The 48,713-nt window shown below is 67.7% G+C and carries 51 protein-coding genes; 25 read left to right on the plus strand and 26 right to left on the minus strand.

Annotated elements, in window-relative coordinates; all coding sequences use genetic code 11:
• The first annotated feature begins 143 nt into the window (after nucleotides 1–143).
• The gene (locus tag ACFU5M_RS07825; protein WP_379045535.1) at nucleotides 144–320 is read left to right on the plus strand and encodes a hypothetical protein; all 177 of its coding nucleotides are present in this window, start codon (nucleotides 144–146) and stop codon (nucleotides 318–320) included.
• Nucleotides 317–1,219 (plus strand): transglutaminase N-terminal domain-containing protein, encoded by a 903-nt coding sequence (locus ACFU5M_RS07830; protein ID WP_379045538.1) that lies wholly within the window; start codon nucleotides 317–319, stop codon nucleotides 1,217–1,219. The genes ACFU5M_RS07825 and ACFU5M_RS07830 overlap by 4 nt, the downstream gene beginning before the upstream one ends.
• On the opposite strand, the gene ACFU5M_RS07835 is transcribed toward ACFU5M_RS07830, so the two are convergent.
• The 8 genes from ACFU5M_RS07835 to ACFU5M_RS07870 all read right to left on the minus strand — a co-directional run bounded on the left by ACFU5M_RS07835 (nucleotide 1,156) and on the right by ACFU5M_RS07870 (nucleotide 6,758).
• On the minus strand, nucleotides 1,156–1,647 hold the full coding sequence (locus ACFU5M_RS07835; RefSeq protein ID WP_379045541.1) for a hypothetical protein: 492 nt from the start codon (nucleotides 1,645–1,647) through the stop codon (nucleotides 1,156–1,158). The genes ACFU5M_RS07830 and ACFU5M_RS07835 overlap by 64 nt on opposite strands.
• A gap of 19 nt (nucleotides 1,648–1,666) precedes the next feature.
• Nucleotides 1,667–1,924: a hypothetical protein gene (locus tag ACFU5M_RS07840; protein ID WP_379045544.1), complete on the minus strand. Its 258-nt coding sequence runs from the start codon at nucleotides 1,922–1,924 to the stop codon at nucleotides 1,667–1,669.
• 220 nt (nucleotides 1,925–2,144) lie between these two features.
• Entirely contained in the window at nucleotides 2,145–2,855 is a 711-nt protein-coding gene (locus ACFU5M_RS07845) for a type 1 glutamine amidotransferase (protein ID WP_379045692.1), read from the minus strand.
• Nucleotides 2,849–4,087: a MurT ligase domain-containing protein gene (locus tag ACFU5M_RS07850; RefSeq protein ID WP_379045547.1), complete on the minus strand. Its 1,239-nt coding sequence runs from the start codon at nucleotides 4,085–4,087 to the stop codon at nucleotides 2,849–2,851. Before ACFU5M_RS07850 ends, ACFU5M_RS07845 begins: the two co-directional genes overlap by 7 nt.
• A gap of 65 nt (nucleotides 4,088–4,152) precedes the next feature.
• On the minus strand, nucleotides 4,153–4,794 hold the full coding sequence (locus tag ACFU5M_RS07855; protein ID WP_379045550.1) for a pyridoxamine 5'-phosphate oxidase family protein: 642 nt from the start codon (nucleotides 4,792–4,794) through the stop codon (nucleotides 4,153–4,155).
• 185 nt (nucleotides 4,795–4,979) lie between these two features.
• On the minus strand, nucleotides 4,980–5,246 hold the full coding sequence (locus ACFU5M_RS07860; protein ID WP_379045553.1) for a hypothetical protein: 267 nt from the start codon (nucleotides 5,244–5,246) through the stop codon (nucleotides 4,980–4,982).
• Between the two features lie 316 nt (nucleotides 5,247–5,562).
• Complete coding sequence (locus ACFU5M_RS07865; protein WP_379045557.1) at nucleotides 5,563–6,429, minus strand: hypothetical protein; 867 nt, start codon at nucleotides 6,427–6,429, stop codon at nucleotides 5,563–5,565.
• A 14-nt stretch (nucleotides 6,430–6,443) separates the two neighbouring features.
• A complete protein-coding gene (locus tag ACFU5M_RS07870) occupies nucleotides 6,444–6,758 on the minus strand; it encodes a type VII secretion target (protein WP_379045560.1) in 315 nt (104 codons plus the stop codon).
• A gap of 34 nt (nucleotides 6,759–6,792) precedes the next feature.
• On the opposite strand from ACFU5M_RS07870, the gene ACFU5M_RS07875 reads away from it, so the two are divergent.
• Nucleotides 6,793–7,101: a hypothetical protein gene (locus tag ACFU5M_RS07875; protein ID WP_379045563.1), complete on the plus strand. Its 309-nt coding sequence runs from the start codon at nucleotides 6,793–6,795 to the stop codon at nucleotides 7,099–7,101.
• A gap of 971 nt (nucleotides 7,102–8,072) precedes the next feature.
• On the opposite strand, the gene ACFU5M_RS07880 is transcribed toward ACFU5M_RS07875, so the two are convergent.
• Together ACFU5M_RS07880 and ACFU5M_RS07885 are read right to left on the minus strand one after the other, a co-directional pair.
• Nucleotides 8,073–9,845 (minus strand): FAD-dependent oxidoreductase, encoded by a 1,773-nt coding sequence (locus ACFU5M_RS07880; RefSeq protein ID WP_379045566.1) that lies wholly within the window; start codon nucleotides 9,843–9,845, stop codon nucleotides 8,073–8,075.
• 172 nt (nucleotides 9,846–10,017) lie between these two features.
• Nucleotides 10,018–11,037 carry an EamA family transporter gene (locus tag ACFU5M_RS07885; protein ID WP_379045571.1) on the minus strand — a complete coding sequence of 340 codons (1,020 nt, stop codon included), beginning with the start codon at nucleotides 11,035–11,037 and terminating at the stop codon, nucleotides 10,018–10,020.
• A 105-nt stretch (nucleotides 11,038–11,142) separates the two neighbouring features.
• Between ACFU5M_RS07885 and ACFU5M_RS07890 the strand changes: the two genes are divergently transcribed.
• The gene (locus ACFU5M_RS07890; protein ID WP_379045695.1) at nucleotides 11,143–12,078 is read left to right on the plus strand and encodes a LysR family transcriptional regulator; all 936 of its coding nucleotides are present in this window, start codon (nucleotides 11,143–11,145) and stop codon (nucleotides 12,076–12,078) included.
• 37 nt (nucleotides 12,079–12,115) lie between these two features.
• On the opposite strand, the gene ACFU5M_RS07895 is transcribed toward ACFU5M_RS07890, so the two are convergent.
• Nucleotides 12,116–13,744 (minus strand): AAA family ATPase, encoded by a 1,629-nt coding sequence (locus tag ACFU5M_RS07895; RefSeq protein ID WP_379045574.1) that lies wholly within the window; start codon nucleotides 13,742–13,744, stop codon nucleotides 12,116–12,118.
• A gap of 262 nt (nucleotides 13,745–14,006) precedes the next feature.
• Nucleotides 14,007–15,800 (minus strand): 2-isopropylmalate synthase, encoded by a 1,794-nt coding sequence (gene leuA, locus ACFU5M_RS07900; RefSeq protein WP_379045577.1) that lies wholly within the window; start codon nucleotides 15,798–15,800, stop codon nucleotides 14,007–14,009.
• A 271-nt stretch (nucleotides 15,801–16,071) separates the two neighbouring features.
• Here leuA and ACFU5M_RS07905 point away from each other — a divergent pair, with 271 nt between their 5' ends.
• The 5 genes from ACFU5M_RS07905 to ACFU5M_RS07925 all read left to right on the plus strand — a co-directional run bounded on the left by ACFU5M_RS07905 (nucleotide 16,072) and on the right by ACFU5M_RS07925 (nucleotide 21,420).
• Nucleotides 16,072–16,839, plus strand: a complete 768-nt coding sequence (locus ACFU5M_RS07905) for a sulfite exporter TauE/SafE family protein (protein WP_379045580.1) — start codon at nucleotides 16,072–16,074, stop codon at nucleotides 16,837–16,839.
• A gap of 22 nt (nucleotides 16,840–16,861) precedes the next feature.
• A complete protein-coding gene (locus tag ACFU5M_RS07910) occupies nucleotides 16,862–17,038 on the plus strand; it encodes a DUF1272 domain-containing protein (protein WP_379045698.1) in 177 nt (58 codons plus the stop codon).
• Nucleotides 17,039–17,098: 60 nt separating this feature from the next.
• A complete protein-coding gene (locus tag ACFU5M_RS07915; RefSeq protein WP_379045582.1) occupies nucleotides 17,099–18,730 on the plus strand; it encodes an alpha/beta hydrolase in 1,632 nt (543 codons plus the stop codon).
• A 76-nt stretch (nucleotides 18,731–18,806) separates the two neighbouring features.
• On the plus strand, nucleotides 18,807–20,426 hold the full coding sequence (locus ACFU5M_RS07920; RefSeq protein WP_379045585.1) for a GMC oxidoreductase: 1,620 nt from the start codon (nucleotides 18,807–18,809) through the stop codon (nucleotides 20,424–20,426).
• 118 nt (nucleotides 20,427–20,544) lie between these two features.
• Nucleotides 20,545–21,420: an ion transporter gene (locus tag ACFU5M_RS07925; RefSeq protein ID WP_379045589.1), complete on the plus strand. Its 876-nt coding sequence runs from the start codon at nucleotides 20,545–20,547 to the stop codon at nucleotides 21,418–21,420.
• Here ACFU5M_RS07925 and ACFU5M_RS07930 read toward each other — a convergent pair.
• Complete coding sequence (locus ACFU5M_RS07930; protein ID WP_379045592.1) at nucleotides 21,398–22,609, minus strand: low temperature requirement protein A; 1,212 nt, start codon at nucleotides 22,607–22,609, stop codon at nucleotides 21,398–21,400. The genes ACFU5M_RS07925 and ACFU5M_RS07930 overlap by 23 nt on opposite strands.
• 89 nt (nucleotides 22,610–22,698) lie before the next feature.
• Complete coding sequence (locus ACFU5M_RS07935) at nucleotides 22,699–23,157, minus strand: SRPBCC family protein (protein WP_379045595.1); 459 nt, start codon at nucleotides 23,155–23,157, stop codon at nucleotides 22,699–22,701.
• Between the two features lie 251 nt (nucleotides 23,158–23,408).
• Between ACFU5M_RS07935 and ACFU5M_RS07940 the strand changes: the two genes are divergently transcribed.
• Nucleotides 23,409–23,756, plus strand: coding sequence for a sporulation protein (locus ACFU5M_RS07940; RefSeq protein WP_379045598.1), 348 nt, complete (start codon nucleotides 23,409–23,411; stop codon nucleotides 23,754–23,756).
• 84 nt (nucleotides 23,757–23,840) lie between these two features.
• Here the strand turns inward: ACFU5M_RS07940 and ACFU5M_RS07945 are convergent, their stop codons facing one another.
• Nucleotides 23,841–24,032: a DUF1918 domain-containing protein gene (locus ACFU5M_RS07945; RefSeq protein WP_379045602.1), complete on the minus strand. Its 192-nt coding sequence runs from the start codon at nucleotides 24,030–24,032 to the stop codon at nucleotides 23,841–23,843.
• 65 nt (nucleotides 24,033–24,097) lie between these two features.
• A complete protein-coding gene (locus ACFU5M_RS07950) occupies nucleotides 24,098–24,691 on the minus strand; it encodes a TetR/AcrR family transcriptional regulator (protein ID WP_379045605.1) in 594 nt (197 codons plus the stop codon).
• A gap of 59 nt (nucleotides 24,692–24,750) precedes the next feature.
• Between ACFU5M_RS07950 and ACFU5M_RS07955 the strand changes: the two genes are divergently transcribed.
• Nucleotides 24,751–25,326 (plus strand): dihydrofolate reductase family protein, encoded by a 576-nt coding sequence (locus ACFU5M_RS07955; RefSeq protein ID WP_379045608.1) that lies wholly within the window; start codon nucleotides 24,751–24,753, stop codon nucleotides 25,324–25,326.
• Between the two features lie 29 nt (nucleotides 25,327–25,355).
• A complete protein-coding gene (locus ACFU5M_RS07960) occupies nucleotides 25,356–25,931 on the plus strand; it encodes a dihydrofolate reductase family protein (RefSeq protein WP_379045611.1) in 576 nt (191 codons plus the stop codon).
• Nucleotides 25,932–26,014: 83 nt separating this feature from the next.
• Here the strand turns inward: ACFU5M_RS07960 and ACFU5M_RS07965 are convergent, their stop codons facing one another.
• Nucleotides 26,015–26,428, minus strand: a complete 414-nt coding sequence (locus ACFU5M_RS07965; protein WP_379045614.1) for a secondary thiamine-phosphate synthase enzyme YjbQ — start codon at nucleotides 26,426–26,428, stop codon at nucleotides 26,015–26,017.
• A 163-nt stretch (nucleotides 26,429–26,591) separates the two neighbouring features.
• On the opposite strand from ACFU5M_RS07965, the gene ACFU5M_RS07970 reads away from it, so the two are divergent.
• A complete protein-coding gene (locus ACFU5M_RS07970; protein WP_379045617.1) occupies nucleotides 26,592–27,857 on the plus strand; it encodes an aspartate kinase in 1,266 nt (421 codons plus the stop codon).
• A 3-nt stretch (nucleotides 27,858–27,860) separates the two neighbouring features.
• Complete coding sequence (locus tag ACFU5M_RS07975; RefSeq protein ID WP_379045620.1) at nucleotides 27,861–28,895, plus strand: aspartate-semialdehyde dehydrogenase; 1,035 nt, start codon at nucleotides 27,861–27,863, stop codon at nucleotides 28,893–28,895.
• A 60-nt stretch (nucleotides 28,896–28,955) separates the two neighbouring features.
• Here ACFU5M_RS07975 and ACFU5M_RS07980 read toward each other — a convergent pair whose 3' ends face one another.
• Both ACFU5M_RS07980 and ACFU5M_RS07985 read right to left on the minus strand, forming a co-directional pair.
• Nucleotides 28,956–29,093 carry a hypothetical protein gene (locus tag ACFU5M_RS07980; RefSeq protein ID WP_379045623.1) on the minus strand — a complete coding sequence of 46 codons (138 nt, stop codon included), beginning with the start codon at nucleotides 29,091–29,093 and terminating at the stop codon, nucleotides 28,956–28,958.
• 12 nt (nucleotides 29,094–29,105) lie between these two features.
• Nucleotides 29,106–29,228 carry a hypothetical protein gene (locus ACFU5M_RS07985; protein WP_379045626.1) on the minus strand — a complete coding sequence of 41 codons (123 nt, stop codon included), beginning with the start codon at nucleotides 29,226–29,228 and terminating at the stop codon, nucleotides 29,106–29,108.
• Between the two features lie 151 nt (nucleotides 29,229–29,379).
• On the opposite strand from ACFU5M_RS07985, the gene ACFU5M_RS07990 reads away from it, so the two are divergent.
• From ACFU5M_RS07990 to ACFU5M_RS08005, 4 genes are all read left to right on the plus strand, one after another.
• Entirely contained in the window at nucleotides 29,380–29,529 is a 150-nt protein-coding gene (locus tag ACFU5M_RS07990; RefSeq protein WP_379045629.1) for a hypothetical protein, read from the plus strand.
• A 105-nt stretch (nucleotides 29,530–29,634) separates the two neighbouring features.
• Nucleotides 29,635–29,883 (plus strand): type II toxin-antitoxin system Phd/YefM family antitoxin, encoded by a 249-nt coding sequence (locus ACFU5M_RS07995; RefSeq protein WP_379045632.1) that lies wholly within the window; start codon nucleotides 29,635–29,637, stop codon nucleotides 29,881–29,883.
• On the plus strand, nucleotides 29,880–30,137 hold the full coding sequence (locus ACFU5M_RS08000; RefSeq protein WP_379045635.1) for a Txe/YoeB family addiction module toxin: 258 nt from the start codon (nucleotides 29,880–29,882) through the stop codon (nucleotides 30,135–30,137). Before ACFU5M_RS07995 ends, ACFU5M_RS08000 begins: the two co-directional genes overlap by 4 nt.
• 62 nt (nucleotides 30,138–30,199) lie before the next feature.
• Complete coding sequence (locus ACFU5M_RS08005) at nucleotides 30,200–31,123, plus strand: aminotransferase class IV (protein WP_379045638.1); 924 nt, start codon at nucleotides 30,200–30,202, stop codon at nucleotides 31,121–31,123.
• 13 nt (nucleotides 31,124–31,136) lie between these two features.
• On the opposite strand, the gene ACFU5M_RS08010 is transcribed toward ACFU5M_RS08005, so the two are convergent.
• Both ACFU5M_RS08010 and ACFU5M_RS08015 read right to left on the minus strand, forming a co-directional pair.
• Nucleotides 31,137–32,486, minus strand: a complete 1,350-nt coding sequence (locus ACFU5M_RS08010) for a serine hydrolase domain-containing protein (RefSeq protein ID WP_379045641.1) — start codon at nucleotides 32,484–32,486, stop codon at nucleotides 31,137–31,139.
• A gap of 240 nt (nucleotides 32,487–32,726) precedes the next feature.
• Nucleotides 32,727–33,968 (minus strand): APC family permease, encoded by a 1,242-nt coding sequence (locus ACFU5M_RS08015; RefSeq protein ID WP_379045643.1) that lies wholly within the window; start codon nucleotides 33,966–33,968, stop codon nucleotides 32,727–32,729.
• Nucleotides 33,969–34,074: 106 nt separating this feature from the next.
• Here ACFU5M_RS08015 and ACFU5M_RS08020 point away from each other — a divergent pair, with 106 nt between their 5' ends.
• The 4 genes from ACFU5M_RS08020 to ACFU5M_RS08035 all read left to right on the plus strand — a co-directional run bounded on the left by ACFU5M_RS08020 (nucleotide 34,075) and on the right by ACFU5M_RS08035 (nucleotide 37,458).
• On the plus strand, nucleotides 34,075–34,539 hold the full coding sequence (locus ACFU5M_RS08020; RefSeq protein ID WP_379045646.1) for a hypothetical protein: 465 nt from the start codon (nucleotides 34,075–34,077) through the stop codon (nucleotides 34,537–34,539).
• A 562-nt stretch (nucleotides 34,540–35,101) separates the two neighbouring features.
• Nucleotides 35,102–35,527, plus strand: coding sequence for a Fur family transcriptional regulator (locus ACFU5M_RS08025; protein ID WP_379045649.1), 426 nt, complete (start codon nucleotides 35,102–35,104; stop codon nucleotides 35,525–35,527).
• 65 nt (nucleotides 35,528–35,592) lie between these two features.
• The gene (locus ACFU5M_RS08030) at nucleotides 35,593–37,065 is read left to right on the plus strand and encodes a catalase (protein ID WP_379045653.1); all 1,473 of its coding nucleotides are present in this window, start codon (nucleotides 35,593–35,595) and stop codon (nucleotides 37,063–37,065) included.
• A 75-nt stretch (nucleotides 37,066–37,140) separates the two neighbouring features.
• On the plus strand, nucleotides 37,141–37,458 hold the full coding sequence (locus ACFU5M_RS08035; protein WP_379045656.1) for a hypothetical protein: 318 nt from the start codon (nucleotides 37,141–37,143) through the stop codon (nucleotides 37,456–37,458).
• Between the two features lie 33 nt (nucleotides 37,459–37,491).
• Here the strand turns inward: ACFU5M_RS08035 and ACFU5M_RS08040 are convergent, their stop codons facing one another.
• Nucleotides 37,492–37,887 carry a VOC family protein gene (locus tag ACFU5M_RS08040; protein ID WP_379045659.1) on the minus strand — a complete coding sequence of 132 codons (396 nt, stop codon included), beginning with the start codon at nucleotides 37,885–37,887 and terminating at the stop codon, nucleotides 37,492–37,494.
• Between the two features lie 738 nt (nucleotides 37,888–38,625).
• Here ACFU5M_RS08040 and ACFU5M_RS08045 point away from each other — a divergent pair.
• Together ACFU5M_RS08045 and ACFU5M_RS08050 are read left to right on the plus strand one after the other, a co-directional pair.
• Nucleotides 38,626–39,852, plus strand: a complete 1,227-nt coding sequence (locus ACFU5M_RS08045) for a cytochrome P450 (protein ID WP_379045662.1) — start codon at nucleotides 38,626–38,628, stop codon at nucleotides 39,850–39,852.
• A gap of 101 nt (nucleotides 39,853–39,953) precedes the next feature.
• Entirely contained in the window at nucleotides 39,954–40,544 is a 591-nt protein-coding gene (locus ACFU5M_RS08050) for a TetR/AcrR family transcriptional regulator (protein WP_379045665.1), read from the plus strand.
• Between the two features lie 63 nt (nucleotides 40,545–40,607).
• Here the strand turns inward: ACFU5M_RS08050 and ACFU5M_RS08055 are convergent, their stop codons facing one another.
• From ACFU5M_RS08055 to ACFU5M_RS08070, 4 genes are all read right to left on the minus strand, one after another.
• A complete protein-coding gene (locus ACFU5M_RS08055) occupies nucleotides 40,608–41,840 on the minus strand; it encodes an FAD-dependent monooxygenase (RefSeq protein WP_379045668.1) in 1,233 nt (410 codons plus the stop codon).
• Between the two features lie 159 nt (nucleotides 41,841–41,999).
• Nucleotides 42,000–43,724 (minus strand): allophanate hydrolase, encoded by a 1,725-nt coding sequence (atzF, locus tag ACFU5M_RS08060; protein ID WP_379045671.1) that lies wholly within the window; start codon nucleotides 43,722–43,724, stop codon nucleotides 42,000–42,002.
• Complete coding sequence (gene uca / locus ACFU5M_RS08065; protein ID WP_379045674.1) at nucleotides 43,725–47,333, minus strand: urea carboxylase; 3,609 nt, start codon at nucleotides 47,331–47,333, stop codon at nucleotides 43,725–43,727. It lies immediately after the preceding gene.
• A 12-nt stretch (nucleotides 47,334–47,345) separates the two neighbouring features.
• Nucleotides 47,346–48,053, minus strand: a complete 708-nt coding sequence (locus ACFU5M_RS08070) for a GntR family transcriptional regulator (protein ID WP_379045677.1) — start codon at nucleotides 48,051–48,053, stop codon at nucleotides 47,346–47,348.
• Between the two features lie 203 nt (nucleotides 48,054–48,256).
• Between ACFU5M_RS08070 and ACFU5M_RS08075 the strand changes: the two genes are divergently transcribed.
• On the plus strand, nucleotides 48,257–48,713 hold a 457-nt coding region (locus tag ACFU5M_RS08075; protein WP_379045680.1), incomplete at its 3' end, for a hypothetical protein.

A 48,713-nucleotide genomic window follows, 5' to 3' on the forward strand; every position in this document is an offset into this window, starting at 1 on the left:
GCCGGCTGTCCCCCCCCCCCACCCCGCGTTGGCGGGCCTATCCGGGGCCCCGGGGCCCGGCCTTTTCCCCCGGGTGCCCGGGGGCTGCGCCCCCCGCGCGCCCGCCGGGGCTGCGCGCGCACCCACGCCGCATGCTGCGCCGCTTGGACCCTGACGACTTGGAGGTCACCGACGTGGACGACCGGCGCACCGAACTGGCGGAGTTGCTGGAGGGAGTGCACTCGCGTCTGCGCAAGGTGTCGGAGTCCTTCGAGACCACGACCCTGTCGCTGCCGGTCGGCATACAGCCGCTGTGGGGTAGCGCGCAGGTTGTCGAATGAACGGCCCCGGCGGTGCGGTCCGCCGCTACCGAGTCGAGCATCGCACCAAGTACTCGTACTCCGGGGAGGTCACCAACTCCTACGGTCGCGCGTACCTCACGCCGCGTGAGCTGCCCGCCCAGCGACTGCTTTCCCACGACATCCGGATCGACCCGGCTCCTTCGGACCGGTCGGTCGGCGCGGACGTGTACGGCAACATCACCTCCTACTTCCACGTCACCACCGAACATCGGGCGCTGGCGGTCGTCGGCGAATCGCTGGTCGAAGTCGAGCTACCCCTTCGGGATGGCAACGGCCCGGCCGACGAGCCGTGGGAGAAGGCACGCCCGGCCGGCGCGAACGTGGAGTTCGTGCTCGACCTGCACCCGCCGGAGATCACCGCGGAGATCGTCGCGTACACCGCCGAATCCTTCCCGCCGGGCAGGCCGCTGCTGGACGCGGTGACCGAGCTGAACACGCGTATCCACCACGACTTCGCCTACCGGTCCGGCGCAACGACGGTGTCCACGCGGGTGGCCGACGTGTTCGCCGCACGCGCCGGTGTCTGTCAGGATTTCGCCCGCCTCGCCGTCGCTTGCCTGCGGTCGCACGGCCTCGCCGCCCGTTATGTGTCCGGCTACCTGGCCACCGATCCGCTGCCGGAAGAGGAACGGATGGTCGGCGCCGACGCCACGCACGCCTGGGCGGCCGTGTGGACACCCGCCGCGAACGGGCGCGACCGAACCGGCCGATGGATCGACCTCGACCCGACCAACGACCAGTTCGGCGACGAGCGCTACATCACCGCCGCCTGGGGCCGGGACTACGCGGACGTCCCTCCGCTGCGCGGCATCATCTACACCGACGCCAAGGACAGCACGATCACCGTCTCCGTCGACGTCATCGAGGTCCGAATCTGACCGGCACGCGACCTACCGGCGCCCGGGAGTCCGAGGGCGATGACGCGGGCGCCGATCCGGGTCCAGCCGCGATGTCCTCGGCTCGCTGCCGCAACAGTCAGGCGTCGGCGGCGGGATGAACAACAGGATCCCGCGGTCATGGCCGCCGGACTTACGAAGCCGCGTTCAGGGGTGCGGCGATGGTGCAGGCGCATGCCGAACCCGAGCAGCCGGTCGAGGTGGCGGTGCATGCGGTGCGCCGGACGCGGGCGCGCGACCACGCCGGTCCGACCATTCGCGGCGGCGATAAGGATGATGCCGAGCGGTTCCAGCCACGACACGCGGACCAGGGTGATCCCGCCGCCGAGGATTCTGGCGGCAGCGATCAGGCTCCGGCCAGGCAGCATCCGACGCAGAGGAACGCGCCCAGACCGATCGGCGTCCACCAACGCCGTGTCCCTGGCGTCCTCAGCGGTCACAGTCGTCGCTGTCGGCGGTGGCGAATGGGACCGGGCAGCAGGGGCTCTCGCTGCAGGCGATCAGGTCGTCACATCCGGCGGCGAGCGCGGCGCGCAGGGTGTCGCGCACCGCGGTCAGCTCGGTGAGCCGAGAATCGATCTCGGCCAGCTTCACCGCGCCGCGGGCTTGCAGCCCGGCATCGGTGCGGCGGTGGCTGCCCGTCCGTGGCCGGTTCGCGCGCCGGTACCGGGAACAGCGCACCACCACGCCCCGGCCACCTATTCGATCCTCGCCGCTCGCCCCGCGTGTGCCGCCCTGAAGCGCCTGCGCTGACGAGGAGCAGGCAGTGGCGCACCTCGGGTGTGCGCGCTGGTCTCCGGTAGAACGCACCGCAACACCCCGGCGCGGGGCGCCTGTGCGGTCGTGGCGCGCGCCCATTGCCGCCGGTGGCGCGCACAATGCTCGCCGAGTCGGTGACCCAGAAGGCTCAGGCGCGCAGGCGCTCCCGGCGGAGCTGGTCGACCTCGGGGAGGTCGAGGGGGGCCAGCTCGGTGACGCCGAGGGCGCGCATCAGCAGCAGGTCGGCGAGTTCGGGGTTGCGGGCCAGCACCGGGCCGTGCATGTACGTGCCGATCACCGAACCCTGGACGACGCCTTCCAGTCCGTCGCCGACGCCGTTGCCGACGCCATGGGTGACGCGTGCCAGGCCGTGCGCTTCACCGCCGAGTTTCGTGCCGCCCCGGTGGTTTTCGAAGCCGGTGAGCGCCGCGGTGAGCCCGTCCAGCAGCGGTGCGGTGGTCACCTCGCCGATCGCGCGCTTGTGCTGCGGCGAGGTGGTGACGTCGATCAGGCCGACGCCGTCCACCCGCTCACCCGCCGAGGTCTCGTACCACTGGCCGAGCACCTGGATGGCCGCGCAGATCGCCAGCACCGGAGCGCCTTTCGCGGCGGCGCGCTGCAAGCCGGGATAGCGCTGCAAGTGCCGGGTGGCCAACCGCTGGGCGGAATCCTCCGCGCCCCCCAGGGTGTAGACGTCCAGGGAGTCCGGTACCGGCTCCGATAGCGTGATCTCCACGATCTCGGCGTCGTGGCCGCGCATGCGCAGTCGCTGGCGCAGCACGAGGGCGTTGCCGCCGTCGCCGTAGGTGCCCATCACGTCCGGCAGCACCAAGCCGATGCGGAAGGTCGAACTCATGATGCCTGCTCCTCGAGGTCACGGTTGAGATCGCGGAACGCGGTGTAGTTCGCCAGCACTTCGACGTGGCCCGCGGGGCACGACGCGATGGCGCGCACCGGATCGGGTACCAGGGTGTGCTCCACTCCGGCGTAGGTCAGCCGCACCGCGAGGTCGGTGGCGCGTTCGCCCGCGGCCACCACCTGCACGCCTTCGAAGCGCTCGAACCGCACGTCCCACAGCCAGGACAGGTCCTCGCCGTCGGGCACTTGGCCGTTCACCGCGATCACGAGGCCCGCGGAGGTCGGCTCGATCATCGACAGCGCCTCCTGCCATCCGGCCGGATTCTTCGCCAGCAGCAGTCGCGCGTCGTGCTCGCCGACCTGCACGGTGCGGTAGCGGCCGGCGATCTCCCGGACCGTGCCCGCGGCCGCGACGGCCTGCTCCGCGTCAGCTCCCAGCGCGACGGCGGCGGCCACCGCCTGTGCTGCGTTACCGCGATTGGCCCGGCCAGGCAGCGCGAGCCGTAGCGGGAAACGCGCGCCATCCGGCCCGACCAGGTCGTCCCCGTCGAGCCACCAATCCGGTTCGGGGCGTTGGAAATCCGCACCGGTACTGCGCCAGTGCTCGCCCTCCCAGACGATCGGCTCGCCGCTGCGCGGGCAGCTGGTCGCGTCCATCGCCCAGCCGCTGCCCGCGGACACCCACACCACGTTGGGGTGGTCGTAGGCGATGGAGGTGACCAGTACGTCGTCACAGTTGGCGATCACCACGGTGGCGGGGTGCTTCGCGAGCCCGGCGCGCAGTTTGCGCTCGATCATGTTGATCTCGCCGACCCGGTCGAGCTGGTCGCGGCTGAGGTTCAGCAGCACCACCGCCGAGGGGTTCAGCGAATCGGTGACGTGCGGCAGGTGCAGTTCGTCCACCTCGATCGCGGCCAGCGGCGCGCGCCGGTGCACGTTGAGCGCGGCGACGATGCCCGCGTCCATGTTCGCGCCGTCGGCCTGGGTCGCGACCGCGCCCAGGGTACTGAGCGCGGCGGTGGTCATCCGCGTGGTGGTGGACTTGCCGTTCGTGCCGGTCACCAGCACGGTGCGCCGCTGCCGCCCCAGCTGGTCCATGACGGTCGGATCGATCTTCAACGCGATCAGGCCGCCGATCATCGAGCCCTTGCCGCGACCCGCCTTCTGCGAGGCCCAAGACGCCGCGGCCGCCGCCGCCAGCGCGAGCCGTCCGCGCACCGATATGTCTGCCACGTCGCGAGTCTATGTTCGCCCCGCGCGCCGGGCGCGCCGCGGTCCGGTGGCGTATGCCACGCGGCTCAGTCGCGGTAGAGCTTGGCCGCGTAGTTCTCCGGCGAGTAGTAGCGCTCCAGTTCCTCCACCGTCTCGGTGACGTTGGTCTGCACCTCTTTGACCAGGCAGGCAGGGCTCGGCAAGGTGTCCTCCGGCCACTGCTCGGGCTCCCAGAGGTGACTGCGCATGAACGCCTTGGCGCAGTGGAAGAAGATCTGGTCGATATCCACCTCGACGGCGAGGATCGGGCGATGCCCGCGCACCACCATGTCCTCGAAGTACGGCGCGTCGCGCACCAGCCGGGCGCGGCCGTTGATCCGCAGCGTCTCGCGGCGGCCCGGGATCAGGAACAGCAGGCCGACGTGCGGGTTGGCCAGGATGTTGAGATAGCCGTCGGCGCGCCGGTTACCGGGGCGCTCCGGGATGGCGAGGGTGGTGTCGTCGAGCACCCGCACGAACCCCGCCGGATCGCCCTTCGGGGAGGCGTCGCAGTTGCCGTGAGCATCGCTGGTGCTCATCACCAGGAACGGCGAGGTGGCGATCCACTCCCGGTCCCTGGCGTGCAGGGCGGCCCGCTCCTTGGTGGCGACGCGCGGCGCCACGTCGCCGAGCAATCGACGCAAGTCGGCCGCATCGCTGATCTCGTTGGGGACGGTGCTGTCGGGCATATTCCGATTCAAGCACTGCCTGCGCGCCGAGGGCGATCGAATTCCGTTCGGCCGAGAGGAGATCGGTCACCCTTCGGCGGCTTGGACGGAAAAGTCGAAGAGGTTGGGTCGCCCGGCCGCAGCACACCGGACAGGGTACAGGTGAAGGTGTGCCATCCGGCTGATCGTCCAAGATAGTCAACGACTCACGAGCCGAGTTCATTGGTCAAATCGATCAGGAACTGCGATGCGCTACGGATCTGCTGGTCGGAGACGTCGAATTTTCGTGCAGCCCGTCCGGTTTCGATCAGAGCCGTGTTCACCGTGAGGGAGCCTTGCCAACCGTCAACCTTGGTTACGATACGAACCGCATCGTCGGTGCGATTCAGCCACACCTTCTCCTTGTACCCGGCTTGCGGAACATAGCTCGCGTCACCTTTGAGTAAGGGAGGATCCGTTTCGCTCGGCAACATGGCTCGAAGCCTTGTCTGTCCCACTCCTACCAAGTCGGCCTGCCTTATGGTACACGTGGCCCCCCGCGCTATCGGATCTTCGGGTTTATCGGACCCGTATTCGATAGCTACATGGGCTATCCCGAGGTCGCTTGCAAAAAAATTCAGCGTTCTGTTGCACTGATCGCGAAGAGTATGGTGAGAGTCTTCTGGTGTAGAACTATTGTTCATTATTCCGCACCCCGGTACGAGCACGATGGCTACAAGCCCTGCAGTCGCGCGAACCAAGCATCCTACGACCCTACTCAATCATCGCTCCTATCTCGATGGATGCCGGTCACTGCGTCCGCCTGTCCGTATTCACGGACCACTTATTTGTGCCATCCGTGACAGTTGCGTCATCGAACTTGGCGGACTCGTTGACGGCCATCGGTGGCCATGTGTTGTCCGGCAGACCATCGATATCCGAGCTAGCCTGCGCTATCCGGTTTCCATTGATAATGCTGTTCTGGGCTGACGAGGCGATGCTTCCAATCGCCAAGGCGATTGCATTGTATGCATTGCCGATGGATGCCACGATATCTCCGGTTTGTGCCGCTGCAAGTGGTCCCGAAGCGGCGATAGCGTACAACTCGCCTAGGCTGGAAATAAATGAAAGAATAGCTTCAACTATCTCTCGGTAGAACTCTAGCGTCTTTACTGCAACATCCTCCAGTGCGGCCGCTATCGTTTCGCATGACGCCGGAAGCGCTTGTTGGGAGCAGGGCCTTTCTTGTCGTGTTCTACAATTTTCATATGACTCCGCCGCAATTCCCGACCAATGAGCTTTAAGTGACGTCTCGCCGATTTGGGTCCCAGCGTTCGTAACCGCACTTGCGATATCGCGCCACGTATTGGCGTAATCGATGAATGTAATCGGGACTGCTATCCCCTTTATCAGCTTGGCCAGTTCGGTGGCGGTGTCTTCGATGCTCTGCTGGATCTTGTCCCGTTCTTCCCAGAGTCTGTCGACGACCTCCTCGGCACCGAGTCCGCCCCCGAGGCCGAAGAATGCCCAACCGGATATGCGAACGGCTTTTACTATATCCCCAAAGGCGTCATCAACCTTCTCGGGATGATTTTTCAGTTCATCCGCCTTAGTTGTGATTACCTCAATGTTTGTACTAAGGTCTGTTCGTGCCTGGGGGTACTTGTCTTCGCTCATGCTCCGGCGCTACCTCAGTAGAGGTCACGGATCTCGTGCTCATGCCCCTCGTCCTCGGCCTGATAAGTATCCGCTACCAGACGGAGGGTTTGAGCAATCTCGCTAAAAACTGCTACTCCCTCCTTCATTCGTTCGTGCACAAAGTCGGGAGCCGATTTATACTTATCGTAGGCAAGTGCGAAGATGCCCGCCTCGAGCTTCTCGAACTTAGCTTTCTCGGTGTGCTTTTGCGCCTCTTGCAATGCGGCCGCGGCCTCATCCCAGTTGGTTGCAGCGCTGCGCACTTGATCTACCGCGACTGAGATAGCGTTCTTCGACGGTGCGGCCATATTAAACCCTCAACTCCTCGATCAAATTTTCGCGATGCCGAATATGATGATATTCGAGATCCTTTATCGAGTACCTGGAGTAATCTTGCCGAACCATGAAGGCGGGGCGCAGCTCGCGGACTCGATCGGCGCAATAAAGTATCTCATCGGCTATCTGGAAGGGATCAGCCTGCCGCGCCCACTCTGGCCAGATCCGTATGGAATTCAATTGAAAGCAATTAGCGTGCACCAAGGTTACCGGCTCATTATGAATCCACACCCGGCCGTGAACGTCAAAACTGTTCCGGCTGAATATGCGCGCCTGAGCTTCGCGATAATCAGCCCAGCTAGCAGTTTCAAGTAACAAAGTCAACACTGTGCGTCGGTCGGGAACTGCGCACTCGTGTCGAAATTTTCCGCTGAAGAACTCTCCAGATTTGATAGTCTCGCCTAGATGGATTCCGAGGGCCTTTTGGTATGCCCGCATAATTTCCGCACCAGCGTCACTTCCGTCCACATAACGGTGCCACTGGGGGATTAGCTGTATACGGATCGGTAGGAGTCCTCTGTCGAGCTGTACAGTCGCGTATGTGGAGTCCTGCCAGTTCTGCGGCTGACCGGCACCGACATCAGTCGGCATTGGTCCTGCAGCCAGGTGTTGTGGCCTAACGGATTTCGAAGCAGGGACTACATTTCGCGAAGGCGATGCAGGATTCCGTGGAGATGACGGAGGGTGTGTGAGAGGCCGCCTATTCACCGCTAGAGGTTCATCATCCCAGAACTCGTCCGGGTCATCGTAATGGTTGAACCAACCTCCGTTGGTCATCGCAGCACCTCACGACAGTCACGGAGTGCCCTTGTGGGCAGCGGACTATTCGTTGGATTCGACATCACACCCCCCGTTCGCGTGAATCTGCCCGGCCTGGGCCCGGCAAGCGACTATCATTCCGGCCGTTGTTCGCGTTGTCAACCTGCAGATACGACACACCAGTTGTGCGAGAGCCGTTGGGATTGTGCGCATCTCGCCACCTTCGCCCGCTTCGAAAACATGGCCGGAGAACGACAGACAGGCACCTTGGCAGCCGCGACCGGCTTCTCTGCCCACCGGGGGGTTGTCATCCGGTGGTCGGCATCCACACGTGACGAAAGCCTTTACGAGCCAGTTGGCTCGGCGGTCGGATCGTTCACCCGGAACCATATCTCAAGGGTCGTCCTCGACACTCGCATTCGGACCGCTCGATGATCAAGCACGTGACCGCTGGCCCGGACGGTGCCGCTGACCTGGTGATGCGCTGGCAATCAAAATCCGTTCTGATAGGGGATATCGATCGTCGGTCAAAGCGGGATGTCGAACATGTTGGGCTGTCCCGCCGCGTACCGGTCGGCGTCGATCCGGCGCAGCGGTTCCAGTTCGGGCGCGCGGTAGAGGGTGTACATCCGGCAGCGCTCCGCATTCGAACCGGCGACGTCCAGCAGCGCGTTCACCGCGGCGCGCGCGGACTCGTTGGCGCCCTCCATGGTCGCCAGATCGACGTTCGTGCGCACGTAATCGCCTGCGAGGAACAGGTTTTCCATTGCGCCGTGCGCCTGCGGGCGGTACTCCCACGAGCCGGCGGTGTTGATCAGCAGCGGGTCGGCATTGGCATTGCGCCGCTGCCCCTCCTGCCAGGTGATGCCCGGGTCGAGGAACCAGGAATGCAGGTCGGCGTCGCCCAGCACTTCGCCGCGATCGTCCAGGTGCGCCCGGATCTGCGCCCAGGCCTCGCGCGCGATCTCCTCGTGCGTGCACTCCTTGGCCGGTTTGCCGAACACAATGCCGGGAGTGTTCCAGTCGGAGATGTCCACCGACAGGCAGTCCTGCACGGTGCCGTCACCGAACTCGGTCAGCTTGCGGCGCCACAACTGGTTCTGGCTGATCGAGGTGAGCGACCACGGCGCGTCGATATAGGCGGTGTGGCCGCGCGAGATATCGGCCGATCGCCGCAGATAGAACTGGATGCCGTTCATCCAGTCGGTGACGAGGTGGTCCATTCCCGCCAATTCCGGCCGGACGGCGAGTACCTGCGGCGACCACAGGGTGCGCGCCCGTTCGGCGGGCAGGGCGACGACGAAGTAGTCCGCCTCGACCGTGCGTTGCGCGCCGGTTTCGTCCACGACGCGGGCCGCGACGATCCTGCGGTCGCGCACCTCCAGCTCGCGCACCTCGGCGCCCAGCGCGAACTCCGCCCCGAGTTCGCGGATCCGCCGCATCCACGGCTCGATCCAGACCGCGTTGGTCGGGCCGTCGAGCACGCGGTCCAAGCCGCCGTCGTTGCCGATCCCCATCGGATTGCCGAGGAACTGCTCGCCCATCGTGCCGATGGTGCGCACGCTCGCGACGTTCTCCTTCGCGGCGACCATGATGCTGGTCAGCGTGCGCGAGAGCAGCGCGCGGAACTCGTGGGAGCGCGCGTGGCCGCCGACGAAATCGTGCCAGGAGGTGCGCTCCCACTGACCGACGCGGCGGGCATCGCAGCTGGTATTGAAGACCAGCAGGCGTTCGGCGAAGTAGATGCCCTCGTCGGGGGGCATCTTCAGCGTGGTCGACAGCGCCGCGCCGATCGTTTCGCGGAAGCTGTCCGGCGAGAATTCGGCGCGGGAGCGCGGACCGAGCGGGACGCGGAAGTCGTCGCCGCCGCGGCGGGCGAATCGTGCTTCCGGCACCGCGACGAGGTTGTCCCATACGCCGTTGGCATTGCCGGGGAACGGGATTCGACGCATGGTGTCCGGCACGTGCTGATAGAAGCCGGGAAAGAAGCGGAAGCCGTGTTCGCCGGGTAAATCCGGTCGTCCCCCCGCACCGGTGCCCGGCACGCCGACGCTGCGGGCTTTGCCGCCCCACGCGCGCTTTTCGTAGACGGTGACCTGGAATCCGCGTTCGGCCAGCTCGTGCGCTGCGGTGAGACCGGCGACGCCGCCGCCCAGCACCGCGACCCGTCTCCCACCGGAATTCGCGGCGGCCGGCGTCGGTCGTAACGCACCTGCCGCCAGCGCACCCGCTGCCACTCCTGCCGCGACCGTGTTACGAAGCAGTGCTCTTCGCGATACGGTCCATCGATTTTCTGCCATGCGCCGCTCTGCTGCCTAGAACCGGGACCAACTTCCACGCCGGGCACTACTGTAAGGCGGCAATTCGAGGATCTCGCACCCACCCCGCAAAGCGATCGGTGCGCCGTGCGGAATCCGTGCGACCGAGCACACGCGGGGGGAGCGCTTCGGCGTCCGGGGTGGTCGGCGCCGATCAGGTCGCGCAGGTCGGTTCGGCCCGCGGTGTCCGTCGGCGGTGGCCGGATGCGGGCGTGACCGCCTGTCGGGCCGGGTGACCGGAGTCGGCCGGTGCGAATGCGATCGGTGCTCCGGTGCGGACGTCGGCCGTCGCCGCACGCGGCCTGCTCGACGTGGCGGCGAACGCGCCCGCCAGCACCACCACGCCGCCGACCAGGGACAACGGGGTCGGTATCTCGCCGAGGACAGTCCAGGCGGCGGCGATCCCGACCACCGGAACGAGCAACGAGAACGGCGCGACGAGCCCGGCGGGATAACGCCCGAGCAGATAGGTCCACAGTCCCGTGCCGACCACGGTGGCGAGAACGGCGATATAGGCGAGCGCCAGCAGCGCGGGCAATCCCTCGGCGGTGAACGACTCGGCCAAGGCGCGAGCGCCCGCGGTCGGGCCTTCGGCGAACAGCGACAGCGCGAACAGCGGCACCGGCGGAACGGCGGTGGTCCACAGCATCAGATGCAGCGGGTTGACGCCCTGGGTCTCGGTACCGGCCAGGCGTGCGCCGATGTTGCCGAAGGCCCAGCCGAGGCCGCCCGCCAAGGTGAGTAGCACCGGCAGCAGGGTGGCGTGTCCCAGCCGGTCCCAGCCGATCACCGCCATGCCCGCCACCGCGACGGTGATGCCCGCGACCTGCACCGGACGAAGTCGCTCACCGAGCAGCAGCGCGCCGAGCAGCACGGTGAACGGCGCCGAGGACTGCAGGACCAGCGAGGCCAGCCCGGTCGGCATGCCCACCCGCATCGCGGTGAACAGGAACGCGAACTGCAGGATGCCGAACCCGGTGCCGTACAGCAGGATCCAGCGCATTCGCACCGGAGGGCGCGGAATGAACAGCAGCGCGGGCACCGCGAGCACCGCGAAGCGCAGTGCCGCGAAGAAGAACGGGGGGAAGTGGTCGAGCCCCACTCGGATGGCGAGAAAGTTCACTCCCCAGAGCAGGACGACGGTCAAGCCGAGCAGGCGGTCGCGGTTGGTCACGCACTTCATCGTGCGGCTCGCTAACCATCAGAACAATCGAATAATTGTGGATAGATGATGTAGCATCGCTTAATGGATTCCGGCTCTGTCGCACCCGGTCCGCCCATGGCCGTGGAGCGGCTGCGTGTCCTACGTGAACTGGCCGATCGCGGCACCGTGGTCGCCGTCGCCGCGGCGCTGTCGATGACGCCCTCCGCCGTTTCCCAACAGCTCAAGGTGCTGGCCAGGGAAGCGGGCGTGACCCTGCTCGAACCGGACGGCAGGCGGGTCCGGCTCACCGACGCCGGCCGCGCCCTGGTGGTGCGCGCCGACGAAGTGCTCGCGGCCATGGACCGCGCGGTCGCCGAGATGGCGCACTATCGCGGTTCACCGCGCGGTCGGGTCCGCGTCGCGGTGTTCCCCTCCGGCGGCGCGTTACTGCTGCCGCATGTGCTGCCCGGCATGCTGGACAGCGGTGTCGAGGTGGTCGCGCGGGACGAGGACGTGCCCCCGTCGGAGGTAGCGCGACTGCTCGCCGACTACGACGTGGTTCTGACCCACCGCGACGAACGCGCCGCGCCGATCGCCGACCCGCGCGTCGCGACCCGGGTACTCATGCGCGAACCGATCGATGTCGTCGTGGCGCCGACGCATCGGCTCGCGGGCCGCTCGGCCGTGGCGCCGGAGGAGCTGGCCGACGAGACCTGGCTGAGCGTGCGCGGCGGATTCCCCGTTGACGACGTGCTGCGCTCGATTGCCACCGTGACCGGCGTGCAGCCGCGCATAGCGCAGCGGCTCAACGATTTCCGCGTCATCGAGACGCTGGTCGCCATCGGCTACGGCGTCGCCCTCATGCCGCGCTACGCGGTTGGCCACCCCGACCTGGCGGTGTTGCGGCTATCCGGTGTGCGTGCCGCCCGGATGTACGAACTGGCCACCCGACCCAGGGCCGATGCCCGTCCGGCGATCACGGCTGTGCTCGCGGCATTCGAAACGGCCGCCACGTGGGTGACCGCCGACTCCGGGACGGTGCGCGAAAAGAACACCGCCGCACCGGTATGACTCCGGGCGGCGGCGTTCGAATCGGGGGATGAACCGATCAGAATCCGTGCGGCGGCGGTTGCCGGTAGGGATGCTGGCTCTGCGAGCTGACGTAGCCGAAGTCGTCGGCGACCATAGCCGCCAGCTCCAGCAACGCCCGCCGCGTCGGCTTGCTCACCAGTTCCAGATCGATCTCCGCGCCCTCGGCGAGATGGTCGTCGAACGGCACCACCTGCACCGCGCGGGTGCGGTCGAGGAACAGTTTGCGCAGCTGGTCGAGATCGACGGTGGACGCGCCGCGCCGGGAAGCGTTCACCACCACGACCGTTCGCTCCACCAGCTTGCCGTAGCCGTGGTGGTCGAGCCAGTCCAGCGTGGCCGAGGCGCTGCGCGCGCCGTCGATGGCGGGCGAGGTGACCAGCACCAGCGAACTCGCCATATCCAGTACGCCGGCCATCGCGGAGTGCATCAAGCCGGTTCCGCAGTCGGTCAGAATAATGTTGTAGAACGATTGCAGGATGCTGATCGCCTTGCGGTAGTCCGCTTCGCTGAACGCCTCGGAGACCGCCGGATCCTGTTCACTGGCAAGCACTTCCAGACGGCTCGGTGCCTGCGAGGTGTGCGCCCGAACGTCGGAGTACCTGGTGATGTGCTGATCCTCGAGCAGGTTGCGCACGGTCGAGCGGGTTTGCCGCGGCACCCGGTGCGCGAGTGTGCCCAGGTCGGGATTGGCATCGATCGCGATCACCCGGTCGCCGCGCTGCGTGGCGAAGGTGGAGCCGAGACCGACCGTGGTGGTTGTCTTTCCGACGCCGCCCTTGAGCGAGAGGATCGCGATCCGGTAGTCCCCGCGCACCGGCTGGTTCACCCGGTCGGCGAGGTCCTGGTAGACGATGTCTGCGGCCGACTCGCCCGGGTTGATCATGCCGCCGGACGCCTTGTGCACGGCGCGGCGCCAACCGCTGCGCGGCGCCCTGCGGGCCCGCCGGAGCAGATTGAGATCGTTCACCGAATGTCCCGGCTGGCCGGGCTGCGGCACATGCTGCGGCTGGAACGGCGGTGCGGACTGATGCGGCGGTCCGCCTTGCCAGCTCGGCATCTGCGGTTGCCCGATCGGCGGCGGAGGCGGCGGTTGATAAGGGGGAGGCGGCGGTTGATGTGTCACCGGCGGGGGTGGCGGCGCCCAGCTGTAGATCGGGCCGCTGGACTGATCCTGCTGCGGCGCACCGGGTTCGGGCTGCGCGGAGTCGACGGGTACCCGCCGGACCAAGCCGTCGCCGCCGATCTCCTGGCGGTACTCCCCGTAACCGGGATGGGGCCCGTCCGGAGGTGTGGCTATTGGGTGGCTACCGCTGTGACTCGGCGGCGGCTGAAATGCGCCGGTAGCGAACGGCTCCCCCGGAAAAGGCGACGGAGGGGGATACGAGCCCGGACCGGGCGGGGCGTAGGAACCGTAGGGTTCGGCCGGTCCGCCCTGCGGGGGCGCCCAAGCCTGCGCCGGTGCGCCTGCTTGCGGATAGACCGTGGTCTGCTCCGTCGAGCTTTGCGGCTCCGGCTGTTCGGGCTGTGCGTCCGGCTGGGCAGGCCCATCCGTCACGTCGGATTCCTTCGCTTCCTCGCCGCCGATCGGCTCGGCCGACTGGTCGGTGGTCGCTGACTCCGCGTCGCTGACTTCGGCCGTATCCACGGAATGACTCTGCAGCCAGGGCGGAGAGGTCGGATTGTGGTCGTTAGTTGTCACGGTTCCCCCATCTGCTCGGGAATTCGAGCAGAGAGCTCGGCGCTTGGAGTGCGAATCCCACGCTAGCACGGGGTTCGCTGCGCCGTGTCGCGGCAGGCGTGCCGGACGTGGGGAGCGGCGCGCTCCACAACCGGTCTGCGCCAGCGGGATCGGGCGCCGCGCGGTGGAACCGTCGCGACGCCCGTCCGAGCTTTTCCGGAATGCGCTGTCAGTGCGACCGGTTCACCGCCGACACCACCGCGCGCAGCGACGCGGTGGTGATCGAGGTGGCGATGCCTACGCCCCATACCACCCGGTCACCGATCGCGCACTCGACGTAGGCGGCAGCCTGCGCGTCGTCGCCCGCGGACATGGCGTGCTCGGAGTAGTCCAGCACCTCGACGTCGAAGCCGACCGCGCCGATCGCGTCGACGAACGCCGCCAGCGGTCCGTTGCCCTTACCGGTGATCTCCTGCTCGACGCCGTCGACCTTCACCACGGCCACGATGGAATCGACCCCGCCGTCGGTCTCCGACGCGGTGACCTTCTGGCGCATCCGCTCCAGCGGGCGGATCGGGCTCAGGTACTCCTCGTGGAAGACGTCCCACATCTCCTTGGGGGTCACCTCGCCGCCCTCGCCGTCGGTGATCTTCTGGATCGCCTGGGAGAACTCGATCTGCAGCCGCCGCGGCAACGCCAGCCCGTGGTCGGTCTTCATGATGTAGGCGACGCCGCCCTTGCCGGACTGCGAGTTCACTCGGATGACCGCCTCGTAGGTGCGGCCGACGTCCTTCGGGTCGATCGGCAGGTAGGGCACCTCCCAGACGATGTCGGCGACATCCGCCCCGGCGGCGTCGGCCGTGGCCTTCATCGCGTCCAGGCCCTTGTTGATGGCGTCCTGATGGCTGCCGGAGAACGCGGTGTAGACCAGGTCGCCGCCGTACGGGTGGCGCTCGTGCACCGGCAGCTGGTTGCAGTACTCGACGGTGCGGCGGATCTCGTCGATGTCGGAGAAGTTGATCTGCGGATCGATGCCGCGGGAGAACATGTTCATCCCCAGCGTGACCAAGCAGACGTTGCCGGTGCGCTCACCGTTGCCGAACAGGCAGCCCTCGATCCGGTCGGCGCCCGCCTGGTAGCCCAGTTCGGCGGCGGCCACGGCGGTGCCGCGGTCGTTGTGCGGGTGCAGCGACAGCACGATCGAGTCACGGCGGGCCAGGTTGCGGCTCATCCACTCGATCGAGTCGGCGTAGACGTTCGGGGTGGCCATCTCCACGGTGGCGGGCAAATTGATGATCAGCGGCTTGTCCGGTGTCGGCGCGATGATCGCCGAGACCGCGTCGCAGACGTCTCTGGCGTACTCCAGCTCGGTGCCGGTGTAGGACTCCGGGCTGTACTCGTAGCGCCAGGTGGTGTCCGGGTAGCGCTGCTCGATCTCCAGGCACAGCGCGGCGGCGTCGGTGGCGATCTTCTTCACCGCCTCGCGGTCGGCGCGGAACACCACCTTCCGCTGCAGGATCGAGGTGGAGTTGTAGAAGTGCACGATGACGCTGTGCGCGCCCGCACATGCTTCGAATGTGCGTTCGATCAATTCCGGGCGGCACTGGGTCAGCACCTGAATGGTCACGTCGTCGGGGATCGCGCCGTCCTCGATGATCTCGCGGACGAAGTCGAAATCGGTCTGGCTCGCCGAGGGGAACCCGACCTCGATCTCCTTGTAACCCATCCGCACCAGCAGGTCGAACATGCGGCGCTTGCGGGCCGGACTCATCGGGTCGATCAACGCTTGGTTACCGTCGCGCAGGTCGACCGCACACCAGCCCGGCGCCCGATCGGTGACCCGGTCCGGCCAGGTGCGGTCGGGCAGTGTGATCGGCTCGACCTCCTCGGCGAACGGCCGATAGCGGAACGTCGGCATCGAGGAGTTCTTCTGTTGGTTCCACCCGGGCTGGTCGGCGGGGGCGGGTTTGCTCGGCGCGGTGATGGTGCGCGCGGCGGATACGAATGCGTCAGCAGGGGACATGGGGGTTTCTCCCGAGGATGTCGTTTTTCCCAATGGGCTGGGTCGACCGGCGCGGCAAAACCCCGCGACGGGAGCCGGTCCGATCAGACCCCGTCGCGGCGGTCGAGAAGAAGTGCCCGCTGCATGATGTCCGCGAGTTTACCGTGCCGGTGTCCGGTCGGGAAGGGAGGTCCCGTCGTCCGGTGATCCGACGACCGGGCTACCGTTCGGTCCGGCAGTGGACAACGCTTGTACGGGCCCCCGGGCCCGACGGGACGTCGAAGGATTGGCTATGACCTGGCTGGAGCAACTGGCCGTCTTCGGTGCGGGCATCGCGGCGGGCGGCATCAACACCATCGTCGGCTCCGGCACGCTGATCACGTTCCCCGTACTCCTCGCCTTCGGCCTGCCGCCGGTGACCGCGAACGTCTCCAACACGATCGGTCTGGTCCCCGGTTCGATCAGCGGCGTACACGGATATCGCAGGGAACTCGCAGGCCAGCGCGACCGGCTGGTGCGGCTTGGCACCGCGTCGCTGCTCGGCGGCATCACCGGCGCGGTGCTGCTGCTGGTGTTGCCTGCCGCCGCGTTCAAGGCGATCGTGCCCATATTGATCATCCTCGCACTGGTGCTGGTGGTCGTGCAGCCGCGACTGGCAGGCTGGGTCAAGCGACGCAGGGACAACGACGGCGCCCCGGCCCCCGCGCACGGTGGACCCGTCCTGTTCGCCGCGATCTTCGCCACAGGTGTCTACGGCGGCTACTTCGGGGCCGCCCAAGGTGTGCTGCTGATCGGTTTGCTGGGCGTTTTCGTGCACGACGACATCCAGCGCCTCAACGGGGTGAAGAACGCGCTCGCCCTGATCGTGAACGCGGTGTCCGCGCTGATCTTCATCGTCGTGGCGGATGTCGACTGGCGTGCGGCGGCGCTGATCGCGCTCGGATCCATCATCGGCGGGCAGTTGGGTGCGCGGGTGGGCAGGCGGATGCCGCCGATCGCGCTGCGCGCGGTCATCGTCGTGGTCGGCCTGATCGCGGTGATCCGTCTCTTGACGACTTAGAAGGCCGCTCGTGGCACCGGAGATGCGCACGACGTGTGAGCCGCTGGGAATCGGCGTCACCCGGGACGGCCCCGCGCGCATCCGCAGTTACGAAGGTGCCTTCTGCGCGCGGTGCGACGGCGAGTGGAACGGTGTCTGTCCGCACTGGGCCGGTGAACTGGCGCCGCGCCCGCGCCAGGGTGCCGGAGTAGTGCTGTGAGATCTCAGGGTCGGATGTCAATCCTCAGGGTGACGACGCACCACCCGCGCGGGGCACAGGATGAGTGCCGTGCCTAGCTGGAAGATCGTCATCGTCGTCGCCGCGCTCGTCGTCGCGCTGCCCGTGGTGAGCGGCTGCGGCGGTCCGCCGAGCCGACACGAGTCGGCGGTGGCGGACCTGGTCGCGCAGGCCGACGCCGCGCCCACGCCGCCGCTGGACTGGGCGCCGTGCGCGGAGCCGAAGCTGAGCAGGTTCCACTGCGCGACCGCGCAGGTGCCGGTGGACTACGCGCACCCGGACGGGCCGACCCTCGGCCTGGCGCTGGTGCTTCAGCAGGCCGCCGAGCCGCAGCGACGGATCGGGACGCTGTTCTCCGCCGTCGGCGGTCCCGGTGGGTCGGGACTGCGCTGGGCGGAGAGCGGGGAGCTGCTCGGCGGCGAACTCGCCCGCCGTTTCGACGTGATCACCTTCGACCAGCGCGGGGTCGGCCGCAGCGGGCAGGTGCGGTGTTTCGCGGACGCCGAGCAGCAGCACCGGTTCTGGTCCGGCGCGGTGTTCGCACCGGCGACTCCGGAACAGGAGCGTGCGGCCGACGCGGCGAGCCGTGAGCTGGCCGCCGGCTGCGCGGCGCACGGCGGCGCGCTGCTCGGGCACCTCACCACCGTGGACGCGGCGCGCGACCTCGACCTACTGCGCCGGGCCGTCGGTGATCCGCAGCTGACCTACGAGGGCGGTTCCTACGCGAGCTACCTGGGCCAGGTGTACGGAGCGCTGTTCGGCGATCGGGTGCGTGCGCTGCACCTGGCATCGGTGATCGACCCGGACACCTACACCAACGACACGCGAAGCGCCCTCGAGAACCGCGCGGCCGGGACCGAAGAAGTGCTCGATGAATTCCTGCGGCTGTGCGCGGACGCGGGACGGGAGCGCTGCGCCTTCGCCGCACCGGGCGGTCAGGGCGATGCCGTCGTGAGCGGAGGCGCGGGCGCTCCGGTGCGCCCGGCGGATCTCCGGACCCGCAATGACGCTGTGCTGCAACGCCTCCGCGAGGGTCCCCTGGCGGTGGGGGCCGGTGAGCGGGCGCGGACGGTGACCTATGCCGAGGTGCTGTCGTCGCATGCGCTATTGCTGTACGACCAGGAGCAGGGCTGGCCGGCCCTGGCCGAACTGCTCGCCGAACTGGAACGCGGTCCGGCGGGCAACCCCGGCGCGGTGGGCGAGATCCTGTCGGCGACCGCGCAACCGGACGACTTCCTCGACTCCTTCATCGCGATTTCGTGCGCGGACAACAGTTTTCCCCGCGATCCTGGTCAATGGCCCGATCTGGCAAGGGATCTGGCGAACGTCAGCCCTACCTATGGCGCGTTCTGGTTGTCGTTGCATCATGCGTGCGCCTTCTGGCCGTCCCCGCCCGAGGGGTATGCCCAGCGGTACACCGGGCCGTGGATCCTGCGATCGGACACCCCGGCCGTGTTGGTCGACAACCGATTCGATCCCGTCACCCCGCTCAGCGGCGCACGGCGCGCGCAGCAGGAGTTGGTGAACGCCCGGTTGGTCGTCGTCGAGGACGGGTACGGGCACGTCCCGCTCAACGAATGCACCCGCAAGCTGCGCGAGCGTTATCTCATCGACCTCCAGCTACCCGCCCCCGGAGCGACCTGCCGCCCCGACGAGCTGCCGTTCGACCGATAGCAAAAACGGATATCTGTTCACAAAACGGGAATACCGGTAATCTGCGCACGCTAAGCCTGATGATGGAAGGTGACCGGTGCGTAGACGTGCCTTGTTCAAGGCGGCGGGCACCGCAGCCCTGCTCGGTGCTGTGGGGACGATGACGGGGACGAGCACAGCGTCCGCCGACCCGATGTGGGAGGCGTTGTTTCGCGCCTGGGTGCCGGAGATCTTCGCCCCGATCCCCGACCCACCGGAGCACTCGCCCGCGATCGTCGTCGGCTCCGGCTTCGGCGCCGCCGTGACCGCGTTGCGCCTGGCCGAGGCCGGGATCGTCACCACTGTGCTGGAACGCGGTTCGCGCTGGCCGAACGACCCGTGGCGGGAGATCTTCACCGGCGACGACCTGCCCGACGGCCGCGGCTTCTGGCACCGCACCCAGTTCACCGGCGTCACCAAGGTCCCCATGCGCTTCGCCAGTTTCGGCGGCGTGCTGGACTGCACCGAGTATCCGGGTATCGACGTCTGGCGCGCGGCCGCGGTCGGCGGCGGCTCGGTGATCTTCAGCGGCGCCATGATCGCCCCGCAGCGCCGCTTCTTCGACCACGTCTTCGGTGGCACCGTCGACTACGGCGAGATGGAGCGCGTCTACTACCCGCGCGTACGGGAGATGCTGCGGCTGAGTCCGATGCCCGCGGACATCTACAACTCCTCGCCGTTCGCGCATTCCCGCGCCTGGGACGACCAGGTGCGTAAAGCGGGCTTCCAGCCCCAGGCGAACGACTCGATCTTCAACTGGGACATCCTGCGCGCCGAACTCGCCGGCGGCGCCAAGCCTTCGGCCACGGCGGCCAGGAGCAATCTGGGCAATTCCAACGGCGCCAAGTTCGACCTGAATCAGAACTACTTGGCGTACGCGCAGGGCACCGGACGATGCGGGGTCTTCCCCGGCCACCGGGTGGACGCCATCGCCCAGGAGTCCGGCGGCCGCTACGCGATCACCGTGACGAAGCTGTCGCCGACCGGTGACGCGCTATCCACCCGGACCCTCACCTGCGATCGGCTCTTCCTCGGCGCCGGGTCGGTCGGCACGTCCGAACTGCTGGTCCGGGCCCAGGCCACCGGCGCGCTGCCGAACCTGAACGAACACGTCGGCGACGGCTGGGGCACCAACGGTGACGTGGTGCTCGCCCGCGGCGCCAGCGCGCTGGCCGGTCACGGCCAAGGCGTGCCGAGCGCGAGCCGGATCTTCGACGAAACCGGTGTGCCGCTGACCCTGGAGAGCTGGTACATCCCGGGGATCCCGTTCGAGACCGGCGCGCTCGCCTCGCTCGGCATGGTGCTCGACCCGACCCGTGCCCGGTTCGGCTACGACCGGAGTACGAACCGTGTCGGACTGAGCTGGTCGGTCAAGAACCGGGACGACACCGTGGCGGCGGCCAGGGCGGTCGACCGCCGGATCGCCGAGCGAGCGGATGCCCTCGTCGAGTACAGCGCCCTCGGCTACGACGCGAACGCACTGTTCACCGCGCATCCGCTCGGCGGAGCGGTGCTGGGGCGGGCCACCGACGGCTACGGCCGCGTGCACGGTCATCCCGGCCTCTACGTGGTGGACGGCGCGGCGATACCGGGCAGCACCGGGACGGTCAATCCGTCGCTCACCATCGCCGCGCTGGCCGAACGCAATATCGAGGCGATCGTTCGCGCCGGTCGCTGAGCACGCGGGTGTCCGGGCGCAGCGTCCCGGCACCGTTTCCGTGGTATCGCCAACCGTGCCGGGCATGCTTTCGGCGTACTAATGTCGGCGGCACCGTTCGGCGTCGAAGGGATTCGCAGTGTCCGCTCCCATTCCCAGCTCGGGCATCGAGAGTTCCCCCGTCGATCGATACGGCCTGCGGGAAACGCCGGAGCCACAGGACTATCCGCGCAAGCCGCCGATGCTGTGGACCGATTTCCTGATGCTGGCGCTGGCCGTCGTGTCCGTGGCGCTGGTCGCCTGGATCACCTTCTTTCCGGTCTCCGGGCACACCTACCACGTGATCGTGGTCGTCGACTGGTCGTTGTGCGCGGTGTTCGCGATCGAGTTCCTGTGGCGCTGGCGCCGCGCAGGCTGGCCGTGGACCTTCCCGTTCGTGTACTGGTACGAGGTCCTCGGCATGATCCCGGTGACCAGTCCGTTCTTCCGCGGCTTCCGGCTGTTGCGGATCGTGGTGATCGTCGTCCGGCTCGCCCGGGTGGCCGACCGCGTGTTCGGCGACCGGGTGACGGCCGCGGTGGTGAACCGGTTCGTGGCGACCATCGTCGATACCATTCGCCGTCCGATGACGATCGCGGTGATGGACGAGGTGGCGGAGGTGCTGCGCACCGGGCATTACACCCGCAACATCGCGGCCGCCCTGGACGAGAACCGCGCCGAGCTGGACGAGATGATCCTGGAGTTGATCAAGAAGGACCCGCAGGCGGGCCGGGTGCGCTACATCCCGTTCCACGACGAGATCATCCGCCTGATCGCCGACACCACCTTCCGCATCGTGTTCCAGGTGCTGGCGGATCCGCGCACCGATGAACTAGTCGCGGACGTGCTGCGGGAGAACATCGATCAGATCCGCGACGCGGTCCGCGACGGTGTGCGGGTGCCGCCGTCCGCGTACGGGCCGACGCCCGACGAGGACTGCGTGCGGCATCGCGTCACTCGGGTACCGCGTGCCTGATCGCGTCCCGAGGCTGTGCCAAACGCACGGTCTCCCAAGCGATCAGCGCGATCAGGACGACACACAGCAGGGCCAGTGACGCCAGCGCGGGCAGGGCGCAGGCCAACGGGATCAGCGCGAGCAGTACCGCCACGGCGACCACGCGGGGCACCGTGACGGTGTGCGTGGCGAAGTGCTTGAACCCCACCAGAGCGATCAGATACAGCGCCACGCCGCCGTAGAGCGCGTACAGCGGAATGCCGTACAGCGCGTCCTTCAGGGTGTGGTGCGAGGAATCCCCGACGTAGTAGAGAACTTTCTTCAGCCCCAGTGACAGCGCGATGATCCCGGCGATCATCGGGAAATGCCAGAAGGTGTAGGAACCCTGCGCGATCTTGATCTGCCGCTTGCCCTCGGCGTGGACGAGTTCGTGCTCCACCGCCAGGGCGGCGACGTCGAAGTAGGCCCACCACAGCAGACCGGAAATGGCGAGGCCGAGTAGCGAGCCGAGTGCGATCGGCCAAGAGATCGGCAGACCGGCCACCCCGATGCCGATCGAGACGATCGATTCACCGAGCGCGACGATGACGATCAGTCCGTAGCGCTCGACGAAATGCCTGGCCGAATTCAACCGCCAATCGGTGCCGGCGAACAACGTCCACAGGTAGTCGCCCGCTATCGCGGCGATCCACAGGGCGATCTGCACCGTGCCGGTGGTCAGCGCGGCGACGACCAGCAGCGTGGTGCCGAGGGTGATCGAACCGAGTGCCCAGCGCAGCAACTGGTTGCGCAATTGCGGATCCTCCGCACTGGCCAACCAGAAGATCCAGAGGTGGACCAGGCGCACGATCAGGTAGGCGATGGCGAAGACCAGCGGCCCGAACCATCCGCCGGTCTTGTCGTCGAACGCCTCCGGGATGGTGAGCGCGGCGAGGAACGCGCCGGCCATGGCCGCGAAAATCGCCACCCGTGCGATTCCCTCGTCGGCGCGGACCACGTTGGCGAGCCAGGAGTAGGCGATCCACAGCCACCACATCACCGCGAGCACCAGCAGCGCGCGCAGCGCGTTCTTCGCGCTGGTGTCGTCCGCGACCAAGCCGGTGACCATGGTGAACGCGAAGACGAGCACGAGGTCGAAGAACAACTCGAGCTGGGTTACCGAAGCGCCCTGGGCCATCGGCTGGAACCGCACTCGTTTGGAACCGATCATGCCGCTCATCGTCGCACTCCGACCGGTCCGGCGCCGGTTCGCTGCCGCGCCCGCCCGCCCATTTCGCGCAGAGCACAGCGTCGCCGCGGCTACACGGGCTGATAGGTCTCCGATTCGGGGAACCGCTCGGCGAAATCGATGAAACACTCCGCGACCACTTCATTGGCCTTGCGGAAGGTGCGTTTCAGCAGAAATCCGGGAACCGGGAGGGGCAGATAGAGCTCGACGTGGTACCAGACGTGCGTGCCGTCGACGCTGTCGGACACTTCGAAAAAGCCGCCGCCCCGGACGCCCCGGGTACTGTCGGCGACGATCCAGGAGGACCGGTCGTCGGTCCAATCGTATTCGAGCACTTGCAAATCCGAGCTGCCGAGCAGTTCCGCCTTGAGGAAGACGCGCCGCGGCCTGCGCCGGGCGTCCCGAGTGGCGACCCGGACGTCGCTGTAGGCGGTCGACCATTCCGGCAGCGATTCGACGGCTGTCAGGGCGTCCATGACCTGTTCGGGATCGGTATCGATGAAGAATCGGATATCCGTTTTGGTGCGCATGGCATACCTCCGACCCCCGGTTGGACAAGTCGGCCGATTGTCTCCGCGATTTGTCCGGTTCGTCAACCTGACTGTGCGAGACCAAATCTCGGCTAACCGGGTAACGTGCCGTTATCGAGTCGAGATCGGCGATCGGCAACCACTGGAACAACTTCCGGTCGGAAGGATGGGTCGGCCGGAGGCTCGCGCGCCTACGATCGGATCCGAATGAGCGCCGGTCTCCGGCGCTCTCGGTCAGGCGGGAGGATGTCATGAAATACGCCGAACTGCTGGCGCAGGCGCGGGACGTGATCACGGTGCGCCGGGTCTACGGCGAGCCCTACGAATCCGGCGGGGCGATCGTCATCCCCGCCGCCTCGGTCGGGGGCGGCGGTGGCGGGGGCGGTGGTACCGGGAACAGTCCGGACGGGGAGGGCGCGGGGGAAGGCGTGGCGTTCGGAGTAGGCGCCAAGCCCGTCGGCGCCTACCTGCTGCGCGACGGTCGGCTGACCTGGCACCCGGCCGTGGATGTCAACGCGATCATCCAGACGGCGGGCATGGTGCTGATCGCGGGGATTCTGGCCTTCGCGCTGAGCAGCCGAGTCAAGCGACGCGCCTGATCGGCGCGGGGGGCCGAAGCTTCCCCTCGGCGGTGCCGGGCCGAGCGCGGGCGAGGCCGCCCCGCGCTCGATCCGGCGCGGCGTTCAATCCGATCCAGTGGGCTCGACGATGGCGTCGGGCCCCGGATACATCAGCGATTCGCGGCCGTCGGAGAAGCGCACCACGTAGGGCGGCGTCCCGTCCGGCCCGCGGACCTCGATGATCTCGGCCAGGTGATCCACTTCTCCCACCACGTGTCCGTGCACGCAGAGTCGATCTCCTACATGTGCGATCATCGCCCCATTATCGACCGTCAGTGGTGCCCGTCACAACCACTCCGGCCGGTGGCGCGGGATCCGATTCAGTCGTCCGCGCTGATCACGCGCTCGACCGCGGCTTCGATCAATTCCATGCCCTGCTCCTCGGTGAACACCTCGGGCAGCGTCAACCGGTCGACGATCAGCCAGTTCAGTGCGAGGTAGAGCAACAGCACCGACTTCTCGTCACCGGGCAGGCCCGCCGCCAGGTGGTTGCGCACGTTGTAGTCGATGTCCTCGCGCACCCGTGCGGTCAGCACCGCGCGTAATTCCGGCCGCCGGGTCGCCTCCAGGCGCAATTCGAGCAGCGCCAGGTAGCCGGTGCGGAACGCCTCGATGCGTCCGACCGTCTCTTTCATCAAGTCGACGATGTTGGCGCGGGTCTTGGGCCCGTCGGTCAACTGGGCGATCGTGGCTTCGCTCGGCTGTAGCCGTTCGTAGAACCGTCTGCCCGCCTGGGTGAGCAGGTCGTCGCGGTTGGCGAAGTAGTTCGACGCCGTGCCCGCGGGTACCCCGGCTTCCTTGTCCACCGCGCGGAAGGTCAGTCCTCGCGCGCCGTCGCGCGCCAGGACCTCGATCGCGGCGTCGACCAGCGCCTGTCGTCTCTCCGGGTTGGTCCGCACTTGACACCACTCCATTCGTAGTACTACATTTCAAATCACTACGACCAGAGTACAGCGAGTCGGGCGGTATGCGTATGCGAAAGCTTGTCTATTACGTGGGTGTGTCGGTGGACGGTTACATCGCGGGCCCAGCGGGAGAATACGAGTTCTATCCGTTGGACGACGAGATGACAGCCTGGGCGAACACGGAGTATCCGGAGTTCGTGCCGAGCCACATCCGCCCGCTTGCGGGGATGTCGGTGGACGAGCCGAACAAGCGGTGCGACGCCGTCCTGATGGGCCGCGGTACCTACGAGCCCGCGTTGTCCATCGGTGTGAGCAGCCCGTACGCGCACCTGAAGCAGTACGTGGTGTCCAGCACGCTCGGGCGGCTCGACGACCCGGCAGTGGAACTGGTCGAGAGCGACCCCGTCGCGCTCGTGCGGAGGCTGAAGCGGGCCGAAGGCGCGGACATCTGGCTCGCGGGTGGCGGCAAACTCGCCGCTGAACTGCTCGGCGAGATCGACGAGATGATCATCAAGAGCTATCCGGTCGTCGCGGGCGGCGGGATATCCGCGTTCTCCGGCGCGTTCCGTCCGACCTTGTTCACCCCGGCGCGGCGCAAGGAGTTCGGCAACGGCGCGCAGGTCACCTGGTTTACCCGGGCCTGAGTCCCCGACTTCCATCCGAAAGGTATTTCATGCGAAAACTCGTCTATTTCGTCGGCCTCTCCCTCGACGGCTATATCGCGGGGCCGAATGGCGAGATCGACTTCATGCCGGTGGGCGATGAGATGTGGGAGTGGCTGCGCGTGGAGTATCCCGAGACGCTGCCCACGCACGTGCGGCCGCATATCGGACTCCCCGTGGACGCGCCCAATCAGAAGTTCGACACGCTGGTCATGGGGCGCGGCACCTACGATCCGGCCCTGTCCATCGGTTTGACCAGCCCGTATGCCCACATGAAGCAGTACGTGGTGTCCAGCACGCTCGGCCGCATCGACGACCCGGCGGTCGAACTGGTCGAGTGCGACCCGGTGGGGCTGGTCCGCGAACTGAAGCGGCAGGACGGCATGGACATCTGGCTGGCGGGCGGCGGCAAGTTCGCCGCCGCGTTGCTGGAGGAGATCGACGAACTGGTGATCAAGAGCTACCCGGTCGTCGCGGGCACCGGAGTACCCGCCTTCGCGGGCGAGTTCCGCCCGACGCTGTTCCGGCCGACCGAACGCAAGGCCATCGGCGGCGGCGTCCAGGTCAGCTGGTTCACCCGGGCCTGACCCGGCGAACCCGGCCTCTGGGGCGCGGGCGGTCGGGTCGGCGACGATCTGCCCGCCGCCCGCGCTCGGTCCGGAGATCCCGGTCAGCTCGCGTCGGTGAGGACCGACAGCCGCACCTGCCGGTCCGGGTTGTCCACATTGAGATCCACCAGCGCGATCGACTGCCAGGTGCCCAGGGCGAGCTTTCCGCCGAGCACCGGAACGGTCGCGTACGGCGGTATCAGGGCAGGCATCACATGGGAACGCCCGTGTCCGCGCGAGCCGTGCGCGTGCCGCCACCGGTCGTCGGCGGGAAGGAGATCGCGGAGCGCGGCCAGCAGATCGTCGTCGCTGCGCGCGCCGAGTTCCATGATCGCGATCCCCGCGGTGGCGTGCGGCACGAAGACGTGCAGCAGCCCGTCGCCGCCGGCTGAACGCGCGAATGTCGCGCACTGCGGCGTGATGTCCTGTACCACTTCACTGTGGCCTGTTCGCACCTCGAGCAGAGTGCTCTTCATGTGCACATCGTCCCTCATCTGCCGCGGCCGGCGCGGCGCGATCGGGAGGGGATGCGGCTGTGGGCTTTTCCACAAGCCGGGTAGGTAGCGGCAAAACCGCTGGCCCCGGCCGGTACCCTGAATGACTGTTACCAGTTTGTTGTCGATCTTGGAGGACCCTGTCGTGGCTCTCGTGGTTCAGAAGTACGGAGGATCCTCGGTGGCGACCGCCGAGCGTATCCGGCGCGTCGCTGAACGGATCGTGGAGACCAAGAAGCAGGGCCACGATGTGGTGGTCGTCTGCTCCGCCATGGGTGACACCACCGACGAGCTGCTGGATCTCGCGCAGCAGGTGGCGCCGTCGCCGCCCGCCCGCGAGATGGACATGCTGCTCACCTCCGGTGAGCGCATCTCCAACGCGCTGGTCGCCATGGCCATCCACTCCCTCGGCGCCGAGGCCCGCTCGTTCACCGGTTCGCAGGCGGGTGTGATCACCACCGGCGCGCACGGCAACGCGAAGATCATCGATGTGACCCCCGGTCGCGTCCGCGACGCACTGGACCAGGGCCTCGTCGTCCTGGTCGCGGGCTTCCAGGGCGTGAGTCAGGACAGCAGGGACGTCACCACGCTGGGCCGCGGCGGCTCGGACACCACGGCCGTCGCGCTGGCGGCAGCGCTGCAGGCCGATGTGTGCGAGATCTACACCGACGTGGACGGCGTCTTCACCGCCGATCCGCGGATCGTGCCCGACGCGCAGCGGCTCGAGCAGGTCTCCTACGAGGAGATGCTGGAGCTGGCGGCTTGCGGGGCCAAGGTGCTGATGCTGCGCTGCGTCGAATACGCCCGCCGCTACAACGTGCCCGTGCATGTGCGCTCGTCCTACACCGACAAGCAGGGCACCTACGTTTACGGATCGATGGAGGACATCCCCTTGGAGCAAGCAATCCTCACCGGCGTCGCGCACGACCGCAGCGAGGCCAAGGTGACCGTGGTCGGGCTGCCGGACGAACCGGGCTACGCCGCCAAGGTGTTCCGCGCCGTCGCCGACTCGGAGATCAACATCGACATGGTCCTGCAGAACATCTCGAAGATCGAGACCGGCAAGACCGACATCACCTTCACGCTGCCGAAGTCCGAGGGGGCCCGCGCGGTCGAGATGCTGACCAAGCGCCAGGCCGAGATCGGCTTCTCCCAGGTGCTCTACGACGACCACATCGGCAAGGTGTCGCTGGTCGGCGCGGGCATGAAGAGCCATCCGGGCGTCACCGCCACCTTCTGCGAGGCGCTGGCCGAGGCGGGTGTGAACATCGACCTGATCTCCACCTCGGAGATCCGGATCTCCGTGCTGGTCAAGGACACCGAACTGGACGAGGCGGTGCAGGTGCTGCACAAGGCCTTCGACCTGGGCGGCGACGAGGTCGCGGTGGTCCACGCGGGAACGGGGCGATAGGCCATGGGAGTGCGCGTAGGAGTCGTCGGCGCGACCGGACAGGTCGGCGCCGTCATGCGGAAACTGCTGGATGAGCGCGGTTTCCCGGCGGATGAGGTGCGGTTCTTCGCCTCCGCCCGTTCGGCGGGCAAGACACTGCCCTGGCGCGGCCGCGAGATCGTCGTCGAGGACACCGAGACCGCGGATCCGTCCGGCTTGGACATCGCGCTGTTCTCGGCGGGCGCCACCATGTCGCGTGTGCAGGCGCCGCGTTTCGCCGCGGCGGGCGTCACGGTGATCGACAACTCCTCGGCATGGCGCAAAGACCCCGAGGTCCCGCTGGTGGTCAGTGAGGTCAACCCGGAGCAGACACGCAACCTGGTCAAGGGCATTATCGCCAACCCGAACTGCACCACGATGGCGGCCATGCCGGTGCTCAAGCCGCTGCACGACATCGCCGGTCTGCGCCGCCTGATCGTGTCCAGCTACCAGGCGGTCTCCGGCAGCGGTCTGGCCGGTGTCGAAGAGCTCGTGAGCCAGGCCCGCGCGGTGATCGGCGACGCCGAGAAGCTGACCCACGACGGTCGCGCCGTGGATTTCCCCGCTCCGAACAAGTACGTCGCGCCGATCGCGTTCAATGTGCTTCCGCTGGCCGGTTCGCTGGTCGATGACGGCTCCGGCGAGACGGACGAGGATCAGAAGCTGCGCAACGAGAGCCGCAAGATCCTCGGCCTCCCGGATCTGGCCGTCAGCGGCACCTGCGTGCGCGTACCGGTCTTCACCGGCCACTCGCTCTCGGTGAACGCCGAATTCGCCGAACCGCTTTCGGTCGAGCATGCCAAGGAGATCCTGGCCAAGGCGCCCGGCGTGAAGCTGGTCGACGTGCCGACCCCGCTGGCCGCGGCGGGCGCCGACGAGTCGCTCGTCGGCCGCATCCGCCAGGACCCGGGTGTGCCGGACGGCCGCGGGCTCGCGCTGTTCATCTCCGGCGACAACCTGCGCAAAGGTGCTGCCCTCAACACCATTCAGATCGCCGAGGTGCTGATCGGCGACCGCTGAGACAGATCTGTCGAACGGGCCGTGGACTTTCCACGGCCCGTTCGTCGTGTCCGGAACCGATCAGCGGGCGCGTCGTCCGTCGAAGACTACGGCGCAAGTACGGTCGCGCTGCGCAGGAGTGACCGTGGTGCCGTGGGTGGCGGGGAACGCGCCTTTGATGAGGCGCATCAGGTCCTCGACGTCGATGTCGGTGCGCACGCCGCCCGCCTCCTACGCGCGGGTGAGCAGCGCGCCGATGACCGTGTTCAACTCGTGCACCGGCCGCGGAAACGCCGGGGCATCCGCGCCGCCCACCGCATCGGCGAGATCGCGTTCGACGCTGCCCTCCGCCACGAGCCGGGCCAGGAAGTGGGCTGCCGACTCGTGTGGAAGGTCGCGAGGCGATTCGCGTGCACTTGGCGCAGCGCTGGTCGGGACTTTCCGGAATCGAGGTGCACGCCATCCATCCCCAGGTCTAAAGACCACCGACTCCGAGGTGCTGCTCGTGGAGAACGAGGTCGACATGACCGTCCCGGGATCCGGCCGCGCCCGAGTTCGCACGTCCGTCAACGTCGTCCATGTCCGCGACGGCAAGGTCGTGCTTTTTCGCGACTACATGGACACCGCCCGTTTCACCCGCTCGGCCGCGCGGTAAGTGACGCGTACGCGCCGAACGTCACTCTTGCGGGGCCATGGAGTTATCGGATAAGGACCACCGGGGGGAGTGGTACCATATCTCGTACGACTGGCTGGAGGACTCATGGCTGCCGCGATTACCGTCAGTGAGGCGCGCAAGGATCTTTTTCCCCTGGTCAGGAAGGTCAATGAGGATCACGACACGATCGAGATCGTGTCGAAAGGGGGGAATGCTGTGCTCATGTCCAAGGAAGACTACGACTCCCTGATGACGACCGTGGAGTTGCTCAGTGGGCGTGATGGGGCGCGCCTACGCCGATCGATCCAGGAACTCGAGAATGGCGGCGGCGCCGAACGCGACCTCATCGAATGAAGGTCGTTTTCTCCGAATCCGCATGGGAAGAGTATTCGGCTTGGCTGCACCGCGACCGTGTCGTGCTGAAGAAGGTCAATGTACTGATCAAGGCGATCTCGGCCGATCCCTTCGAAGGCATCGGTAAGCCCGAGCCTCTGAAGCACGACTTGGCGGGGTACTGCTCACGGCGGATCACGCAGGAGCATCGCATCGTCTACCGAGTCGTCGACGATGCGATCTGGATCGCCAAGGTGGGCAAGCACTACGACTGACCCTCGGCGGGCCGGCCGAAAAGGTCTCGCTCGGCGCACGGCGCTGCTGTTAGCCTGCGCCGATGGCTCATCCTCATCCTCACGTGTATCTCGGCGATCGGATCGTTGCGGCGGATGCCGCCACGGTGGGCGTCGCATCGTCGGCGGTGTTGTACGGACTCAGCGTCTACACCGTTTTCCCGGTGCATGTGGACGGGGCAGCGTGTACGGCATTCCGTCTGGATGACCATTTCCGCCGGCTCGAGGAGTCCTGCAAGATCATCGGGATCGATCGGTTCGCCGCGGAGTGGGATTTCGAGCGGTTCCGTGCGACCGTCGTGGAACTGATCGCGGCGAATGCCCCGCGCGAGGACGTTTTCGTCCGGGCGACCGTGCACGTGGTCGAGTCCATTCCCGGCACCCGGGTCCGGGGCTGTGCGATCCAGGTCAGCGTGTTCGTCTACGACGCGGTGCCCATCGTCCCGCAGGACGGCATGCGCTTGAAGTCCAGTCCGTGGCGGCGCATTCCGGACAACGCGATTCCGTCCCGCGCGAAAGTCAATGGGGCGTATGTCAATTCGGTCCTGGCCAAGCAGGACGCGATCGACAGCGGCTACGACGACTGCGTCTTCCTCGATGGCAACGGGCACGTCTGCGAACTCAGCGCGGCCAACATCTTCCTGGTCCGCAACGGCACGCTGATCACCCCTGACGTCTCCTGCGACATCCTCGACGGCATCAACCGCAGGACCGTGCTCACCTTGGCGGCCGAAGACGGTATTCCGGTCGTCGAACGCACCGTCGATCTCACCGAGTTGTACATCGCCGACGAAGTCTTCGTGACCGGCACCTCGGCAGGCGCGGCACCGGTCGTCGAGGTGGACGGCCGCGTCGTCGCGAACGGCGTGCCCGGCCCGATTTCCCAGGCGCTGCGCAAACGCCACCATGCGGCACTGCGCACCGACAGCGTGCACGGCTGGGTCACGGACCTGTCCGCAGCCCGGTAGTCCAGCGCGCCGCTCAGCGGATGCCAGGGGTGCGCGGGTCGGGTCCGAGGCAGACCAGGATGGCGCACCCCGGAGGGGTGTCCGCGAACGGCGGGTCCAGCGGGTGATTCAGGCAAGCGAAGACGTTGCAGCCCGGGTAAGCGGCCGGACCGAGCCCGAACACCGCGATCAGGATGTCCGTATCGATGAAGCGGCGGGGGTCCAGCCGCAGCGGCGGCTCGACGTACGGGCCGGGGTCGGGCACCGGCCGGTCGTCGAACGCGTCGAACACCCTGCGGAAGAACTCGTAGGGCAGTTCCTGGGTGTTCTGCACGACGCCCGACACGCCCTGGCTGCTGACGTTTCCGAAGACGCCGGTCCACACCACCGTGAGATCGAGGCTCGGAATGACGAAGACGTTCTGCAATCCGAGCCCGGCCATCGCGTACACGTCGCCGGGCAGGAAGTCGGCGATCTCGGCGCAACCGCTTCCGAGCCAGAACAGGTAGCCGTAGCACGCGTTCGTCGGTGACGGCGTGCGCGCCATGGTCAAGTAGTCGGCGGAGACGATCCGCTGAGCGCCCCAACGCCCGTCATTGCTGACCAGAAGACCGAGTTTCGCGAAGTCGTTCGGCGGGATCATCAGATGCGCGTAGCCGTAGGTGTGTCCGGAGCGGTCCTGTGCCCAGTAGTAGTCGCTGCTGAGAATGCCGAGCGGATCGAACAACTCACGCTGCGCGAATTGTTGCAGCGGCTCGCCGACGGCCAGCTCCAGCACGTAGGCCAGCAGGTCGACATTGCGCTGGCTGTAAGTGAAAACGGTGCCCGGCGGATTGTCCAGCGGCACGCCGAGCGCCTGCACCGCGCTGTCCGGGTCGACCGGGATCACACCGGTGACGCCCTCGGTCAGCACGCCGACCCGCATTCCCGAGGTCTCGGTGAGCAGATTCTCGACGATGATCGACCGGTGCGCCGCATCACCGAGCCCGGCGGGCAGGTAGCGGTCGATCGGTGCGCGAAGGTCGAGTTTTCCTTGATCCCAAGCGATTCCGGCGAGCAAGGAGACGACGCTCTTCGTCGAACTCCAGATGTTCCAGGCCACGTTGCCGGTCTGGGCGTTCGTCGGTCCCTCGCCGATGAGGCAGTTGTGCCGGAACACCTGCACGTTGAATCGGTTTCGACCGGACGCGAAGGTCAGCGCGTCCTGGAGTTTCGCGGAATCCAGACCGACCTGTTCCGGTGCCGCCCGCTCCAGATCGCGTCCCGAGGTGACCGCGCACCGCACCTGCTCGCCGGGCGCGGCCATCGCACTCCCGGCGAAGAGATTGCCCGCCACCAGCGAAACTGCCGCGATTCCCGCCAGGAATCCACCGAAACGCCCCATATGCAAGAGGCTAGCGCCCTTTCGCCTGTTCACACCGGCAACAGGCGGGAACTGGACGTTCGATATCCGCACGGGCCGGACCCGGACTCGGACGCCTCGTCGTGAAACTCGATCGGTGTTCGCTCTTACCACTGCATACACCGCCGCGCACCGAGGCGCCGAACTGTCGGGGCCGCGCGGCCGCTACCGGCCTGCTGGGCGCGCGTGCGGTTGGCACGTCTTTCCATGGTCGGCGGGCGGTCAGCGGCGGTAGCACCTCGCAAGGCCATACAACGCTGTGCCGAGTGCCAGCGCGCCTAGTCCGGCGAGGACGGAACCGAGGGGCAGGGAGAACCCGACGACGACGCAGCCCACCGCACCGACTGCGGGGACCCACCGGGGTGGGCGATTCTCCTCGGCGGTCAGCGTGGCGGCGGATACGTTGGCGATCAAGTAGTAGAAGAGCACGGTGAACGAGGAAAACCCGATGGCCGCGCGCAGATCGAAGAGCGCGGCGACTACGGCGACGATCGCGCCGACCACCAGTTCCGCGCGGTGCGGCACACCGAACCGCGGATGCACGGCGGCGAGGGCTCCCGGCAGATAACGGTCCCGTGCCATGGCGAGCACCGTGCGGGACACACCGAGGATCAATGCGAGCAGCGATCCGGCCGCCGCCAGCATCGCGCCGATCCGCACCACCGGCGCGGCCGCGGGTACGCCCGCTGTGCTGACCAGGCGTGCGAGCGGGTCGGTCGCCCGGGCCAGTCCGGCGGAGCCGAGCACGCTGAGGGCCGCGACCGCCACCAGTGCGTAGACCACGAGGGCGAGTCCGAGCGCGATCAGGACGGCACGCGGAATGGTGCGTCGCGGTTCGCGCACTTCCTCGCCGAGCGTGGCGATACGGGCGTATCCCGCGAACGCGAAGAACAGCAGTCCGGCCGCCGTGAGCACCTCGCGTGGGCCGATCCGGTCGGGCAAGGGCGTTGCGGCCGAGTGCGTTCCCGCCAGTCCGATCACGATCACCATGCCCAGCACCGCGAGCACCGCCGCGACGAGGATCCGGGTCACGAGCGCCGACTTCTGCACCCCGGTGTAGTTGACAGCGGTGATCGCCACCACCGTCCCGACCGCCACGGCATGCGCCTGCCCGGGCCAGGCGTAACTACCGACCGTCAGCGCCATCGCCGCACACGAGGCTGTCTTCCCCGCGACGAATCCCCACCCCGCGAGATATCCCCAGAACGGCCCGAGCCGCTCCCTCCCGTACACATACGTGCCACCCGATACGGGGTATTGCGCAGCCAGTCGCGCCGACGACATCGCGTTGCAGTAGGCCAACACCGCCGCCACCGCGAGTGCTACCGGCAACCAGTTCCCGGCCGAAGCGGCCGCCGGGGCCAGCGCCGCGAATATCCCCGCACCCACCATCGCCCCCAACCCGATGACCACCGAATCGGTGAGCCCGAGCCTGCGATGCATGGTCCCGTCGCGCGACGCCATGACGTGCATCCTCCCGCACCCTCTCCGCCGCCGTGCAGTGAGTACGCCTCGGCGAACCGGGCTCGGTGCGACGAAGGAAGCGCAAGCAGCCGAGTACGCTCGGCGAATGATCGCGTGCGACGGGCTGTGCACTCGTCCCCTCGACACGACGGAACTGCGCATTTTCCTGCGGGAATGCTTCGATGTCCCCGAGTCGGAGATCTTCGTCAGCAGCGACGACCTCGCGGACGCGGCGCTGCGGGACGTCCGCCGGAATGGCCCCTTCGCGGTCTTCTGCACACACGGTCGGGTCAGCGGCGACTTCGCCGCGATGTTCTCGGTCAGTGCGAATCTGCCGCTGTCGGATCGGAATGCGATGGACGGCCGAAGGCTCGCCGGCCTGCTCGCGGCACATACTGCCGCCGATATCCTCTGCAGCTTCGGCGACGAGCCACAGCCGTGGCTATGGACCCTCACTCGCCCCGACGGCGCCCGAGTGCCGGTCCACCTCACCGAACGCATCAACAACCCCCACGAAAACCCGACCTGCCCCTGCACCGACATCCACCGCGAAGTCCTCTATCCCACCTGAACCCGTAAGTGGCACATGGCTGCGGCGAAACGCGAGAAGGCCTCTCGACCGTGTGCCACTCATGACGCGCGGGTGCTTCGGAGGAAGTCGGGATCGCGAGGGCTGCGCAGCCGGAATGCGGCGGAAACGACATCGCCGCCGGATTACGAGTAATCCGGCGGCGATGCGAGCTCGGACACCGTGCTGGTGTCACATCCGTAATCGACGTCCCACAAGCGCCTCTCGGCGGGTGGTCGCTCGTAGCGACAAAGGGGGTGCGGCCCGGGGCTGTCCGGACGCCGAAGCGGGGTGTCGACGTCCCACAAGCGCCTCTCGGCGGGTGGTCGCTCGTAGCGACAAAAGGGGTGCGGCCCGGGGCTGTCCGGACGCCGACAGGGGGTTCAACCACCAACGTTCGCAACCTATTCCGGCGCGAAATTGTGACGCCGACCACTCTTGATCGGCCTATTCGGGCCTCGTGCTCGGCGAGTCGCGGCCGGTAGGCGCTGCCAGGGCAGGGCTTTTCTTGAATGAATCCAGATTATTTTCTTGACTTATTCCAGAAAAGGGTCAGAATCGAAGCATGCACACTAACGGTGCCGATCCACGTGAGTGGCTGCGAGCAGCGGGTTTGCGGGTCACCGCCCCGCGGGTCGCGGTGCTGGACGCGGTCGTCGCGCGGCCGCATGCGGATGCCGACACGGTGGCCGCCACCGTCCGGGAAGCGCTGGGTTCAGTGTCCACGCAGGCGGTCTACGACGTGTTGCACGCTTGCGTGCGGGCCGGGATCCTGCGGCGGATCGAGCCCGCGGGCTCGTCCGCGCGATACGAGACCCGGATCGGTGACAACCATCACCATCTGGTGTGCCGAAGCTGCGGTGCGGTCGCGGACGTCGACTGTGCCGTGGGCCGAGCCCCATGTCTGGACCCTTCGGACGCTCACGGATTCGTGATCGATGAAGCCGAGGTCGTCTTCTGGGGTATGTGCCCGACCTGCCGTTCCGAGTAGCGGTCCACACCTTCACCACCCGGGAAAACCTGTACCGGGACGATGTTCACCAGCCGAGGAGTCCGATGACCAAGCCGACAACCACGAACACCGGCATCCCGGTCGAGAGCGACGACGAATCGCTCACCGCGGGCGCGCAAGGCCCGATTTTGCTGCACGACCACTACCTCATCGAAAAGCTGGCCCAGTTCAATCGCGAACGGGTACCGGAACGCATCGTGCACGCGAAGGGCGCGGGCGCTTACGGTGAGCTGGTCGTGACCAACGACGTCAGCAAGTACACCAAGGCCCGGCTGTTCCAGCCCGGCGCGCGTACGGAGTCGCTGGCGCGGTTCTCCACCGTGGCCGGTGAGCAGGGCAGCCCGGACACCTGGCGTGACCCGCGCGGGTTCGCGGTGAAGTTCTACACCGAGGACGGTAACTACGACCTCGTCGGCAACAACACGCCGATCTTCTTCATCAAGGACCCGATCAAGTTCCCCGACTTCATCCGGTCGCAGAAGCGCCTGCCCGGCAACGGTCTTCGCGATCACAACATGCAGTGGGATTTCTGGACCCTGCGTCCGGAGAGCGCGCACCAGGTGACCTGGTTGATGGGCGATCGCGGCATCCCGAAGACCTACCGGCACATGAACGGCTACGGTTCGCACACCTATCAGTGGATCAATGCCGCGGGCGAGCGTTTCTGGGTCAAGTACCACTTCAAGACCGATCAGGGCATCGAGTACCTGACCCAGGCCGACGCCGACCGGATCGCGGGCGAGGACGCCGATTACCACCGCAAGGATCTGTGGGAGGCGATCGAGCGCGGCGAGTTCCCGAGCTGGACGGTGTACGTGCAGGTCATGCCGGTCGCGGAGGCGGAGGGCTACCGGTTCAACCCGTTCGATCTGACCAAGGTGTGGTCGCACAAGGACTATCCCTTGCTCGAAGTCGGCAAGTGGACGCTGAATCGCAACCCGCGCAACTACTTCGTCGATATCGAGCAGGCCGCGTTCGAGCCGTCGAATGTCGTTCCCGGCATCGGCTTCTCGCCGGACAAGATGCTGCTCGGCCGCGTCTTCGCCTACGCGGACGCGCACCGCTACCGCATCGGCACGAACTACGCGCAGCTGCCGCCGAACCAGGCCAGGGCGGCGGAGGTGAACTCCTACTCCAAGGAGGGCGCTATGCGGTACCACTACAACGAGCCGAATGTGCCGGTGTACGCACCGAATTCGTTCGGCGGGCCGCACGCCGCCCCGGAACGGGCGCCCGACGGAGGCATCTGGGACTTCGATCCGACCATCGTGCGGGCCGGCTACATCCAGCATGCCGAGGACGGTGACTTCACCCAAGCGGGCACCCTGGTCCGCGAGGTGCTCGACGACGCGCAGCGCGAGCGGCTGGTGAACAATATCGTCGGCCACGTGCTCGGCGGTGTGCGGGAACCGGTGCTCGGCCGGGTCTTCGAATACTGGAAGAACGTGGACGCCGACCTCGGCAAGCGGGTCGAGGAGGGCGTGCGCGCCGGGCTCGACGGCGGCTCGCGGGACTGAGCGGACCGAAGGCAGGTGTGCGTCCTCGGCGCGTACCTGCCTTCGGCGTGTCCGGCCGATCCTGTTTGCCGGTAGGTGGACGAGCGGGACGCCACCACGCCCGCCGCGGACTACCACGCCTCGGCGGCGCCGCGCTCGGCGCACCGAACGCGACCGGCTGGTCGCCTGGCTGAAGTTGAACACCAGCGGCAAGCGCATCCGCGCGGGGCTACCCGCGAACTGGATCACCGGCGACAAGACGGGCGCCGGCTCCTACGGCTCGCGCAAGCGACGTCGCGATCGTCTGGCCGGGAGCCGATCACGATCCTGAGCCGCAAGTCCGACGCGGACGCCGAGGCGAACAACGACTTGCTGGTGGAAGTGACGAAGGTGGCCGTAGACCGGCCGCGGTGACCTACCGGGCTCGCCACACCGAATCGATCGGTGTCACTCGCCGCGCGTATCCGTCGCCAAGGCGGACTCGGACGCTCGGGCGATCTCCATGTCGATTTCCTGGATCTGGAGCGTCACGCCGTCCGGATCGACGACCCGCAAGCTGCGGCCGAAATCCTCGTCGTGGAGCTCGTAGTCGTAGCCCCGTTCGCGCAGCCGATTCGCGACCACTTCCAGCTTCTCGTCGGTCGCGAAGCCGAGTTCGACCGATCCGGCCGGCCGGCCCTTCGACACCCTGAAATCGTGCAACCCGACCGCGCCCGCGTCGCCCGAAAGTTGCGCCCAGACATCGAGACTCCCCTTCGGGTCGAGCGCCAGCCCGAGACCGGCGTAGAACTCCCGGCACGCTTCCATGTCCGCGACGTACCTGATGGGCAGGACAGTGAGCATCTTCACTCCTTCTCGGAACAGTTCGAACCGAGTATGGAGCGACGTCGTCCGCCGCGGCCCGTCTGCCACGGCAGACGCCGGGATCGGACACGCGACACGGTCGGTATGGCGGATTCCGTCACGGCGGGTAGCGGCAAGTGCACGACGAACTGTAGAAAACCTGGCCGGGTTTGTGCGGCCAGGCTCATACACCTACAGCAGGCCCCACCAGTAGAGCAGGCTGGCCAGAATCCAGACCACCACGGTTTCCATCGTCGCTCCCAATCTCCTTGGCGCACTCCTCACCATCATCCCGCGATCCGGCGCCGGGCGGTAGGAGCCTTCCGGGCACCACTTGATAAAGCCACGCTCACCTGCGTTTTTGATCTTGCAAGGTGTTCTTAAGTGTGTGCCAAGCCCCGGCATGCATTGTTTGTCTCGCAGGAGGGACAAGCCCAGCACCGCAGGTGCGAACCGGGGAACGACCTGTCTCGAGGGGTGACAGGTCGGACCTCGGGGGTGGTGTCCGCCGGGCCGGTCTACGAGGGGTGGCCGGCCCGGTGGACGCGGAGCGGCCGCTCGCGCCGGCTCTTCCTGGAGCTGACCGGCAACGACTCGGTTGTTGCCGCTGCCGAAGGTAACCCACGAGTGTGCGGCGCCGGGTCCGAAGGAAGCGGCTGGGCTGGTCGCGAGGGTGATCGGCCCGCCAGTCTGAAACGTGTTCTAGACACTTTGGCAGTTCTGTCTTACGGTCGATACATGGGTAATGGTGCGTATCGGTCGGCTCCGGTATTCGAACTCTGTTCCGGCCCCACCTGGGTGTCGCCGTGGGAGATGTACGCGGCGCTGCGCGAGCACGATCCGGTGCGGCACGTCGTACCTGCCGGGCGACCGGAGAACGACTATTGGGTGCTCACCCGGCACGAGCACGTGTACGCGGCGGCGCGGGACAGCGAAACGTATTCCTCCCGCGACGGGCTGACGGTGGAATACGGTGAACTCGACGAACTCGGCCTCACGGACAACCCCCCGCTGGTAATGCAGGATCCGCCGCAGCACACCGATTTCCGCAAGCTGGTCGCTCGCGGATTCAGCCCGCGCCAGGTCGAGGAAGTGGAGCCGGTGGTCCGCCGGTTCGTGCGCGACCGGCTCGACGACCTCGGGGCCCGGGGCGGCGGTGACATCGTCGAGCAGCTGTTCAAGCCGCTGCCGAGCATGGTGGTGGCCTATTACCTCGGGGTACCGGAGCGGGATCGGGCACGGTTCGACGGATGGACCGACGCCGTCGTCGCGGGCAGCATCGACCGGACGAACACCAAGGCGCAAACGGCCTCGGCCGAGATGATGGGCTACTTCGCCGAGCTGATCCAACGCAGGCGCACCGACCCCGGCGACGACACGGTGTCCTTGCTGGTCCAGGCGGGGCTGGGGGCCGACGACACGGACGTGCGCGGCCTGGTCCAGATTCTGGCCTACGCATGGACCATGGTCGCCGGCGGCAACGACACCACGACAGGCCTGCTCGGCGGCGCAGTGCAATTGCTGCAACAGCACCCCGACCAGCGCGCCGCGCTCGCCGCTGAGCCGGACCGGATTCGTGTCGCGGTGGAGGAGTTCGCCCGGCTCACCGCGCCGGTGCAAGGGTTGGCGCGCACCGCGACGCGAGACGTCGAATTGGCCGGGAAGACGGTGCAGGCGGGGCGGAAAGTGCTGCTGGTCTTCGGGTCCGCCAATCGGGATGAGCGAGCGTTCGGCGCGGACGCCGCCGAACTGGACATCGAGCGTAATCCGCAGCGCATCCTCACCTTCGGGCACGGGCCGCATCACTGTCTCGGTGCGGCGGCCGCGCGGATGCAAGCCCGGGTCGCGCTCGAGGAGCTGCTCGATCGGTTCCCCGAGTATGTGGTCGACATCGACGCGGTCGAGTACGCGAGCGGTCCGTACGTTCGCAGGCCGACTACTGTGCCGTTCCGGTGCAGAGGCTGAACGGCGAGGCGGGGCGGCGCGGGCCACGCTATCGCTCGCGCTGGAATCGGTCGGGACGCCGGCGGTAGGTGTGGTGAAGCAAGAGAGGACCGGGACACGGCATGAGTGGCGATTGGCTGGCCGACGGCCGCGCCGAGTTGGCCGGTGAGCGCATTCTCGACGCGGTGCGCGCGCTGTTCATCGACAAGGGCGTCAGCGGGATCGGCATGGCCGAAGTCGCCGACGCCGCAGGCTGCTCCAGGGCGACGCTCTATCGTTACTTCGAGAATCGGCAGGCGCTGTATGTGGCCTTCGCGGGGCGGGAGGCCCGGCAGTTGGTCGAGCGAGTCTGGCGGGACCGCGCGGGGCCCGCGAGCGCGGAGCCGGGGGAGCGGCTGCTCGACACGTTGACCGCGCTGCTCGCCGCGGTGCGGAAGACACCCCATCTGGCGGTCTGGTTCGAACCGTCCAACGCGGGAATTGTTGCCCAACTGGCGAACTCGGCGGGCGTGGTCGACGCGCTCGCCACCGACTTCGTGGCCGGTTTCCGCCCCGAACTGCCCGTCCTCGCCGCCAGGCGCGTCGGTCAGTGGGTGGTGCGTGCGATGGTGTCGTTGCTGACGCTACCCGGCGCGGGTGAAGACGAGGAACGTGCGATGCTGCGCAGTTTCGTGCTGCCGTTCCTGCTGGACGACCGGACCGTGATCGACTGACCCCGAGGTCGTCGACCGGAGCCGCGGAACTCCGGTCGAAGCGCCACCCCGCCGCGCATGGGCTCAGACCGTCGCCGCCGAATAGTCGGGCAGATCGTAGGTCTCGGTCTTGCCCAACATCCGCATCATCACCGGTCGCATCGCCTTGGACATCATCAACTTGCTGAGGGCGTGGCCGGCGCGAATGCCGAAACGGGATTTGGGTGTCATGGCGTTCAGGCCGCCCGGCTGCAACTGCTGGGCCGTCTTCACGAAGGGGCGCAGCACTTCTTCGTAGCGGGCCAGGCCTCGTCCGGGGTTGTCGGCGTGCGCGGCCAGCTCACCGGCGAGGACGTAGGCACCTACCAGTGCCATCGCGGTTCCCTGACCGGTGAGCGGTGAACCGCAGTATCCCGCGTCGCCGAGCAGGACCACCCGGCCCTGAACCCAGCTCGGCATGTCGATTCGGGCCAGCTCGTCGAAATAGAAGTCCGGCGCCTCGGACATCGCCGCCGCGATGCGAGCCGATTCCCAGCCTCCTCCCGCCAAGCGGTCGCGGATGAATCGCTGCTGGGCGGCGACATCCCGGCGCAGTGCGGGATCGGCTGCCGCGCGGATCACGACGAGGGCCTTGCAAGTGGCCGGGTCGGCGTCGGGGCGCATGCCCAGCCCGGTGGCGCCGACCAGCGAGTGCATCGTGAACCAGTGCGGCTCCAGGTCTTGCGGGCGCGACAGTGTGAAGAACGACATGTATCCGCCCAGGTACGTCGCGAACTGTTCCTCGGGGCCGAACACCATCCGGCGAGTGGCGGAGTGCAAGCCGTCCGCGCCGATCACGAGGTCGAATCGCTCGGCCGCGCCGGAGGCGAACGTGACGTCGACGCCGGTGTCGTCCTGCCGGATATCGGTGATCCACTCGCCGTACCGGTAGTCGACGCCGCCCTGCGCGTCGAGCAAGTCGAGCAGCACCTGGTTGAGATCGCCCCGGGTGATCTCGATTTCGGCGACGGCGCCCTTGCCGTCGAAGAGTTCGGCGGACATGCGAAGGATTTCGCGGCCCGCGTCGTCGACGTACTTCATACCCCGCTCGTCGAGCTGGTAGTCGCGAATGCCCGGCATCATGCCCATCCGCTCGGCCACCTCGCGGCTGGGCCCGCGCAGGTCGACGGCCTGCCCGCCGGGCCGCGGCGTCGCGGCGCGCTCCACGACGGTGGCCCGGATGCCGGACCGGAGCAGTTGCAGCGCAACGGCATTGCCGCCGATGCCACCACCGGCGACGAGCACACGGAGCTGGCTGCTTACGGATTTGGCGCTCATGACTTTCCTCGGCTCCCATTGGTTGTTCAAATGTCTTAGACATATGTCTAACACACGCTGGTACGAGTGTCTAGCACAAACGTCTAAATTCATCGGCAGAACAAAGGCCCATGGCGGCGAGGAACCCTCGCGACCACGGGCCACCGGTGAGAGCGGGAACTAGCAGCGATGCCGCAGGTACGTGCGCCAGCTCGCGAGATGGGTGATGTCGGTGCCGGCGCTCGCGGCATCGTAGGTGCAAGTGAAACCGACGACTTCGCGGCCGTCGGCGAGTTCGATTCTGGTCAGGGCCATAGGAGCGGGAAGGTCGGCGAGGAAGGCGCCCAAGCCGGCCGCGGAGACGCGGAAGAGTTCTCCCTCGATCGGAGCGCCGCGGCCCGGTCCGTGACGCACCAATCCCGGCTTGGGTGGCGTGGTGTCGAGAGCGGTCAGCCGATAGGCGTCGGTGGTCCGGATCTCGCCGAGGAAGCGGGCGCCGAGTTGCTCGAGCTGAAAGTGCAGCGGCTGCCCACGCAGGTGCGCTCCGAAGACGGCCAGGTCGACGCCGCGATCGACCAGCAACGGCGAGCGCTCCGATCCGAGCAGGCGGGCGGCGAGGTCGACGGCCACCTGATCGGCGAAGGCGGGGGTGACCAGCATGACCCCGAACGGCATTCCGTCGGCGGTGGACGCGCCGGGGACGGCGACGGCGGCCATGTCCAGCAGATTGCAGAAATTGGTGTAAGTGCCCATGCGCCGGTTGATGCCGATCGGATCGGCGCGCACGGCGGCGATGCTCGGATGCTCGGTGGTCGTCGGCAGCAACAGTGCGTCGAAGCCGTGCAGCAGTTCGGCGGCCGTCGCCTTCGCGCGCGCCAGCTGCTCGAGGTCGGCGGCGAACGCCGCGCCGGTCTTCTCCCGCGCCGCGCCGATGATCGCGGCGACCGTGGGATCTGCGCCCGCGGGCGCGGTGTCCAGGAACGCACCCACCGCGGCGAAACGTTCGGCGACGAGTGCACCGTCGTAGAGCAACAGCGCGGCGTCGAGCAGGGCGGAGATATCGATTTCGTCGGTCTTCGCGCCCGTGTCGGCGACACCGGCGGCAGTGCGGGCGAACGCTTCCCGGTAGGGCTCGCTGAGCGCGGCCAGATTCTCGCGGCGCGGCACGGCGATGCGCGGCGCGAGCGGGGCGGCCAGCCGGACATCGGCGGGCCAGGTCCGGCTGCGCGGGTCGCGCGGCTCGGGGCCTGCCATCACCGCGGCCGCGGACACCGCCGAGTCGAGGTCGGCGGCGAAGACCGTCACGGCATCGTAATCCGCGCAGGCGGGCACGGTCCCGTGCGCCGGAATCACCCCCAAGGTGGCCTTGATGCCGACGATTCCGTGCAGTGCCGCGGGGACGCGGCCGGACCCGGCTGTATCGGTGCCGATTCCGATGTCCGCGATGCCCAGCGCCACCGCGGCGGCGGAACCGGAACTCGACCCGCCCGACACCAGCTCCGGATCGAGCGCGTTGCGCACCGCGCCGTACGGGCTGCGCGTCCCGACCAGCCCGGTGGCGAACTGGTCCAGGTTCGTCTTACCCAGCACCAGCGCCCCGGCCGCGAGCAATCGCGCGATCGCCGCTGCGGTCACCTCCGGCAGGTAGGCGAACTCCGGGCAGGCCGCGGTGGTGGGCAGGCCCGCCACATCGATGTTGTCCTTCACCGCCACCAGAACTCCGGCCAGCGGCAAGGTTTCGCCTGCGGCGAGCCGCCGTGCGAGAGCGGCCGCTTCGGCGGCCACCTCGGGTTCCGGTCGCAGGGTGATCCACACCTCCGGCCGATCGACCTCGGCGATCCGCCGATATGCCGCCGCGACGCGTTCGACCGGGTCGGCTGCCGTTTCTGGGACGCCTGCGGGCATTCAGTCGACTCCGATCACGATCAGGGGCGTGCCCGGCTCCACCTTGGCGCCGGGCGTGGTCAGTACCTTCAGCACGGTGCCCGCGCTCGGGCTGTGCACAGGTAGTTCGAGTTTCATCGCCTCCAAGACGGCCACCGGCGCACCGGCCGCGACCTGTTGTCCTGGTTCGACTTCCACGCGCCATACATTGCCGATCATCGGCGCGGTCACCACGGTCGCATCGGCGGGCAACCCGGCGGGCAAGTCGTCGATCGGTGCGGCGACGGGGGCGACGGTGGTGCGTTCGAATTCGCCCGCCGCCCGCCACGCGTTCTTCTCCGCCTCGAACGCGGCGGCCTGACCGGCCTCGAACTCGGCGATGGCGTCGGCCTCCGTGCGCAACAGGCGCAGGTGGTCGGCGAGCGCGAAATTGCCCTCGCTCACCTCGGCGTCGAACCTGCCCGCCTCGGCCGCGGCACGGTATTCGAGCAACTGCTCGGCGCCGACCGGTTCCCAGACGATGCGATCGAAGAACCGGAACAGCCAAGGCGTGCCCGATTCGAACGGCGCGGACTGCCGGTAGCTGGACCAGATCGGCACGGTGCGGCCGATCAGCTGATAGCCGCCCGGGGAGGCCATCCCGTAGACGCACAGGTACTTGCCGCCGATGCCGACGGCATCCGACGGGGTCCAGGTGCGCGCCGGGTTGTATTTGGTGGTGACCAGGCGGTGGCGCGGATCGAGCGGAACCGCCAGCGGCGCACCGAGATATACGTCGCCGAGCCCGAGCACGAGATACTCGGCGTCGAAGACGGTGGTGCGCACGTCGTCCACGCTGTCGAGCCCGTTGATACGGCGGATGAACTCGATGTTCGACGGCAGCCAGGGCGCGGTGTCGCGCACACCGCTGCGGTAGCGGTCGATGGCTTCGGCGATGGAAGGATCGTCGAACGACAGCGGTAACCGGATGGTGCGGCTCGGCACCACCAGGTCGGTCGTGGCGGGTAGTGCGCGTTCGAGTTCGGTCAACGTGCCCAGCAGCCGATGGTTCGGCAGCACCTCGGGATCGAAGTGGATGTGCAGGGACCGCACGCCCGGAGTCACGTCGAGAATGCCGGGCAGCCGGACGCCCGCGAGGGCTTCGGCCAGCGCGTGCACCCGCATGCGCAGCCCGAGATCGAGCACCATCTCGCCGTATTCGACCAGGACGTTGTCGTCCCCGCCGCGCAGGTACCGCACCCGCGGACGATCCGGCGACGCCTCGAGTCCGCCGAGAACGCCGCGATCACGCAGGGCCGCGGGAGAATCGGCGAGCAAATTCGGTACGCGACTGCCGTTGGACGAACGCAGTGCGGCGGCCTTGTCGTCGTCGACCGGCACGAACCGCACCGAGTCTCCGGGACGCAACTGCCCCATCCGCCAGCGATGCGCGGACACCACCGTCAGCGGACAGGCGAAGCCGCCGAGGCTCGGACCGTCGGGCCCGAGCAGAATGGGCGTGTCGCCGGAGACGTTCAGCGCGCCCACGCTGTAGGGATTGTCGTGCAGGTTGGAAGGGTGCAGTCCGGCCTCGCCGCCGTCGGTGCGCGACCACGCCGGTTTCGGGCCCTCCAGGCGGATGCCGGTGCGATTGGCGTGGCTGCCGACCCGCCACGAGTGCGTGCAGAACTGGGTCATGTCGGCGTCGGTGAAGTACGCGGAGGTCTGCGGACCGACGCCTACCGCGAGTTGCCACTCGTGGGTGAATTCGGGCCGTTCGTCCGGCGGCACCGCGGTGGGTGTGCCGAGTGCGCAGGCGTTCACCGGGGCGAGGCCGAGCACGTCGCCGGTCGCCACCGCTCTACCGGTCACACCGCCGAATCCGCCGAGGGTGAAGGTGGCCGCGCTGCCGTGATAGAGCGGTGCGTCGATGCCGCCGCGTACCGCCAGATAGGTGCGCAGGCCGGTGTCGGCGGGTGCGCCGATGTCCAGCACCGCGCCCGCGGCGACGGTGACGGGCTCCCACATGGACACCGGGCGGTCGTCCACCGTCACCGGAGCGGGCGCACCGGTCACGCAGACGACGGTGGTGTCGGAGAAGCGCAATCGTGGGCCCCGCAGGGTGCATTCGAGCGCGGGGATGCCGACCGGGTTACCCACCGCGGTGTTGGCGAGGGTGAAGGAGAGGTCGTCCATCGGACCGGACGGCGGAATACCGACGTCCCACAGGCCGATCCGGCCGGGGTGGTCCTGCACCGTGGTCATGGTCCCGCCGCGCAGCACGTCGATGCGGCGACCGGCCGGGCGGACCTCGGCCAGCGTGGTGGTGGTGTGCTCGGTGCGCAGCACCCGGCCCTCGGCCGCGGCCTCGCGCAGTTGCGGCAGGTTCGTCTGCACGCCGTAGATCCGGGTCGCGGCGAGCGCGGTGCGCAGTGCGGCGAAGGCGTCCGACCGGCTCTCGCCGGCGCTGATCACCTTGGCCAGCAACGGGTCGTAATACGGGCTGACCTCCGAACCGGTGCCGACCCACGTGTCGACCCGGACGTCGTCCGGGAAGTGCGCGGCCGTGATCAGGCCCGCGCTGGGGCGGTAGTCGTGGCCGGGATCCTCCGCGTAGACGCGGGCCTCCACCGCGTGACCGGTGATCGCCGGGCCGCTCTCGGGCTGGTCGTCCACCATCGAGGTGTCCCCGCCGGCCAGGCGCAGCATCCACTCCACCAGGTCGACGCCGGTGACCGCCTCGGTGACCGGATGCTCCACCTGGAGGCGGGTATTCATCTCCAGGAACGACGCGGCGCCGTTGTCGGCGTCGTAGACGAATTCCACCGTCCCGGCCGAGCGGTACCCGACCGAGCGCGCGAGCTCCCGGGACGCGGCGAGCAGATGCTCCGCCAGCTCCGCGGTGAGTCCCGGCGCGGGCGCCTCCTCGATCACCTTCTGGTTGCGGCGTTGCAGCGAGCAGTCCCTGGTGCCGAGGCTGACGACGCGGCCGCGGCCGTCGCCGAACAGCTGCACTTCGACATGCCTGGCACGTGCGACGAAACGTTCCAGGAAGACACCGGCCGAACCGAAGTTCGCCGCCGCGATGCGCTGCACCTGCTGGTAGGCCGCGCGCACCTGGTCCGGATCGATGCAGGCCCGCAGACCGATGCCGCCACCGCCGCCGACCGCCTTCAGCATCACGGGAAAGCCGACCCGCTCCGCCTCCGACACCGCGTGATCGGCCGATTCGAGCAGGTCACTACCCGGAATGAGCGGTACGCCGACCGCACGCGCCGCCATACGGGCGGTGTGCTTGTCACCGAAGACGCGCAGCTGCTCGGCAGTCGGTCCGACGAACGCGATGCCCGCCGCCTCGACCGCGGTAGCGAAATCCGCATTCTCCGAGAGGAATCCGTAGCCGGGGTGAATGGCCCCGGCTCCGGTCATCAGCGCCGCCTCGATCACCAGGCCGGCGCGCAGGTAGGACTCCGCGGCCGGGCCCGGACCCAGTCGCACCGCGACGTCGGCCATCTCGACGTGCGCGGCACCGACATCCGCGTCGGAGTACACCGCCACCGTCTTCAGCCCCAGCGCACGGGCAGCCCGCATGATGCGGCACGCGATCTCGCCACGGTTGGCGACGAGCACGGTATCGAATTGCAGCCCCACTCCCGCTCCCTGCTAATCCGTGGCCAGCGACATCGCCGCGATCGCGCGGGTGACCCGTTCGAGCACCACGTCCAGCGATTCACCGATGTGCTTGTGCAGCAGCCGATACGCGAGCGGCAGATCGTCGGTCAGCACGGCGTCGAGGATGCCCAGATGCTCGGCGATGGTGGTCTCGATGCGGTTGTTGACCATGAAGTCGTACATGCGCACGTGGCGGATGCGGGAATTCACCGCTTTCAGCGCCCGCACCATCTCGGTGTTGCCCGCCGCGGTGAGCAGCGCGACGTGGAACTCCTCGTCGCGCACCACGAAACCGGGCTCCTGTTCCGGGGGGTCGGTGCGCAGTTCCAGCCAGGCGGCGCGCTCGGATTCCAGCAGTTCCCGGTCGTGCGTGACCGCGGGATTGGTCATCGCGCGCTGAAGGCCGCCCAGTTCCAGAGTGATTCGCAACTCGTACAGGTCCCGGATCAGCGGGATGCTCGGCCGGACCGGGCTGAAGCCGTATTCTTCGCGTTGCAGCAATCCGTCCGAGCACAGAACGGTCAACGCTTCCCGGATCGGTGTGCGCGAAATGCCGAATCGCGCGGAGAGTTTCGGCTCGGTCAGGCGTTCGCCGAACTTGATGTCCCCGTTCATGAGCTCATTGCGCAGCGCCGTGTACACCACATCGCGCAGGGGTTTACCCGCCGCCTCCGCCAGGGTGGCTATCCGTGTCGACATGGCTGTATACGCTATTGACCTCGCATGTCGGTGGAGTGTCCGTGAGTTATCGCCGCGTTAGCGTCTGCTCACCGAGCCGCGGGCGGCGATGTGCCCGGACGACCGGTCGGCGGCGGGAGGCGAAACGGAATCCCGTCCGGATTCGACAGACTCGGCAGAGTCATCGGGTGGGTTGTCCCTCAGCGAAGCAACAAGGAGACGATATGAAGCGCAGCACGAAGTTCGCCGGAGCACTCGCCGCCGTGGCGGTGGCGCCGATCCTCGCGGCCGGTAGCGCCCAGGCGGACCCTGGGACGGTCTACTTCTCGGTGGGCAGCATGAACTGTGCGATTTTCGCGGACGGCTCGCTCGGATGCGATTTCGCCGCACCCCTGCGTTTGAGCTACTACGTCGGCGACACCTACATCCCGGTACCGGTGCCGGTGAGCGAAATCGCGATCGACCAGCCTTGGCTGCCCGCGCATCCCACGTTCGACCCGGGCACGCCGTACACCTTGGCGGGCGGCAATCCCAGCATCTACGACGTGAAGACCGGCTCGGGGCAATGGGGTCCGATCATCGAGCACGCGGGCGCGTCGTGCCAGGTCGGCTTCCACGGCAGCTTCACCTGCCAGGCGCTGGGCCGGGGCTTCACTTCCTACGGCGGTACGGTCGTCGCCC

This window comes from Nocardia sp. NPDC057455, from assembly GCF_042802775.1.
Lineage (GTDB): Bacteria > Actinomycetota > Actinomycetes > Mycobacteriales > Mycobacteriaceae > Nocardia.

Bases quoted from the DNA above. Each gene is read 5' to 3' on its own strand.
- ACFU5M_RS08045 (WP_379045662.1), top strand. From the start codon at position 38,626: ATGGGTAATGGTGCGTATCGGTCGGCTCCGGTATTCGAACTCTGTTCC.
- ACFU5M_RS07935 (WP_379045595.1), bottom strand. From the start codon at position 23,157: ATGCGCACCAAAACGGATATCCGATTCTTCATCGATACCGATCCCGAA.
- ACFU5M_RS07940 (WP_379045598.1), top strand. From the start codon at position 23,409: ATGAAATACGCCGAACTGCTGGCGCAGGCGCGGGACGTGATCACGGTG.
- ACFU5M_RS08050 (WP_379045665.1), top strand. From the start codon at position 39,954: ATGAGTGGCGATTGGCTGGCCGACGGCCGCGCCGAGTTGGCCGGTGAG.
- ACFU5M_RS07855 (WP_379045550.1), bottom strand. From the start codon at position 4,794: ATGCCCGACAGCACCGTCCCCAACGAGATCAGCGATGCGGCCGACTTG.
- ACFU5M_RS08015 (WP_379045643.1), bottom strand. From the start codon at position 33,968: ATGGCGTCGCGCGACGGGACCATGCATCGCAGGCTCGGGCTCACCGAT.
- ACFU5M_RS08070 (WP_379045677.1), bottom strand. From the start codon at position 48,053: ATGTCGACACGGATAGCCACCCTGGCGGAGGCGGCGGGTAAACCCCTG.
- ACFU5M_RS07960 (WP_379045611.1), top strand. From the start codon at position 25,356: ATGCGAAAACTCGTCTATTTCGTCGGCCTCTCCCTCGACGGCTATATC.
- ACFU5M_RS07880 (WP_379045566.1), bottom strand. From the start codon at position 9,845: ATGGCAGAAAATCGATGGACCGTATCGCGAAGAGCACTGCTTCGTAAC.
- ACFU5M_RS07950 (WP_379045605.1), bottom strand. From the start codon at position 24,691: ATGGAGTGGTGTCAAGTGCGGACCAACCCGGAGAGACGACAGGCGCTG.
- ACFU5M_RS07915 (WP_379045582.1), top strand. From the start codon at position 17,099: ATGAGTGCCGTGCCTAGCTGGAAGATCGTCATCGTCGTCGCCGCGCTC.
- ACFU5M_RS08005 (WP_379045638.1), top strand. From the start codon at position 30,200: ATGGCTCATCCTCATCCTCACGTGTATCTCGGCGATCGGATCGTTGCG.
- ACFU5M_RS08000 (WP_379045635.1), top strand. From the start codon at position 29,880: ATGAAGGTCGTTTTCTCCGAATCCGCATGGGAAGAGTATTCGGCTTGG.
- ACFU5M_RS08010 (WP_379045641.1), bottom strand. From the start codon at position 32,486: ATGGGGCGTTTCGGTGGATTCCTGGCGGGAATCGCGGCAGTTTCGCTG.
- ACFU5M_RS08040 (WP_379045659.1), bottom strand. From the start codon at position 37,887: ATGCTCACTGTCCTGCCCATCAGGTACGTCGCGGACATGGAAGCGTGC.
- ACFU5M_RS07860 (WP_379045553.1), bottom strand. From the start codon at position 5,246: ATGTTGCCGAGCGAAACGGATCCTCCCTTACTCAAAGGTGACGCGAGC.
- ACFU5M_RS07955 (WP_379045608.1), top strand. From the start codon at position 24,751: ATGCGAAAGCTTGTCTATTACGTGGGTGTGTCGGTGGACGGTTACATC.
- ACFU5M_RS07830 (WP_379045538.1), top strand. From the start codon at position 317: ATGAACGGCCCCGGCGGTGCGGTCCGCCGCTACCGAGTCGAGCATCGC.
- ACFU5M_RS07865 (WP_379045557.1), bottom strand. From the start codon at position 6,429: ATGAGCGAAGACAAGTACCCCCAGGCACGAACAGACCTTAGTACAAAC.
- ACFU5M_RS07945 (WP_379045602.1), bottom strand. From the start codon at position 24,032: ATGATCGCACATGTAGGAGATCGACTCTGCGTGCACGGACACGTGGTG.
- ACFU5M_RS07930 (WP_379045592.1), bottom strand. From the start codon at position 22,609: ATGATCGGTTCCAAACGAGTGCGGTTCCAGCCGATGGCCCAGGGCGCT.
- ACFU5M_RS07875 (WP_379045563.1), top strand. From the start codon at position 6,793: ATGCCGAATATGATGATATTCGAGATCCTTTATCGAGTACCTGGAGTA.
- ACFU5M_RS07905 (WP_379045580.1), top strand. From the start codon at position 16,072: ATGACCTGGCTGGAGCAACTGGCCGTCTTCGGTGCGGGCATCGCGGCG.
- ACFU5M_RS08055 (WP_379045668.1), bottom strand. From the start codon at position 41,840: ATGAGCGCCAAATCCGTAAGCAGCCAGCTCCGTGTGCTCGTCGCCGGT.
- ACFU5M_RS07965 (WP_379045614.1), bottom strand. From the start codon at position 26,428: ATGAAGAGCACTCTGCTCGAGGTGCGAACAGGCCACAGTGAAGTGGTA.
- ACFU5M_RS08025 (WP_379045649.1), top strand. From the start codon at position 35,102: ATGCACACTAACGGTGCCGATCCACGTGAGTGGCTGCGAGCAGCGGGT.
- atzF (WP_379045671.1), bottom strand. From the start codon at position 43,724: ATGCCCGCAGGCGTCCCAGAAACGGCAGCCGACCCGGTCGAACGCGTC.
- ACFU5M_RS07975 (WP_379045620.1), top strand. From the start codon at position 27,861: ATGGGAGTGCGCGTAGGAGTCGTCGGCGCGACCGGACAGGTCGGCGCC.
- ACFU5M_RS07890 (WP_379045695.1), top strand. From the start codon at position 11,143: ATGGCCGTGGAGCGGCTGCGTGTCCTACGTGAACTGGCCGATCGCGGC.
- ACFU5M_RS07870 (WP_379045560.1), bottom strand. From the start codon at position 6,758: ATGGCCGCACCGTCGAAGAACGCTATCTCAGTCGCGGTAGATCAAGTG.
- leuA (WP_379045577.1), bottom strand. From the start codon at position 15,800: ATGTCCCCTGCTGACGCATTCGTATCCGCCGCGCGCACCATCACCGCG.
- ACFU5M_RS08020 (WP_379045646.1), top strand. From the start codon at position 34,075: ATGATCGCGTGCGACGGGCTGTGCACTCGTCCCCTCGACACGACGGAA.
- ACFU5M_RS08030 (WP_379045653.1), top strand. From the start codon at position 35,593: ATGACCAAGCCGACAACCACGAACACCGGCATCCCGGTCGAGAGCGAC.
- ACFU5M_RS07995 (WP_379045632.1), top strand. From the start codon at position 29,635: ATGGCTGCCGCGATTACCGTCAGTGAGGCGCGCAAGGATCTTTTTCCC.
- ACFU5M_RS07910 (WP_379045698.1), top strand. From the start codon at position 16,862: ATGCGCACGACGTGTGAGCCGCTGGGAATCGGCGTCACCCGGGACGGC.